Annotated in this window: 53 protein-coding genes (2 of these 53 running past the window's edge); 16 read left to right on the top strand and 37 right to left on the bottom strand. The window is 65.2% G+C overall.

Annotated features, from left to right (window positions below):
- Window positions 1–518, top strand: partial view of an FAD-binding oxidoreductase gene (locus ACFFP0_RS10055; RefSeq protein ID WP_377259867.1) — the 3' end only. The gene continues 853 nt to the left of window position 1, outside the view; the window shows 518 of its 1371 coding nt (coding positions 854–1371); the start codon falls outside the window, past its left edge; the stop codon is at window positions 516–518.
- A gap of 33 nt (window positions 519–551) precedes the next feature.
- On the opposite strand, the gene ACFFP0_RS10050 is transcribed toward ACFFP0_RS10055, so the two are convergent.
- The 4 genes from ACFFP0_RS10050 to ACFFP0_RS10035 form a co-directional block, all read right to left on the bottom strand.
- Window positions 552–2105: an acetolactate synthase large subunit gene (locus tag ACFFP0_RS10050; RefSeq protein WP_377259864.1), complete on the bottom strand. Its 1554-nt coding sequence runs from the start codon at window positions 2103–2105 to the stop codon at window positions 552–554.
- A gap of 44 nt (window positions 2106–2149) precedes the next feature.
- Window positions 2150–3457: a 4-aminobutyrate--2-oxoglutarate transaminase gene (gene gabT, locus ACFFP0_RS10045; protein WP_377259861.1), complete on the bottom strand. Its 1308-nt coding sequence runs from the start codon at window positions 3455–3457 to the stop codon at window positions 2150–2152.
- A 74-nt stretch (window positions 3458–3531) separates the two neighbouring features.
- The gene (locus ACFFP0_RS10040; protein WP_377259858.1) at window positions 3532–4119 is read right to left on the bottom strand and encodes a cupin domain-containing protein; all 588 of its coding nucleotides are present in this window, start codon (window positions 4117–4119) and stop codon (window positions 3532–3534) included.
- Between the two features lie 116 nt (window positions 4120–4235).
- Window positions 4236–5390 carry an ROK family transcriptional regulator gene (locus tag ACFFP0_RS10035; RefSeq protein WP_377259855.1) on the bottom strand — a complete coding sequence of 385 codons (1155 nt, stop codon included), beginning with the start codon at window positions 5388–5390 and terminating at the stop codon, window positions 4236–4238.
- Between the two features lie 224 nt (window positions 5391–5614).
- On the opposite strand from ACFFP0_RS10035, the gene ACFFP0_RS10030 reads away from it, so the two are divergent.
- The 6 genes from ACFFP0_RS10030 (at window position 5615) to ACFFP0_RS10005 (ending at window position 12990) form a co-directional block, all read left to right on the top strand.
- A complete protein-coding gene (locus ACFFP0_RS10030) occupies window positions 5615–6922 on the top strand; it encodes an extracellular solute-binding protein (RefSeq protein WP_377260134.1) in 1308 nt (435 codons plus the stop codon).
- Window positions 6923–6983: 61 nt separating this feature from the next.
- Window positions 6984–7874: a carbohydrate ABC transporter permease gene (locus ACFFP0_RS10025; protein ID WP_377259853.1), complete on the top strand. Its 891-nt coding sequence runs from the start codon at window positions 6984–6986 to the stop codon at window positions 7872–7874.
- A 3-nt stretch (window positions 7875–7877) separates the two neighbouring features.
- Entirely contained in the window at window positions 7878–8795 is a 918-nt protein-coding gene (locus ACFFP0_RS10020) for an ABC transporter permease subunit (protein WP_377259850.1), read from the top strand.
- Between the two features lies 1 nt (window position 8796).
- A complete protein-coding gene (locus ACFFP0_RS10015; protein WP_377259847.1) occupies window positions 8797–9903 on the top strand; it encodes an ABC transporter ATP-binding protein in 1107 nt (368 codons plus the stop codon).
- Between the two features lie 11 nt (window positions 9904–9914).
- Window positions 9915–10742, top strand: coding sequence for a glycerophosphodiester phosphodiesterase family protein (locus ACFFP0_RS10010; RefSeq protein ID WP_377259843.1), 828 nt, complete (start codon window positions 9915–9917; stop codon window positions 10740–10742).
- A gap of 202 nt (window positions 10743–10944) precedes the next feature.
- The gene (locus tag ACFFP0_RS10005) at window positions 10945–12990 is read left to right on the top strand and encodes an NAD(+) synthase (protein WP_377259840.1); all 2046 of its coding nucleotides are present in this window, start codon (window positions 10945–10947) and stop codon (window positions 12988–12990) included.
- Between the two features lie 21 nt (window positions 12991–13011).
- On the opposite strand, the gene ACFFP0_RS10000 is transcribed toward ACFFP0_RS10005, so the two are convergent.
- Window positions 13012–14853 carry a heavy metal translocating P-type ATPase gene (locus ACFFP0_RS10000; RefSeq protein WP_377259836.1) on the bottom strand — a complete coding sequence of 614 codons (1842 nt, stop codon included), beginning with the start codon at window positions 14851–14853 and terminating at the stop codon, window positions 13012–13014.
- 116 nt (window positions 14854–14969) lie between these two features.
- Window positions 14970–15194, bottom strand: coding sequence for a hypothetical protein (locus ACFFP0_RS09995; RefSeq protein ID WP_377259834.1), 225 nt, complete (start codon window positions 15192–15194; stop codon window positions 14970–14972).
- Between the two features lie 208 nt (window positions 15195–15402).
- Here ACFFP0_RS09995 and ACFFP0_RS09990 point away from each other — a divergent pair, with 208 nt between their 5' ends.
- From ACFFP0_RS09990 to ACFFP0_RS09980, 3 genes are all read left to right on the top strand, one after another.
- A complete protein-coding gene (locus ACFFP0_RS09990) occupies window positions 15403–15582 on the top strand; it encodes a hypothetical protein (protein WP_377259831.1) in 180 nt (59 codons plus the stop codon).
- A 52-nt stretch (window positions 15583–15634) separates the two neighbouring features.
- Window positions 15635–16618, top strand: a complete 984-nt coding sequence (locus ACFFP0_RS09985) for a zinc-dependent alcohol dehydrogenase family protein (RefSeq protein ID WP_377259828.1) — start codon at window positions 15635–15637, stop codon at window positions 16616–16618.
- 74 nt (window positions 16619–16692) lie between these two features.
- On the top strand, window positions 16693–17517 hold the full coding sequence (locus ACFFP0_RS09980; protein WP_377259825.1) for a universal stress protein: 825 nt from the start codon (window positions 16693–16695) through the stop codon (window positions 17515–17517).
- Window positions 17518–17580: 63 nt separating this feature from the next.
- On the opposite strand, the gene ACFFP0_RS09975 is transcribed toward ACFFP0_RS09980, so the two are convergent.
- From ACFFP0_RS09975 to ACFFP0_RS09965, 3 genes are all read right to left on the bottom strand, one after another.
- Window positions 17581–18360, bottom strand: coding sequence for an ATP-binding cassette domain-containing protein (locus tag ACFFP0_RS09975; protein WP_377259822.1), 780 nt, complete (start codon window positions 18358–18360; stop codon window positions 17581–17583).
- A 2-nt stretch (window positions 18361–18362) separates the two neighbouring features.
- Complete coding sequence (locus tag ACFFP0_RS09970) at window positions 18363–19427, bottom strand: ABC transporter permease (protein WP_377259818.1); 1065 nt, start codon at window positions 19425–19427, stop codon at window positions 18363–18365.
- Window positions 19428–19571: 144 nt separating this feature from the next.
- A complete protein-coding gene (locus ACFFP0_RS09965; protein ID WP_377259815.1) occupies window positions 19572–20597 on the bottom strand; it encodes a sugar ABC transporter substrate-binding protein in 1026 nt (341 codons plus the stop codon).
- Between the two features lie 317 nt (window positions 20598–20914).
- Here ACFFP0_RS09965 and ACFFP0_RS09960 point away from each other — a divergent pair, with 317 nt between their 5' ends.
- The 3 genes from ACFFP0_RS09960 (at window position 20915) to ACFFP0_RS09950 (ending at window position 24961) form a co-directional block, all read left to right on the top strand.
- The gene (locus ACFFP0_RS09960) at window positions 20915–22144 is read left to right on the top strand and encodes an ROK family transcriptional regulator (RefSeq protein ID WP_377259813.1); all 1230 of its coding nucleotides are present in this window, start codon (window positions 20915–20917) and stop codon (window positions 22142–22144) included.
- A 116-nt stretch (window positions 22145–22260) separates the two neighbouring features.
- Window positions 22261–23016 (top strand): helix-turn-helix domain-containing protein, encoded by a 756-nt coding sequence (locus tag ACFFP0_RS09955; protein ID WP_377259810.1) that lies wholly within the window; start codon window positions 22261–22263, stop codon window positions 23014–23016.
- Between the two features lie 22 nt (window positions 23017–23038).
- On the top strand, window positions 23039–24961 hold the full coding sequence (locus tag ACFFP0_RS09950; RefSeq protein WP_377259807.1) for a hybrid sensor histidine kinase/response regulator: 1923 nt from the start codon (window positions 23039–23041) through the stop codon (window positions 24959–24961).
- 99 nt (window positions 24962–25060) lie between these two features.
- On the opposite strand, the gene ccoS is transcribed toward ACFFP0_RS09950, so the two are convergent.
- From ccoS to pdxA, 22 genes are all read right to left on the bottom strand, one after another.
- Entirely contained in the window at window positions 25061–25207 is a 147-nt protein-coding gene (gene ccoS / locus ACFFP0_RS09945) for a cbb3-type cytochrome oxidase assembly protein CcoS (RefSeq protein WP_377259804.1), read from the bottom strand.
- Complete coding sequence (locus ACFFP0_RS09940) at window positions 25204–27492, bottom strand: cation-translocating P-type ATPase (protein ID WP_377259801.1); 2289 nt, start codon at window positions 27490–27492, stop codon at window positions 25204–25206. Before ACFFP0_RS09940 ends, ccoS begins: the two co-directional genes overlap by 4 nt.
- Window positions 27489–27983, bottom strand: a complete 495-nt coding sequence (locus tag ACFFP0_RS09935) for a FixH family protein (RefSeq protein WP_377259798.1) — start codon at window positions 27981–27983, stop codon at window positions 27489–27491. The genes ACFFP0_RS09940 and ACFFP0_RS09935 overlap by 4 nt, the downstream gene beginning before the upstream one ends.
- Complete coding sequence (gene ccoG / locus ACFFP0_RS09930; RefSeq protein WP_377259795.1) at window positions 27980–29572, bottom strand: cytochrome c oxidase accessory protein CcoG; 1593 nt, start codon at window positions 29570–29572, stop codon at window positions 27980–27982. The genes ACFFP0_RS09935 and ccoG overlap by 4 nt, the downstream gene beginning before the upstream one ends.
- A gap of 211 nt (window positions 29573–29783) precedes the next feature.
- The gene (ccoP, locus tag ACFFP0_RS09925; protein ID WP_377259792.1) at window positions 29784–30647 is read right to left on the bottom strand and encodes a cytochrome-c oxidase, cbb3-type subunit III; all 864 of its coding nucleotides are present in this window, start codon (window positions 30645–30647) and stop codon (window positions 29784–29786) included.
- Between the two features lie 3 nt (window positions 30648–30650).
- Entirely contained in the window at window positions 30651–30803 is a 153-nt protein-coding gene (locus ACFFP0_RS09920) for a cbb3-type cytochrome c oxidase subunit 3 (protein ID WP_377259789.1), read from the bottom strand.
- Window positions 30804–30814: 11 nt separating this feature from the next.
- A complete protein-coding gene (gene ccoO, locus ACFFP0_RS09915) occupies window positions 30815–31546 on the bottom strand; it encodes a cytochrome-c oxidase, cbb3-type subunit II (protein WP_377259786.1) in 732 nt (243 codons plus the stop codon).
- Between the two features lie 12 nt (window positions 31547–31558).
- Complete coding sequence (gene ccoN, locus ACFFP0_RS09910; RefSeq protein ID WP_377259783.1) at window positions 31559–33184, bottom strand: cytochrome-c oxidase, cbb3-type subunit I; 1626 nt, start codon at window positions 33182–33184, stop codon at window positions 31559–31561.
- Window positions 33185–33511: 327 nt separating this feature from the next.
- Window positions 33512–34570 (bottom strand): ABC transporter ATP-binding protein, encoded by a 1059-nt coding sequence (locus ACFFP0_RS09905; protein WP_377259780.1) that lies wholly within the window; start codon window positions 34568–34570, stop codon window positions 33512–33514.
- A gap of 5 nt (window positions 34571–34575) precedes the next feature.
- Window positions 34576–35364: an ABC transporter permease gene (locus ACFFP0_RS09900; RefSeq protein WP_377259777.1), complete on the bottom strand. Its 789-nt coding sequence runs from the start codon at window positions 35362–35364 to the stop codon at window positions 34576–34578.
- 5 nt (window positions 35365–35369) lie between these two features.
- The gene (locus ACFFP0_RS09895) at window positions 35370–36194 is read right to left on the bottom strand and encodes an ABC transporter permease (RefSeq protein ID WP_377259774.1); all 825 of its coding nucleotides are present in this window, start codon (window positions 36192–36194) and stop codon (window positions 35370–35372) included.
- A 194-nt stretch (window positions 36195–36388) separates the two neighbouring features.
- Window positions 36389–37429, bottom strand: a complete 1041-nt coding sequence (locus tag ACFFP0_RS09890) for an ABC transporter substrate-binding protein (protein WP_377259771.1) — start codon at window positions 37427–37429, stop codon at window positions 36389–36391.
- Window positions 37430–37632: 203 nt separating this feature from the next.
- Entirely contained in the window at window positions 37633–38136 is a 504-nt protein-coding gene (locus tag ACFFP0_RS09885; RefSeq protein WP_377259768.1) for a hypothetical protein, read from the bottom strand.
- Window positions 38133–38750, bottom strand: a complete 618-nt coding sequence (locus tag ACFFP0_RS09880; RefSeq protein WP_377259765.1) for a hypothetical protein — start codon at window positions 38748–38750, stop codon at window positions 38133–38135. Before ACFFP0_RS09880 ends, ACFFP0_RS09885 begins: the two co-directional genes overlap by 4 nt.
- Complete coding sequence (locus ACFFP0_RS09875; RefSeq protein WP_377259762.1) at window positions 38747–39364, bottom strand: hypothetical protein; 618 nt, start codon at window positions 39362–39364, stop codon at window positions 38747–38749. The genes ACFFP0_RS09880 and ACFFP0_RS09875 overlap by 4 nt, the downstream gene beginning before the upstream one ends.
- A complete protein-coding gene (locus tag ACFFP0_RS09870) occupies window positions 39361–40122 on the bottom strand; it encodes an ABC transporter ATP-binding protein (protein ID WP_377259760.1) in 762 nt (253 codons plus the stop codon). Before ACFFP0_RS09870 ends, ACFFP0_RS09875 begins: the two co-directional genes overlap by 4 nt.
- A complete protein-coding gene (locus ACFFP0_RS09865) occupies window positions 40119–41183 on the bottom strand; it encodes a FecCD family ABC transporter permease (protein WP_377259757.1) in 1065 nt (354 codons plus the stop codon). Before ACFFP0_RS09865 ends, ACFFP0_RS09870 begins: the two co-directional genes overlap by 4 nt.
- Before the next feature lie 3 nt (window positions 41184–41186).
- On the bottom strand, window positions 41187–42278 hold the full coding sequence (locus tag ACFFP0_RS09860; protein ID WP_377259754.1) for an ABC transporter substrate-binding protein: 1092 nt from the start codon (window positions 42276–42278) through the stop codon (window positions 41187–41189).
- A 113-nt stretch (window positions 42279–42391) separates the two neighbouring features.
- Window positions 42392–43282 (bottom strand): DMT family transporter, encoded by an 891-nt coding sequence (locus ACFFP0_RS09855; protein WP_377259751.1) that lies wholly within the window; start codon window positions 43280–43282, stop codon window positions 42392–42394.
- 140 nt (window positions 43283–43422) lie between these two features.
- The gene (locus ACFFP0_RS09850) at window positions 43423–44190 is read right to left on the bottom strand and encodes a fumarylacetoacetate hydrolase family protein (RefSeq protein WP_377259748.1); all 768 of its coding nucleotides are present in this window, start codon (window positions 44188–44190) and stop codon (window positions 43423–43425) included.
- Window positions 44191–44224: 34 nt separating this feature from the next.
- Window positions 44225–44992, bottom strand: a complete 768-nt coding sequence (locus ACFFP0_RS09845) for an HpcH/HpaI aldolase family protein (RefSeq protein WP_377259745.1) — start codon at window positions 44990–44992, stop codon at window positions 44225–44227.
- A complete protein-coding gene (gene pdxA / locus ACFFP0_RS09840) occupies window positions 44989–45996 on the bottom strand; it encodes a 4-hydroxythreonine-4-phosphate dehydrogenase PdxA (RefSeq protein ID WP_377259741.1) in 1008 nt (335 codons plus the stop codon). The genes ACFFP0_RS09845 and pdxA overlap by 4 nt, the downstream gene beginning before the upstream one ends.
- A gap of 194 nt (window positions 45997–46190) precedes the next feature.
- Here pdxA and ACFFP0_RS09835 point away from each other — a divergent pair, with 194 nt between their 5' ends.
- Both ACFFP0_RS09835 and ACFFP0_RS09830 read left to right on the top strand, forming a co-directional pair.
- Window positions 46191–47279, top strand: a complete 1089-nt coding sequence (locus ACFFP0_RS09835; RefSeq protein WP_377259738.1) for a four-carbon acid sugar kinase family protein — start codon at window positions 46191–46193, stop codon at window positions 47277–47279.
- Window positions 47276–48046 (top strand): FadR/GntR family transcriptional regulator, encoded by a 771-nt coding sequence (locus ACFFP0_RS09830; RefSeq protein WP_377259735.1) that lies wholly within the window; start codon window positions 47276–47278, stop codon window positions 48044–48046. The genes ACFFP0_RS09835 and ACFFP0_RS09830 overlap by 4 nt, the downstream gene beginning before the upstream one ends.
- Before the next feature lie 57 nt (window positions 48047–48103).
- Here the strand turns inward: ACFFP0_RS09830 and ACFFP0_RS09825 are convergent, their stop codons facing one another.
- The 3 genes from ACFFP0_RS09825 to ACFFP0_RS09815 are packed head-to-tail and all read right to left on the bottom strand — an operon-like array spanning window position 48104 to window position 51014.
- Entirely contained in the window at window positions 48104–49153 is a 1050-nt protein-coding gene (locus ACFFP0_RS09825; RefSeq protein ID WP_377259732.1) for an Ldh family oxidoreductase, read from the bottom strand.
- Window positions 49150–50118, bottom strand: coding sequence for a phosphoglycerate dehydrogenase (locus tag ACFFP0_RS09820; RefSeq protein ID WP_377259729.1), 969 nt, complete (start codon window positions 50116–50118; stop codon window positions 49150–49152). The genes ACFFP0_RS09825 and ACFFP0_RS09820 overlap by 4 nt, the downstream gene beginning before the upstream one ends.
- Entirely contained in the window at window positions 50115–51014 is a 900-nt protein-coding gene (locus tag ACFFP0_RS09815) for a dihydrodipicolinate synthase family protein (protein ID WP_377259726.1), read from the bottom strand. The genes ACFFP0_RS09820 and ACFFP0_RS09815 overlap by 4 nt, the downstream gene beginning before the upstream one ends.
- Window positions 51015–51553: 539 nt before the next feature.
- Between ACFFP0_RS09815 and ACFFP0_RS09810 the strand changes: the two genes are divergently transcribed.
- Complete coding sequence (locus ACFFP0_RS09810) at window positions 51554–52684, top strand: iron-containing alcohol dehydrogenase (RefSeq protein ID WP_377259723.1); 1131 nt, start codon at window positions 51554–51556, stop codon at window positions 52682–52684.
- A 101-nt stretch (window positions 52685–52785) separates the two neighbouring features.
- On the opposite strand, the gene ACFFP0_RS09805 is transcribed toward ACFFP0_RS09810, so the two are convergent.
- The 3 genes in view from ACFFP0_RS09805 to ACFFP0_RS09795 are tightly spaced (at most 4 nt apart) and all read right to left on the bottom strand, a layout consistent with a single transcriptional unit that may run on beyond the window.
- On the bottom strand, window positions 52786–54405 hold the full coding sequence (locus tag ACFFP0_RS09805) for an ABC transporter ATP-binding protein (protein WP_377259720.1): 1620 nt from the start codon (window positions 54403–54405) through the stop codon (window positions 52786–52788).
- Complete coding sequence (locus ACFFP0_RS09800; protein WP_377259717.1) at window positions 54398–55333, bottom strand: ABC transporter permease; 936 nt, start codon at window positions 55331–55333, stop codon at window positions 54398–54400. Before ACFFP0_RS09800 ends, ACFFP0_RS09805 begins: the two co-directional genes overlap by 8 nt.
- 4 nt (window positions 55334–55337) lie before the next feature.
- Window positions 55338–56057: the 3' portion of an ABC transporter permease gene (locus ACFFP0_RS09795; RefSeq protein WP_377259714.1), read on the bottom strand. 195 nt of this gene lie beyond the right edge of the window; only the last 720 of its 915 coding nucleotides appear in the window; its start codon lies beyond the right edge, outside the window — the gene reads right to left on this strand; it ends in the stop codon at window positions 55338–55340.

Here is a 56057-nt window from a genome sequence, read left to right as displayed (position 1 = left end):
AGATCTTCGGCGCACAGGCCGGGGACGATGTCTTCGAGACCGTGCTGATACAGGCCTACGAGGATGGGCTGTGCAGCGATATCGTCGTGTCCCGGTCCGGACGGGAATTCGCGGCGATATGGGACGTACGGGAAGGCTGCACGGAATTCACCTTCAGCCTCGGGCGGCTGACGGGCCATGACATCAGCGTGCCCCTGCGCTCGATCCCCGCCTTCATGGCGGAGGCGGAAACGCTGCTGGCCGGCCTCGATCCGGAAGCCGGCGCCTATGTCTTCGGCCATCTCGGCGACGGCAACCTGCACTATGTGGTCAGGACCGGGAGGCGCGAGGCCGTTTCGCCGGAAATCTACCGGCTCGCCGCCCGCCTCGGCGGATCGGTCACCGCCGAGCATGGCGTCGGTCTCGACAAGAAGGACTATCTTTCGCTGGTGCGCTCGCCGGCGGAGCTTGCCACGATCCGGATGCTGAAGGCCGCGCTGGACCCGAAAGCCATTCTCAACCGCGGCCGGGTCCTCTGATCCGGGCCGGCGCCGGCCGCCGGCTTCGAGCGCTCAATCGATGACGGCCTCGATGAGGAAAGGCCCCTTGCGCCGGAGCGCCCCGGTGTAGAGCCTGAGGAACTCCTCGATGGTCGTCGCCCGGCCGGATTCGACGCCGAGGCCCCTGGCCAGCGAACACCAGTCGAGCTTCGGCTGGTCGAGGTCGAGCATCTTGCGGGCGTTCACCCCGTAGGAGTTGACGCCGACGCCGGTCATCTCGCCCTGCAGGATTCGATAGGCGCTGTTGGCGAAGACGATCGTCACGACGTCGAGTTCCTCGCGGGCCTGCGTCCACAGGCCCTGCAGGGTATACATGCCGCTGCCGTCCGCCTGCATGGCGACGACCTTGCGGTCCGGCGCGCCGATCGCCGCTCCCGTCGCAAGCGGGATGCCGATGCCGATCGAGCCGCCGGTGATCGGGAGGTGGTCATGCGGGTTCAGGCCGGGCGCCAGCGCATTGTACTGGCCGATCGAGGTCAGCGCCTCGTCGATGACGATGGCGTTTTCCGGAAGATGGCGGGCGATCGCCAGGCTGAGCGTATCGGGCGTCAGCGTCCCGGTCGGCACCTGGATGTCGTTCTGCCTGAAGGCATTGCGGGCGAAAGCCGCGTCCGGCCCGATGCCGAGCCCATCGGCCAGCGCTTCCAGCGCCGCGCCGAGATCGTGCTCGTGCCCGGCGAGCTGGATCACTTCGCAGGATGGCGGCAGTGTCGTGCTCGGCTTGCCGGGATAGGCGAAGAAGCTGACGGGGCGCGACGCCCCGATGCAGATCGCGACCTCGAAATCCTTGAGCGCCTCGATGGCGAGTTCGATCTTGTAGGGAACGGGTCGGACGAGCGCCCGGCCGGCGCCGCGGGCGCTTCGGGCGGATGTCGTGGAAAAGACCGCGGCTCCGACCGCGGCCGCGATCCGGCCTGCCGTTTCGATCGGCTTTTCGCTGAGGGCGCGGCCCGCGAGAAGGATCACGGCGCGCCTGCCGCTGCGCAGCGCCGCGACGGATGCCTCCAGCGCGCCGGGTTCGAGCGCCGGCGGCGCGGGAATGGCGACGGGGGAAAGCGTTTCCGGGGAAACCTCGCCCCAGGCCGCATCGGCGGGCAGGATCATGGTCGAGACGCCCCGGCGGGCGATCGAGGCGGCAAATCCTTCCTCGGTGCAGCGGCGCACGTCATGCGCCCCTGCGGCGCGACCGACCCACTGGGACATGGGCCGTGCGAGGCCCTCGATGTCGCTTGTCAGCGGCGCGTCGTATTGCAGGTGATAGGAGGCGTGGTCGCCGACGACGTTGAGCACCGGCGTGCGGGCGCGGCGGGCATTGTGAAGGTTGGCAAGTCCGTTGGCGAGGCCGGGTCCGAGATGCAGCAGCGTGGCGGCGGGCTTGTCGGCCATGCGGGCGTAACCGTCCGCCGCACCCGTCACGACACCTTCGGAAAGCCCCAGCACGCACCGCATCGCCGGCTTGCGGTCGAGCGCGGCGACGAAATGCATTTCCGACGTGCCGGGATTGGCGAAGCAGACGTCGACGCCGTTCACCAGCAGGACATCACAGAGCATATCGGCGCCGTTCATCGGTTTTCCTTTCTCTTGGCTGTCATCCACCGCCTGGATGCAGTTCAGGCCGCCGTGGAAGCTGCCGCATCCGAAAACGCGGCCTCGATCGATGCTTCGAGAATGTCGAGCCCTTCCTCGAGGATCTCCCATTCGATCGTCAGCGGCGGCAGCAACCGGATCACGTTGAGGCGCGTTCCGCAAGAGAGCAGGATGAGGCCGCGCGCTTCCGCCTCCGCCACGATCCGGTTGGTGATCGCCGGGGACGCGGCCTTCGACTGCCGGTCTTCGACGAGTTCGAAGGCGACCATGGCGCCGAGGCCGCGGACCTCGCCGATGCGTTCCATGCCCTGGCGCGCTGCGATCGACGTCAGGCGTGCGGTGATCCTGCGCCCGACCTCCGCCGCACGCTCGCAGAGCTTTTCGTTTTCGATGACGTCGAGCACCGCGTTCGCGGCTGCGACGCTCAGCGGATTGCCGGCATAGGTGCCGCCAAGGCCGCCGGGATGCGCCGCATTCATGATCTCGGCCCTGCCGGTGACGGCGGAAAGCGGAAAGCCGCCGGCAAGCCCCTTCGCCATGGTGACGAGGTCCGGTTGGACGCCCGCATGTTCGAAGCCGAACATCTTTCCGGTGCGCGCCATGCCGGCCTGCACTTCGTCGGCGATCAGCACGATCTCGTACCTGTCGGCGATCTCGCGGAGCCGCACGAGGAATTCCTTCGGCGCCACGTTGAAGCCGCCCTCGCCCTGCACGGGCTCGACGATGAAGGCCGCGATCCGCTCGGGATCGACATCGGCGGCGAAGAGCCGCTCAAGCCCGGCGATCGCCTCTTCGGTCGAGAAGCCGAGATAGGGGTTGGGGAAGGGGGCGTGGTAGATATCGGCCGGGAAGGGGCCGAAATTCTTCTTGTAGGGCATGACCTTGCCGGTCAGGGCCATGCCGAGCATGGTGCGGCCATGGAAGGCGCCGGAAAAGGCGACGATGCCGGCGCGGCCGGTATGGGCGCGGGCGATCTTCACGGCGTTCTCGACCGCCTCGGCGCCCGTCGTCACCAGCATGGTGCGGTTTTCCGCGCCGGTCGGCGCCATCGCGTTCAGCCGTTCGGCAAGCTTCACATAGCCTTCGTAGGGCGCCACATGAAAGCAGGTATGGGTGAACCGTTCGGCCTGCCCGGCGACTGCGCTCATGACGGCGGGGTGGCGATGGCCCGTATTGTTGACCGCGATCCCGGCGGCGAAATCGATGAAGCGCTTGCCGTCCACATCCCAGAGTTCGGCATTCAACGCCCTTTCGGCGAAGATGGCGCGGGTTCCCACGCCGCCTGCCACGGCGGCTTTCTGGCGCGAATGCAGATCTGATGAGGCGGTCATCGCAATATTCCCCTGATGTCGATGCTCAAGGTATAGCGATGCTCATTATTTTGAGCAAGTGGCCGGCTGCAAAATTACAGATAGGGAGGCGAGCAGGCGGAAATCACGACCGTCCTGCGGTCGGAGAGGTTGCGGAAGCGGTGGGGCACGCGGCTGTCGAAAAGGTAGGCCTCGCCCGCTTTGAGCACCCGGACCTCGTCGCCGACGGTCAGCTCCAGCTCGCCCTCGACCACGTATCCGCCCTCCGAAGAGGCATGCTGCAGCGGCGTGTCGCCGGTGTCCGCGTTCGGTTCGTAGACCTCGTGCAGGATCTGGAGATTATGCGCCCTCGCGTCGCCGATCTGCCGGAACACGAGCTTGCCGTCGCCGCCGTCCAGTCCCGGCGATGTAACGATTTGCGATGTCAAATCAACCAGTTCGTGGGCGGAGAAGAAAGGCCCTTTCGGCGGGCTGCGCTCCGGCTCGAAAAAGTCGCCCATGCCGACCCCGAGCCCGCTCAGGATCTTGCGCAGCGTCGCCACCGAGGGGCTGACCTTGTTGGTTTCCACGTTCGAGATCTGGGCATGCGGCACGCCGGCGCGCTCGGCAAGCTGGCGTTGGGAAAGCCCCGCTGCGACGCGCATGGCGTTGAGCCGCGCCCCGATGTCGAATATCTGGTCCATCTGCATCATTCCGGCTGAAGTCGTTCGGTTATGCCGTGGATTGCCCGGATGATCAACTGGCTGATATTTTGAGCGGAGCCGTTCCGCCTGGAACCGGGAAGCCCGGAGTACCGATCTCAATAGAAAGCCGACCGGAACGGGATGACGGCGGCTCCCATGGCCGAGGCGTCGGAGCCGATCTCGGATATGATGAGCTTCGGCCAGGGATGGGGTACGCCGTAGCGCGGCTTGCTGAAATTCTGGGTGCGGTCGATCAGCATCTGCGCCAGGTCCGTCGGCACCTGTCCGCCATAGACGATGGCCTGCGGATCGAAGATCGCGGCGATGGCGTTGATGAGCCTGTTGTGGGCTGGCACGACCTCGTTCACCCATTCGGCGACGCCCGGCCAGTTCACGTCGAAATTCCTGCGCATGTAGGTGATCGAAGGCACGTCGACGCCGTTGCGGTTCAGCCGCTCGATCAGATATTGCAGCGCCGGCCGCCGCCTGTTTTCCTCTTCGTCGTAGATGCCCGAGAATTCGCCGGCATTGCCGTTGCCGCCGAGCAGCAGCTCCCCGCCGCCGATCAGCCCGCCGCCGAAGCCGTAGTTGAAGCTCAGGTAGGCGAAATGCTTGATGTAGCGGCCGACGCCGAACATGGATTCGGCGACGGTCGAGGTGTTCGCACCGTTATGCACCCAGACCGGCTTGCCGAAGAGATCGGCGAGCAGCGGCCCAAGTTCGATCAGCGACCATTCGTGAAGCGGCAGCGGCGCGTTGTAGCGCGTGCCGCCGACATGGTAGCCGGAAATGGCGAAGCCGATGCCGAAAAAGGCGCTCTCGGAAAGCTTGTTGAGGCTCTGCAGTTGAGCAAGCTCACGGCGCACGAGGTCGAGCGACTGCGCCATCGTGTGCTCGCGCAGCGTCACGCTGGTTTCTCCCAGGATATTGCCGGCGATATCCATCAGGCATATGCCGATCACGTCGGTATTGACGGAAATCCCGCAGGAATAGGCATACCGACCGTTCAGCCGCAATGTGGGGCTTGGTTGCCCCCTGCCGAGCCCCGGCTTCGGCGAGCCGAGGGAAACGATGTCGCGTTCCGCAAGCTGGTCGATGATGCGATAGACCGACTGCTGGGTCAGGTCGGTATGGTTGGTGACCTCCGACCGGGAAAGGCCCGGGTGGCGCCAGATGAGCCTGAGCAGGCTTCGTTCGTTCGGCGAAACGACGACGCCTTCGCCCGTGCGCAGGAACGGCGCGGCGATCAGTGCTTCGGGAAAATAGGCCATTGTCATGCCCCTCTGTCATAACCCCTCCGCCAACAACTACTATAGAGGTGTAATAATCAACACCGCACCCAATCCCATACCCATATTTTTGTAGCGGATAACCGCCGGAAGCCCTTTTGGGGAAGGATTCTCGCCGTCACTCATTTGTTACACTTTAAGTGTAGTAAATCGCCGTTCTGAAAGCCGGGCTGGCTCGGTCGATCCCAAAACAGGCGAGGGCAATGATGAAGATTTCCACTCTGGCGGCTGCGGCCGCGCTTACGGCAGGCGCGTGTTCCGCGCAGGCTGCCGATATCGAATTCTGGTACGGCAACACGGGCAATGTCGAAACGGCCATCAAGGCCCAGTGCGACGCCTTCAATGCCGCCCAGTCGGAGCATCGTGTCACCTGCGTCGGTCAGGGCAGCTACGAGGTCGGGATGCAGAAGGCGATCGCCGCCTATCGTGCGCACAACCATCCGGTGCTGATCCAGTTCTTCGATGCGGGCACGCTCGACCTGATGCTGTCGAACGCCGTCGTGCCGGTCCAGGACATCCTGCCGGACGTCAAGTGGGACAGCTACATCGCCGGCGCGCGCGCCTATTACGAGACCTCGGACGGAAAGCTCTATTCGCAGCCCTACAATTCCTCGACGCTGCTGTTCTACACCAACAGGACCGAACTCGAAAAAGCGGGCATCACCAGCACGCCGACGACCTGGGAAGAGGTCATCGACGCCGCCCGCAAGCTGAAGGCCGCCGGCCACGCATGCCCGTTCGTCACCGATGGCGACACCTGGCGGGTGCTGGAGCAGTTCTCCGCCCGCCACGGCCTGCCTATCGCTTCGAAGCACAACGGTTATGACGGCCTCGACGCCGAATATGTCTTCAACACCACGTTCGCCGCCAAGCACCTCGCCAATCTCGTCGAATGGCGCAAGGAAGGCCTGGTGAAGATCAATGCCGATACCAAGGCCGGCAACTACACCGCCGCCTTCAACGCCGGCGAATGCGCCATGATGGAAGGCTCCTCCGGTTCCTACGCGGCCTCCGCCAAGGCCTTCGAGGGCAAGTATGAGATCACTGTCGGCCTGGCGCCGATGTACAAGGATTACCCGCGCCATAACACGCTCGTCGGCGGCGCGTCGATCTATGTGATGAAGGGCCACGACAAGGCGGAAATCGAGGGCGCCAAGGCCTTCCTCGATTTCCTGCGCCGCCCGGAACAGCAGATGTTCTTCACCGCCGCGACCGGCTACGTCCCCGTCACCGGCGACGTGCTCGATGCCATCGCCGAAAGCGGCGAGGGCAAGTCGCCCAAATACGCGACCGCGGCGATCGGGATCGAATCCATGAACCAGCCGCGCACGCCCGACAGCCGCGGCATTCGGCTCGGCTTCTACGTGCAGTTCCGCGAAGTCTTCGTGGAGGAGACCCAGAAGGCCTTTGCCGGCCAGCAGACCATGCAGGCGGCGCTGGACAGCGCCAAGAAGCGCGGCGACGAGCTGCTGCGCCGCTTCGAGCAGACCTACAAGGGCGTGAAGCTGCCCTGACCCGGCCATCGCCGGCGCGGCAGCCCGCCGCGCCGGCCCTCCTTACTGTGGGCTCCTGCGCATGTCTTCCGAATCCACCCTTTTCAGCCATCGCTGGCTGCCGGCCCTGCTGGTGACGCCGCTCATGCTGCTGATCGTCCTCTTCTTCTACGTGCCGATCTTCCAGGCCTTCTACTGGTCCTTCTTCCTGGAACGCCCCTTCGGCGGCGGATCGGAATTCGTCGGCTGGGGCAATTTCGCCCGCGTGCTGTCCGATCCGGAGTTCTGGAAGGCGGGCTGGCGCACGATCATCTTCATGGTGACCGCGTCGGTGCTCGCGGTCCTTGTCCCGCTGATCCTGGCGGTGGCCGCCGACAGGAAGATCCGCCTGTCGCTGCCGGCCCGCAATGTGCTGGTCTGGCCGAAAGGGGTCGCGGGCGCCTCGATCGGCGTCGTCTTCGCTTTCATCTTCAACCCGTTCGTCGGCATTCTCGCGCCGCTCAACGGCGTCTTTCCGGGCATATGGGCGCCGGGGATCGACGGCACCGACGCTTTCATCACGCTGATCGCCGCGCATGTCTGGGGCGGCATCCCGTTCAATTTCGTCATCCTGCTCGCCGGCCTGCAGTCGATCCCGCGGACCATGCACCAGGCCGCGGCCATGGACGGGGCGGGCCCCTGGCGGCGCATATTCGACGTCCAGATGCCGCTGATCATGCCGCAGCTCTTCCTGACGCTTGTCCTGGAATTCACCGAAAGCGTCACGTCGGCCTTCGCCCTGATCGACACGATCACCGACGGCGGCCCCGGCGGAGCGACGACGCTGCTCGTCTACAAGATCTACATGGACGGTTTCAGCGGGTACGATCTTTCCGGCGCCTCGACCCAGACCGCGATCCTGATGGTCTTCGTCATCCTTCTCACCGCCGCCCAGTTCCTCTTCCTCGGCCGGCGCGTCAATTACGAGCGGTGAACCATGATCGAGAACGCACGCTCCCTCAACATCGCCGCGGGCATCATCCTGTTCATCGGCATCGTCTATATCCTCGGGCCGCTCTACCTGACGGTCTCGACCGCCTCGCAATCCTACGAGTTCCTGCTGCGCAACGGGCTTGCCTGGTATCCGGGCGACCGGCTCTTCGCCAACATGGCGCGCATCTTCACCGAGACGCGCATCCCGGTCCAGATGCTCAACAGCATGGTGGTCGCGTTCAGCATCGCGATCACGACCTGCCTCCTGTCGTTCCTTTCGGCTTATGCGATCGTCTATTTCCGCATCCGCTGGGCGGGCGTCGCCTTCGCGCTGATCCTTGCCACGATCATGCTGCCGCTCGATATCCGCGTCATCACCACCTACCAGGTGGCGTCGAATGTCTTTTCTCCCGTCAACGCGCTGCTCGACGTCACCGGCCTCAACGGGCTGATCGCCCGGGTCTTCGGCGCGCCGGTGCAGCTCGAACTGAGCGTTCTCAACACCCATTTCGGCCTCGTGGCGCCGCTCGTCGCCCATGGCACCGGCACATTCCTGTTCCGGCAATTCTTCCGCACGCTGCCGGCCGACCTGTTCAAGGCGGCGCGCATGGATGGCGCGGGGCCGGTCCGCTTCCTGTTCGAGATCCTCCTGCCGTTGTCGCGCACCAGTTTCGCCGCGCTTTTCGTGCTGACCTTCCTCAGCGGCTGGACGCAATATCTGTGGCCGCTTGTCGGCGCCTCGACCCCCGACATGCAGACGGCGGTCGTGGGGCTGGCGCGCATGGTTCCGGATGCCGAAGGCACCGTCCCGGACTTTCCGCTGATCATGGCCGGCGCCGTGATCGTCTCCATCATCCCCCTCTCGATGATCGCGCTGCTGCAGCGCTATCTCGTGCAGGGCCTCGTCCTTTCGGAGAAATAAGATGAACGCCATCGACACGGCCATCCGCGCCGCGGCCGCCGATATCAGGCTTGCGGGCGTCACCAAGGCCTATGACGCCCAGACGACCGTCATCCCGCCGATGGACGTCGAGCTGAGGGCCGGGGAATTCACCGTCGTGCTCGGTCCGTCCGGTTGCGGGAAATCCACGCTGCTGCAGATGATCGCCGGGCTCGAACGGGTGAGCGGCGGCAGGATTCTCATCGGCGGACGCGAGGTGCAGGATCTGGAGCCGAAACATCGCGGCTGCGCCATGGTGTTCCAGAACTACGCGCTCTATCCGCACATGACTGTCTTCGAGAACATGGCCTACAGCCTCAAGGTGGCCGGCATACGGAAGGCGGAGCGGGCCGAACGGGTCGCGGCGATCGCCAGGATGCTCGGACTTTCCGACTATCTCCACCGCAAGCCGGGGCAGCTTTCCGGCGGCCAGCGGCAGCGTGTGGCGATCGGCCGGGCGATCATACGCGAACCGGGCGTGCTGCTGTTCGACGAGCCGCTGTCCAACCTCGACGCCCAGCTCCGGCATGACATGCGCGTCGAGCTTGCCGAACTGCACCGCCGCATCGGCGCCACCAGCATCTTCGTCACGCACGACCAGGTGGAGGCGATGACGCTCGCCGACCGCATCCTCATCCTCAACAAGGGCCGGATCGAGCAGTTCGATACGCCGAAGGCGATCTATCATCATCCGGCTTCGGTTTTCGTCGCGAAATTCATCGGCGCGCCGCCCATGAATATCCTGCCCGTCACCGGCGACGGCGCGGTCCTCAGGCTTGCCGACGGGCAGGCCGTGGCCGGATGCCGCCTGAAGGGCGAGTACCAGCTCGGCATCCGGCCCGAGGATGTCCTCGTCGTCGGCGGCGCGGACCGGCCGGGCATCAGGGCGTCGGTTCGCTTCCGCGAGGATCTCGGTTCCCATTCGGTGCTGGCCGCCGACCTTGCCGGGTCGGTGATCCGCATCGCCACGCCATTCGGGGCGGACATGGCGGACCGGCCCGACCTCTCCCTCGATCTTCCCCTTTCCCGGCTGCATCTCTTCGAGACCGCAAGCGGCCGGGCCATCCCCGGCGCCTTCGGCGCCCAATGAAAGAAAGCCTGATGACCTACAAAGACTTCATCGCCTCGCCGGCGCGCACCTGCGCCGTCGTCGCCCATCGCGGCGCCTGGCACGGCGCTCCGGAAAACAGCCTGGCCGCCATCGAGAACGCCATCGCGCTGGGCTGCGAAATCGTGGAGCTCGACGTCCGCAGGAGCGCCGATGGCGAACTTTTCCTGATGCATGACGAAACGCTCCAGCGCATGGCCGGCATCGGCCGGGAAGCGGAGAGCCTCACGATGGCCGAACTCAGGGCGCTGACCCTGCGGCAAGACGACGGGGGTGAAAGCCGGGCGATGACCGACCAGCGCATTCCGACGCTGAGGCAGGCGCTGGAGGTGATCCGCGGACGCATCTTCGCCGATCTCGATCTCAAGGATCGCGGCCTGTTTCCGGAAGTCGCCGCCTGTGCGCGGGCGATGGACGCCCATGCGAGCGTCGACCTCAAGACCAAGGTGCACAGCCGCGCGGATGCCGCCTGGGTGCGCGCCCAGAAGATCGACGGCGTGCCCTTCATGGGCATGGCGCATTTCACGGCGGAAGGGCTGGGGGAGGAGCTGGACATTCTCGGCGAGCTTTCCCCCTTCATGTGCGAAATCCGCTTCGACCGCATCGAAACGATCGCCCGCAACCGCGAGGCTTTCGAAAAGGCCCGGATGGCGCTCTGGATCAACACGCTCGACCAGCCCGGCAGCGGCGAATGGACCGACAGCGCGGCCCTTGCCGATCCGGACGCCATCTGGGGCCGGCTGATCGACGCCGGCATCAGCGTCATCCAGACGGACCAGCCCGAGGCGCTGAAATCCTATATCAAGGCCCGCGGCGCCTGACGGCATTCCCGGCGCATCGTCATCCACGCGGATCGGCCGAAAGCGGGCAGCGGACCTGCCCGCTTTCGGCGTTTCCGTCGATGATCTATGATCGCGGGCGCAAGGCTGTTGTCTTTGGCGGCGGCCGAGGCGAAGATCGGCCGGCCGAGTCACGCTCGTGGAAGATTGTCGTCGTCAGATCAGGTAGATAGCAAGCGAAGCCATGGATCAGTTCTTCTCTCTTTATAGCCACGACTTCCTGCGGATTGCCGCCTGCGTGCCCCGGACCCGCGTGGCCGACCCGGATTTCGCCGTCGACGAGACGCTGCGCCTGGCCCGCAAGGGCAATGCCGAAAGCGTGGCCGTCATGCTTTTTCCGGAACTGGGATTGTCTTCCTACGCCATCGACGATCTCCTGCTTCAGGACGTCCTGCTGGACGCGGTGGAAGCCGCCATCGTCAGGATCGCCGAGGCGTCCGAGAGCCTTTACCCGGTCCTGGTGGTCGGAGCGCCGCTGCGGCGCGAGGGCCGTCTTTTCAATACCGCGGTGGTCATCCACCGGGGCGTCATCCTGGGCGTCGTTCCGAAAGCCTATCCGCCGAACTATCGCGAGTTCTACGAGCGTCGCCATTTCGCCCCGGGCACGGGCGTGACCGGCGTCGAGATCCAGGTGGCCGGCCGGACCGTGCCTTTCGGCCTCGATCTTCTGTTCCGCTCGAACGGATCGGTGCCCTTCACGCTCGGGGTGGAAATCTGCGAGGACATATGGGTGCCGCAGCCGCCCTCCACGCGGGCGGCCCTCGCCGGCGCGGAAGTGCTGCTCAACCTGTCGGCCAGCAACATCACCATCGGCAAGGCCGATACTCGCCGGCTGCTGTGCGCCAGCCATTCCTCGCGCACGATCTCGGCCTATGCCTATTCGGCCGCGGGGCCGGGGGAGTCGACCACCGATCTCGCCTGGGACGGCCATGCGGCGATCTTCGAGTATGGCGAACTGCTGGGCGAGACGCAGCGCTTTCCGCCGGACAGCACCTTCGTCGCGGCCGATATCGACCTCGGCCGGCTGCGGCAGGAGCGCATGCGCGTCAACACGTTCGGCGAATGCGCCCGCGAGGAACTCGATGGCGGCCAGCCGTTCCGCACGGTCTTCTTCCCGCTCGACCGGCCCGCCGACACCGTGTCCCTGCAGCGCCGGGTCGAGCGCTACCCTTACGTGCCCGCCGATCCTTCGCGCCTGCGCGAGGATTGCTACGAGGCCTACAACATCCAGGTCCAGGGGCTTGCGAAGCGGCTGGCCTCGACAGGCCTCAAGCGCGCCGTGATCGGCGTTTCCGGCGGGCTCGATTCCACCCAGGCGCTGATGGTGACGACGCGCGCCATGGATATGATCGGGCTCGACCGCAAGAACGTGCTCGCTTACACGCTGCCGGGATTTGCGACCTCCGACAACACGAAGTCCAATGCCTGGGCGCTCATGGACGCGCTGGGCGTGACGGCGGAGGAGATCGATATCCGGCCGGCCGCGCGCCAGATGCTGGCCGACATGGGCCATCCTTTCGCCAAGGGCGAAGCGGTTTATGACGTGACGTTCGAAAACGTTCAGGCAGGGCTGCGGACGGATTACCTGTTCCGGCTGGCCAACCGGCACGGCGGCCTTGTCGTCGGCACCGGCGACCTGTCGGAACTCGGGCTCGGATGGTGCACCTACGGCGTCGGCGATCACATGTCGCATTACAACGTCAATGCCTCGGTCTCCAAGACGCTGATCCAGCATCTCATCCGGTTCGTCGCCGGATCGGGCGACGTGAGCGAGGAGACCGCGCACGTCCTCTCCGCCATCCTGGCAACCGAAATCTCGCCGGAACTGGTGCCGCCCGGAGCGACGGGAACCATCCAGTCGACACAGGAGATCGTCGGCCCCTATGCGCTGCAGGATTTCAACCTCTTCTATCTGACCCGTTACGGCTTCCGGCCGTCGAAGATCGCCTTCCTGGCCCACCACGCCTGGAGCGACGTCGAGCGCGGGGCATGGCCGGTCGACCTGCCGGACGGCGACCGGAGAGCCTATTCGCTTGCTGAGATCCGCCGCTGGCTGGAAGTCTTCCTCAAGCGCTTCTTCTCCAACCAGTTCAAGCGCTCGACGCTGCCGAACGGGCCGAAGATCTCATCCGGCGGCTCGCTGTCGCCAAGGGGTGACTGGCGCGCGCCGTCCGACAGCGAGGCGAAGGTCTGGCTCAGGGAACTGGCGGAGAGCGTGCCGGCCGAGTGACGGCGGGAACGCTCGCCGCGCTCAGCGTCCGGCCTGTCCCGGTCTGATCCGAAGGGCGCGCAGCGCGTTGAGGATGACCGCGATGTCGATGGCTTCCTGGAAAAGAGCGCCCCGCACCGGCGTGAGACAGCCCGCGGCGGCGGCGATCATGCCGGCCACCGAGAGGCCGATGCCCGCAAAGACGCTCTGCAGCGCGATCCGCCGACAGCCTTGGGCGATCCCGATCCCCTGCAGGACGCGCTCCAGCCGTTCCACCAGCAGCACGGCGTCGGCGGCCTCGGCGGCGGCTGGCGAACCATGGGCTCCCATCGCAAGGCCGATATCCGCGGCGGCCAGCGCCGGCGCGTCGTTGGTGCCGTCGCCGATCATCATGACCGGTCCGTTCTTCTTCTCGGCCTGGACGACGGCGATCTTCTGCTCCGGCGACAGCTCGTACCGGACGTCGTCGAACGGCAGCCCGGCACTGATCTTCCGGGCGACCTCGCCGCGATCCCCGGTCGCAAGCACGATGCGCCGGAGGCCGAGACGGTGAAGGCCCGTCAGTATGCGGTCGGTTCCTTCCCGCAGCTTGTCGGAAAAGAGCAGGACGCCGGCAAAGGCTCCGTCGATCGCCACGGCTGCGGCGACCGTGCCGGCCGGGTGACGGGGATCGATCGGGATGCCGAATTTCGAGGAGATGTAGCCGATACCGCCGATGGACACCGATTTTCCCGCGACCTCGCCGGAAATCCCTTCTCCCGGCTTTTCGGAGACGTTTCGCGGCTGCACGAGGTCCAGCCGCCGATCCTGCGCGGCCTTGACGAGCGCCCTGGCGACGACATGGCTGGACGCCTGATCGAGCGAGGCGACGAGCCGCAGCAGTTCGTTTTCCGGCAGTGCGGAATTGACGATGTCGAGCGTCGGCGTTCCCTCCGTCAGCGTGCCGGTCTTGTCGATCACCACCGACCGGAGGCGGCCCAGCCCTTCCAGGACATGCGCGCCCTTGACCAGCAGGCCGCATTGGGCCGCGCGGGACATGCCTGCAGCCCAGGCGATCGGGACCGCGAGGATGAGGGGACAGGGCGTCGCGACGACGAGCACCGCGACCGCCCGCACCGGGTCCCGCGACAGCAGCCACGCCATGACGGCGAGGGCCACCGTGATGAACAGGAAGAGGATCGCGTAGCGATCGGCAAGCCGCGACATCGGCGCCTTGCTCCTCTGGGCCGCTTCCACGAGCCTCAGGATGCCGGCATAGGTGCTTTCCGTTGCCGGTTTCGTCGCCAGCATGCCGAACATGTCGCCCGCGTTGGTGGCGCCGCTCATGATGGCTTCGCCCTTCCTCTTCCTGGCGGGAAGGGGTTCCCCGGTCAGGGCCGCTTCGTCCAGGACCGCCACGCCATCGTCGACGACGCCATCCACGGGCACGAGGTCGCCGCGCCGGACGACCAGGAGGTCGCCGACCGCGATCGCATCGACCGGAATTTCTTCCAGCCGGTCGCCACGGCGCCTCATCGCGGTATTGGGCGCCTTGGCAAGCAGCGCGTTCATCTCCCGGCGAGCCCTGCCTTCCGCGAGACTTTCGAGATACTGTCCGCCGGAATACATCAGGGCGACGACGGCGGCGGCCAGATATTCCCCGAGCGCCAGCGCGGACCCCATGGAGATCAGCGCGATGACGTCGAGGCCGATCTCGCCTCTTCGCAGGCTGACGGCGATCTGCGCCAGCAGCGCCAGCAGCACCACGAGCGTTGCAAGCGCGAGCGAAAGCCTGGAAAGATCCGCAAAGCCGCCATGCGCGGCGGCCAGTCCGATAACGAGCCCCAGGGCAGGCGCGGCCACGAGGAAAGGCCGCATCGCTCGCTGCAATTCTTCAGAAATCATCGGGGATACCTCGACCGGCGGATGGAAAGGATACCCTCAAGGATTGGCGAACCGATCGCAGCGGTCATTGACTTCGGTCACGAGGCCGGCCGGAACCGCAGGCCGGCGCCGGTGCTTCAATCGGGCTTCTTTTCCGGAGCATCGGCCGGGTGCCCGTGCGGATGGCCCGGCGCTATCGGGTCGCTCGCCGGAAAGGTCTCTTCCAGCGCCTCTTCGAGATAATCGTCCTGCTCCTTCTTCGGATCGCCCTCCGGGGCGGGCTTCCGGGTTGTTTTTCGTTGCTTCTCCATGTCGGTCTCCAAGAACAAGCGCGGCTTTTTCGCGATGACGGTCGCCCGCATCCGGCGACCGCGACAGACGAGCATGAAGTGTACGCCATTGCGGGGACTTTCGTCATGTCCATTCGACACGCCGTGCCGGATGCGCTTTCCAGCATGGGCCGGCGCTTCCGGGGCGCATTGAGATGCATCAAGTACTGCCGGGTGCCTTCGTGTAAATTGCGACAGGGCGTGTTTCCGTCGATCCGAAGATATCTGGGGAGGAGCGACCATGCGTGTGGGACATTTCGGGCCGCAGCTTCGCCGTTTCGTCATGAAACGACTGATGTTCTGGCTTCTCCTGGCGATGGTCGCGATGATCCTCGCCATTGTCCTGCTGCTGCCCTCGCAGCAGAATGCGTCCCGCAGCCAGCAGGAGGATGGCTCGATCATGTGGCCCGCGGACAGGTGAGACAGGCTGCCGCCGCGGCAAGGCCGGCGGCGGATTTGCAGGAGAATGCATCATGAAGGCGATGATATTGCGTGAGACCGGCAGGCCGCTCGAGCTGGTGGAGCGGCCCGACCCCGTGCCGGAGGCCGGCGAACTGCTGGTCCGGATAGAGGCGTGCGCCGTCTGCCGCACCGATCTGCATGTGGTCGACGGCGACCTCGAAAGCCCGAAGCTTCCGCTCGTGCCCGGCCACGAGATCGTCGGCATCGTTCAGGCCGTGGGCAGGGGCGTTCCCGCGCGGCGCATCGGCTCGCGGGTCGGCATTCCCTGGCTCGGCCATACCTGCGGGCATTGCGACTACTGCCGGTCGAATGCGGAAAACCTCTGCGACCAGCCGCTTTTCACCGGCTACACGCGGGATGGCGGCTTCGCCACCCATGTGGTGGCGGATGCGGACTATGCCTTCGATCTGCCGGCGGATGCGGAGCCCGTCTCCCTGGCGCCGCTTCTCTGCGCGGGCCTGATCGGCTGGCGGTCGCTGAAGAAGGCGGGGGAGGGCCGGCGGATCGGGCTCTACGGTTTCGGGGCGGCGGCCCACATCATCGCGCAGGTCTGCCTCTGGCAGGGCAGGGAAGTCTATGCCTTCACGCGGGCAGAGGACAGGCAGGCGCAGTCGTTCGCCCTGAGCCTCGGCGCCGCCTGGGCCGGCGGCTCGAACGATCTGCCGCCGGTGGCTCTCGACGCGGCGATCATCTTCGCGCCGGTCGGCGATCTCGTGCCGGCCGCTCTGAAGGCGGTGCGCAAGGGCGGCCGGGTCATCTGCGGCGGCATCCATATGAGCGATATTCCGCAGATGCCCTACGCCCTGCTCTGGGGCGAGCGGACGGTGGCGTCGGTGGCGAACCTGACGCGGGAGGACGCGGCGGAGTTCTTCCCGGTCGCCGCCGCCGCGGATGTGAAGACGCATACCGTCGTCTATCCGCTCGCCGAGGCGAACCGGGCGCTCGGCGATCTTCGGGCGGGGCGTCTCAGCGGCGCCGCGGTCCTGGTGCCATAGGAGATTGACGAGGATCAAGGTGCGGCGCGCGAAAGGGCGTCATTCTTCCCCCACTCGATGAGTGGAGGAAGGCCATGTCATACTCGACGGCATTATGTGTGGTCAGGTCGGATCACGCAGACAGCGATCTCCATGCGGCGATCAAGCTGTCCCAGTCCTGCGGGGCGCATCTCTCCATCCTGCTGCTGGCCATCGCGGCCGCCCCGCCGGTCGGCGAATATGCGGCATATGTTTCGATGGCGTGGCTGGAAGAGCGCGATGCCGACCGGACGAGGCTCGCCGAGCGGGCTGCCGGGATAAGGGACATGCTGCAGGGCGCGGAGGTTCCTCACGACGTCGTCGACGTCTATACCGAGTGGACCTATGTCGACAACATCGTCGCGCATCAGGCGCTGTATGCGGATCTGGTGGTCGTCGGTCCCGAAGTCGCGGCCGACAGCCCGCTGAGGAGCGCGGTCGTCGACGGCGCGCTTTTCCATTCGGGCGTGCCCGTGCTGATCGTCCCGCGCAACGCGGTTCCCACGCTCAGGCCCGGTTCCGTCGTGCTGGCGTGGAACGACACGTTCGAGGCGGCAAAGGCCGTCAAGCAGGGCATCGAGCTTCTGAAGGCCGCAAGGGAAGTCCACATCGGAATGGTCGATCCGGACGCGGGAACGGAGAGGCCGGGAACGGAAATCGGCATCTATCTCGCCAGACACGGCGTCAATGTCACGACCGACGTGCTGAGAAGCGACGGGCGGCCCGTTGCCGAGACGCTGAAGCAATATGCGGGTGACGTTTCGGCCGACATGATCGTCATGGGCGGCTACGGCCATTCGCGCATGCGCGAGCGCATCTTCGGCGGCGTGACCCGGTCGATGCTGGAAAACCCGGGGCGGCCCGTCTTCCTGGCGAGATAGCCCGGTCCCCGGAGAGCGCCGGCATCGGTCCGCGCGGGAGTTGTCCCCGATGCCGACCCCCGATCAGGCCGCCACCGGCTGGGACGGTGCCTTGGCGCCCGTCATGAACGCGACGGCGTCGGACATGGTGTATTCCTTGGGATCGATGATGGTCAGACGCTTCCCGAGGCGGTGGATATGGATGCGGTCCGCGACCTCGAAGACATGCGGCATGTTATGCGAGATAAGCACGATCGGGATGCCGCGCGAGCGGACGTCGAGAATGAGTTCCAGCACGCGGCGGCTTTCCTTGACGCCAAGCGCGGCGGTCGGCTCGTCGAGGATGATGACCTTGGAGCCGAATGCCGCGGCGCGCGCCACCGCCACCCCCTGCCGCTGGCCGCCGGACAGGGTCTCGACCGCCTGGTTGATGTTCTGGATGGTCATCAGGCCGAGTTCGGACAGCTTGGCGCGGGCGTGCTTTTCCATGGCCGGCCGGTCGAGCATGCGGAACCATTTGCCGATCACGCCGGGCTTGCGGATTTCACGGCCGAGAAACATGTTGTCGGCGATCGACAGCGCCGGGGAAAGCGCGAGATTCTGGTAGACCGTCTCGATGCCCGCCTCGCGCGCTTCCATGGGCGAGCGGAACTGCACCTGCCTGCCCTCCAGCCTGATCTCTCCCTCGTCGGGATTGATCGCGCCCGAAATCGCCTTGATCAGGGAGGATTTGCCTGCGCCGTTGTCGCCGATGACCGCGAGGATTTCGCCCGGATAGAGATCGAAATCCGCATTGTCGAGGGCGGTCACGCGACCGTAGCGCTTGACGAGGCCGCGGGCCGAGAGAATGGGTTCGATCGTCATTGTTACACCGACACCTTTCTGATCCACTGGTCGATTGCGACGGCTGCGATGATGAGAACGCCGGTCAGCAGAACCTTCCACTGGGGGTCCGCGCCGAGCATGTTGAGGCCCATCGAGACGACGCCGACGATCATCGCCCCGAACAGGGTGCCGAGGATCGAGCCGCGGCCGCCGAAGAGCGAGATGCCGCCGATCACCGTCGCGGTGATCGCCTGCAGATTGTAGTCGGTCACCGCCGCGGACGGAGAGATGGAGCCGTTGCGGCCGATGGATATCCAGGCGGCGAAGGCGGCGATGACGCCGGAAATCGCATAGACGGCGAGCAGGACGCGCTTGGTCTGGATGCCCGAGAGCTTGGCCGCTTCCGGATCGTCGCCGACGGCATAGACATGCCGGCCCCAGGCCGTGTGGTTGAGGACGTACCAGAGCACGAGGACCAGCAGGACCATGGCGATGACGCCGAGGGTGAGGACGGCGCTGCCGACCCTGAAGCTGATCGCGAAGACATGCAGCAGGGGCGCCTGGGCATCGACATCCGCGTCGCGGATCGTCTCGTTGGCGGAGTAGATGAAGTTCGTCGCCATGACGATGTTCCAGGTGCCGAGCGTCACGATGAACGGCGGAAGCCTCATGAATGCCACGAGGAAACCGTTCAGAAGGCCGCAGAGACCGCCGAGCCCCATGCCGATCAGGATGGCGATCGGCGTGGGCATGCCGTAGGTGATGGCGCAATTGCCCATGACGACGGCGGAAATGACCATGATCACGCCGATCGAAAGATCGATCCCGGCGGTCAGGATGACGAGCGTCTGGGCAGCGCCCAGAATGCCGACGATCGCGATCTGCTGAAGAATGAGGGTCAGCGTATAGGACGAAAAGAAACGCCCCCCGATCGCAATGCCGAAGATGACGATGGCCAGCACCAGGACGATCAGCGGCACGGCGGCCGGTGTCGAATGCAGAAAGTGCTGGGCGCGTTTGAGGAACGAGATGTCTCCGTGCTCGAACGAGGCGACCGTCTTGTCGCTCTTGTCGAGACCCTGTTCGAATTCCTGTGCTCCGCTCATGTTTCCTCCTCCGCTCGCGCGCCGGGCCAGGCGCGGAGGCTGCCATGCCCGCGCCCGCTCTTGCCGGCGGTTGCCAGGCAACGGCCTGTCGTCCGTTGAAACGGCCGGGGTGCGGCCCCGGCCGGCTTGTTCAGCGCGTCGGCATCAGCCCCAGCACTTGGCGGTGCCTTCCTTCGTGTCGATCGACTTCACGCCCGGGACCGGCTTGTCGGTCACCAGCGAGACGCCGGTATCGAAGAAGGACTTGCCTTCGGTCGGCTTGGGCTTCTGGCCGCCGTCGGCGAACTTCTTGATCGCCTCGATGCCGAGGGAGGCCATCAGCAGCGGGTACTGCTGCGACGTGGCGCCGATCACGCCTTCCTTGACGGACTTGACGCCGGGGCAACCGCCGTCGACCGACACGATCAGGACGTTCTTCTCCATGCCGACGGCCTTGAGAGCCTGATAGGCGCCGACCGCCGCCGGTTCGTTGATCGTATGGATGACGTTGATGCCGGGGTCCTTCTGGAGAAGGTTCTCCATCGCCTTGCGGCCGCCTTCCTCGTTGCCGTTGGTCACGTCATGGCCGACGATGCGCGGATCGTTCTCGTCGCCGATCCTGTTCGGGTCCTTCGGGTCGATGCCGAAGCCGATCATGAAGCCCTGGTCGCGCAGGACATCCACGGTCGGCTGCGACGGCGTCAGGTCGAGGAAGCCGACCTTGGCGCTCTTGGCCTTGTCGCCGAGCGTCTCCTTGGCCCATTGGCCGATCAGCTTGCCGGCGAGCAGGTTGTCGGTGGCGAAGGTGGCGTCGGCGGCGTCAGCCGGATCGAGCGGCGTGTCCAGCGCGATGACGAGGAGGCCTGCATCCCGCGCCTTCTTGACGGAAGAGACGATGCCCTTGGTGTCGGATGCCGTGATCAGGATGCCTTTCGCGCCGTCGGCGATGCAGCTTTCGATCGCGGCGACCTGGCTTTCGCTGTCGCCGTCGATCTTGCCGGCATAGGATTTCAGCGTCACGCCGAGTTCCTTCGCCTTGGCGGTCGCGCCTTCCTTCATCTTGACGAAGAAGGGATTGGTGTCCGTCTTGGTGATCAGGCAGGCCGAGACGCCTGCGGCCTCGGCCGGCGCGGAAAAGGCGACGCCCAGAACAAGCGCGCCGAAAGCGGCAGAAAGTACGGATTTCTTCATGGACTCCTCCCGAGAGTGGCTCTGTCCGCTGTGCGGACGGATGGATGGGCACGGGTTGCCATCGAATTCGACAGGCGCCTCCTCCAAAGCCGTCCCGTGCCATTTGCGAGGTTGATTAAGAACGAGTTCAAATGCCCTGTCAATAATTAATTCCGATTGAATTATTTATTTGCCGTGGCATAGTTCGACTATTGGAGGTGCGGAATTCCGATGCCCACTCGCGTTATATCCTTGCAGTTTTGCCGTGAAATATCAAAAAGCTGTGCGGCCTCAGCAAGGTGCGGTGCATGAAGGGGGAATTCCGGGAGGAAAGGTGGATGTCGGTTTCGGACAATGTGGCGCCGCTGGGGAATTTCACCGGTGGTTCCAATCAGGTGCGCGTCAGGGCCTATAACGAAAGGCTTGTCCTTTCGCTGGTGCGTCTTCACGGATCGATGTCGAAAGCCGACATCACCCGGCGCAGCGGGCTTTCCGCGCAGACCGTTTCCGTCATCATGCGGGCGCTCGAAAAGGACGGCCTGCTCCTGCGGGGAGAGCCGGTGCGCGGCCGGGTGGGGCAGCCTTCGGTGCCGATGCGTCTCAATCCCGATGCGGTCTATTCGTTCGGGGTGAAGATAGGCCGGCGCAGCGCCGACCTCGTGCTGATCGACTTCGTCGGCCGCATCCGCCTGCAACATCACGAGACCTACGCCTATCCGCTTCCCGCAAAGATAATCGAGATCATCACGGCGGGCATCGAAAGGCTCGAAGGGCAGCTCGACGAACTGCAGCGAAGCCGGATCGCGGGGATCGGGATTGCGGCGCCGTTCGAACTCTGGAACTGGGCGGACGAGGTGGGGGCTCCGGCAGGGGCGATGGACGTCTGGCGCGGGTTCGACCTGCAGGGGGAAATCGCGGGCCGGGTCAGGCACGCGGTCTACCTGCAGAACGATGCGACCAGCGCCTGCGGGGCGGAACTGGTGTTCGGCGTCGGGCCGTCCTATCCGGATTTCGTATATTTCTTCATCGGCTCTTTCGTCGGCGGCGGGATCGTCCTGAATTCGGCGATATTCTCCGGCCGGACGGGAACCGCCGGGGCCGTGGCGCCGCTTCCGGTTCGCGGCAGGGACGGGGCCACGCGCCAGCTGCTGGACATCGCCTCGATCTTCGTCCTGGAGAACCTCCTGCGGGAGCGGAACATCGACCCGGAGCCGCTCTGGTATTCCGCCGACGACTGGATCGATTTCGGCGAACCGCTGGACATCTGGATTCAGGAGACGGCCGGCGCGCTCGCCCAGGCCATCATCGCCGCAGCCTCGATCATCGATTTCGGGGCGGCCGTGATCGACGGCGGTTTTCCGTCCTGGGTGCGCAGGCGCATCGTGGCCTCGACCATCAAGGCGGTGGCGGAACTCGACCTGCAGGGGGTGATCATCCCCGATATCATCGAGGGGCAGGTAGGCTCCCAGGCCCGCGCGATCGGCGGCGCCAGCCTGCCGATATTCGCGAAATACCTCACCGACCCGAGCGTGCTGTTCAAGGAAGTGCCGGAACTGGCGCTCTCCTGAAGCGCCTTTGCCCTGTTACAGACTGTTACCAAATCGAACCGTTTTTCACATGCGCGGCATCCGCATGTTACTTGAAGAAGGTCAATTCCTCCGCAGAAAGAACGGAGGCCAAGCCAGTGTTTCTCAGCAGCTATGCGAATTCCCACCAGGTCGCGAAAGCCACTCCCTTCAAGGAAGCTGACAGCCTGCATGGGCTCTTTTCCAGGCAGCCGGCCGAGCATCTGGCGATAGGCCAGTCCCTGTTCTTCGAGGGTGACGAGACCCGGCACGTTTTCGAGGTCGTGGAAGGCACGCTGCGGATTTTCCGGATCATCTCGGACGGCAGGCGGGTGATCACCGGTTTCCTGTATGCCGGCGACATCGTCGGCGTTTCGCTGAAGGAGCGCTATCTCTACAGTGCGGAGGCGATCACCCCGACCAAGGTACGCCGGCTGGCGCGCCGGGCCTTCGACGATGCGGTCGCCGATTCCGACGAATTGCGCCCCGAAGTCTTCTCCCGGGTCTGCGACGAGATGGCCGCCGTGCAGGATCAGCTGGTGCTGCTGTCGAGCAAGACGGCCGAAGAGCGGCTTTGCACCTTCCTGCTCAGGCATCTGCGGCGCATGATCGCCGGCGGCAACCGCGAGACCACGATCGAACTGCCGATGACCCGCCAGGACATGGCGGATTATCTCGGCCTCACCATCGAGACGGTATCGCGCACGATCACCAAGCTGATCGGCAAGGGCGTCGTGAATGTCACGAACCCCGCCGCACGCCATTTCATCAAGATCGAGAAGCCGGGCATGCTGGCCCAGCTCGCGGGAGACGGCGGCGAATGTCCCGAAGCGCTTCACGACCTGATGGCGCAGGGAGATCGCCGGCGCCACTGACATATATCCTGGCAGGTCCACCATGAGCGGGAATACGGCCATCGTCGCGACGACCACCAACCTCCTCGACGCCGTCACGAATGTGCTCGACGATGCCAATCTGATCGTCCATGGGGAAGACGGGGTCATCAGCCAGTGGACGAACGGCTGCGAGCATCTCTATGGCTGGAAGAAGGCGGAAGCCGTCGGCAGGATCGTGTACGACCTCCTCGCGGCGCGGTTTCCGCTGCCGCTCGACGAGATCCGCCGTCGCGTCCGGGAAGATCACGGATGGGAAGGGGAGGTCGTCCACCGCCACAAGGATGGCCATCCGGTGTTCGTGGCCACGCGATGGGTCGCCGTAAACCCGTCCCGGGGCGAGAAAGCGGTGATCATCCAGACAAACAACGACATCACCGAAATGAAGAGGGTGCAGGACGATCTCGCCGCGCGGGAAGCGCATCTGCGCTCGATCCTCGACACCGTGCCCGAGGCGATGGTCGTCATCGACGAGGCGGGCATCATCACATCCTTCAGCGCCGCCGCCGAGCGGCTTTTCGGCTTTTCCAGCAGCGAGATGGTCGGCAATACCGTCAACGCGCTGATGCCCGCGCCGGCGAAGGAGGCGCATGACAATTATCTTTCCCGCTACAAGAGAACGGGAGAGCGCCGCATCATCGGTTACGGCCGCGTCGTCATGGGACAGCGCAAGGATGGATCGATATTCCCGATGGAGCTTGCGGTCGGCGAGACTGTCACCAGCGGCAAGCGCATCTTCACCGGTTTCATCCGGGACCTGACCAGCCGTCACAGGATGGAGGAGGAGCTCCGGCAATCGCAGAAGATGGAAGCGATCGGCCAGCTCACCGGCGGTCTGGCGCATGATTTCAACAATCTGCTGACCGTCATCGGCGGCAATCTCGAAATGATCGAGAGCAAGCTCTCGGACGAGAGACTGCTCGTGCTGCTGCGCGAGGCGCAGGATGCCGCCGAAGACGGCGCCAAGCTGACCGGCCAGCTGCTGGCCTTCGGACGCCGCCAGCCGCTCAATCCCAGGCTCGCCGATATCGGCACTCTGATTTCGGGGTTCTCGAATCTCCTGCGGCGAAGCGTCGGGGAGACCATCGAATTGCGGACCGTCGTGAACGGCGCTTCCAACGAGGCGCTGGTGGACGCCCCGCAGCTTCAGAACGCGCTTCTCAATCTGGTGATCAACGCCCGGGACGCGATGCCGCGCGGCGGCAAGCTGACGATCGAGGTTTCCCGGGTGAAGCTCGATGTCGATTATGCCCAGATGTATCCGCCTGTGCGTACCGGAGACTATGTGCTGATCTCCGTGACGGATACCGGCACGGGGATGAGCCCGGATGTGAGGGAAAAGGCGTTCGAGCCGTTTTTCACCACCAAGGGGCTGGGAGCGGGCACGGGGCTTGGCCTTTCCATGGTCTACGGCTTCGCCAAGCAGTCGGGCGGCAATGTCCAGCTCTACAGCGAGCCCGGGCAGGGGACCAGCGTCAGGATTTTCCTGCCGGCCGTCAGCAAGGTGGATATCGATCTGGGGCTGGGGACCATGGGTTTCCGCAGGGCGACCGAAATCCCCGGAGGTATCGAGAAGGTCCTCGTCGTCGAAGACGATCCGCGCGTGCGCCGGGTTACCGTTTCGCGCCTGATGGACTTCGGATACCGCGTTCTCGAAGCGTCGAACGGGATCGAAGCGCTCGACCGGCTCACCCAGAACGACGACATCGCGCTTCTCTTCACCGACATCGCCATGCCGGGCGGGATGACCGGCGACGAACTGGCGAGCGAAGTCCGCAGCCTGCGGCCGGACATCAAGGTTCTGTTCACGTCGGGTTATGCGGAGCCGGCGATCGCCGGGCGCGAGCTTGCCCATTCCGGAAGCTGGCTGAGAAAACCCTATACCGCCAGAGAACTCGCCACGCGGCTCCGCGAGATTCTGGACTGACTTCCCCGAAAAACGACCGACTTCCCCTGAAAACGAGGGGAATGACCGCCATTCCGGGTCATGCCCGGACGGCCGTCCGGTCGCGACGGGCCGGCGGCATCACTCGGGCGGATCTTCCTCCAGTATTCTCCAGGCCGCTCCGTCGAGATCGTCGTATTGCCCGCTTTTCAGCGACCAGAGGAAGGCGAAGAGGCCCAGCCCTCCGAGGAAAAGCGCGATGGGAATGAGGTAGATCAGCATGTTCATGCGAGTCGGGCCTCCCCGGAATGTGCGGAACCGATCCCGGCTTCGGAAAAGGCCGCATGGCTCGCCTGTCCGGACCGGTTGAGCCGCAGCGCATTGGCGACCACGATGATGGACGAGGTCGACATGGCGACGGCGGCGATCAGCGGCGTCGCGTAACCGGCAAGCGCGATCGGCACGGCGATGACGTTGTAGCCGATGGCGAGCGCGAAGTTCTGGCGGATCAGCCGCCCGGCGCGCCGCGAGACGTCGATCGCCAGCGGCACCGCTTCAAGGCTTTCGTGCATGAAGACGAAGTCGGCGGCCTGGCGGCCGATGTCGGCCGCCGTCGCAGGCGCGATCGACACATGCGCCGCGGCGAGCGCCGGGGCGTCGTTGATGCCGTCGCCGACCATCAGGACCCTGTGTCCCTCTCCCGCCAGCGAACGGCAGAATTCGGCCTTCTCCTTCGGAGACAGCTCGGACTTCCACTGGTCGATGCCGAGGCGGTTGGCGAGGCTGCGCACGGCGCCGGCGCGGTCGCCCGAAAGGATGCCGCTCGACAGGCCCTCCACGAGAAGATCGTCGATCGCCTCGCGCGCGTCCGGACGCAGGGCGTCCTCGAAGCGGAAGCAGGCGAGTTCCTTTCCGTCGCGCGACAGCACGACTTCGAGATCGGCGTCGGCCGGCGACCGGGCATTCGCATCCCCGCAGGCGAAGCGGCGATTGCCGAGGCGGTAGGTTCCCTTGTTGGTGTGCCCCTCAAGGCCCTTGCCCGGCAGTTCGACGACCTCGTCGAAGACGGGAACCGGGCCTGTGGCAAGGCCGTAAAGGGCCTTCGAGAGCGGATGGCGCGAATGTCCGGCGAGGCCTGCGGCGACCGCAAGATGGCATGGCGTCGCCTTGCCGGTGTCGACCAGCTTCGGCCGGCCGAGGGTCAGGGTGCCCGTCTTGTCGAAGAGCACGGTGTCGATCTCGGCCAGCCGCTCCATGGCGGAACCGTCCTTGACCATGATGCCGTTCCTGAACAGCCGCCCGGCCGCGACGACCTGCACCACGGGCACCGCAAGCCCCAGCGCGCAGGGGCAGGTGATGATGAGAACCGCGATGGCGATCAGCATCGCCTGTTTCCAGTCGCCGCCGATGAACCCCCAGGACAGGAAGGCGGTGAGCGCCAGGAGATGGACGGCGGGCGAATAATATTGCGCGGCGCGGTCGGCGATGCGGCGGTAACGCGCGCGTCCGCCTTCGGCGGCTTCCATCAGCCCGATGATTTCCGAAAGGAACGAATTCCTGGCCGCCGCCGTCGCCTTCAGGACCAGCGGGCCCGTGAGGCTGAGCGTTCCGGCCTGGATCGCATCGCCCGGCCTGACCGGCCGTGGCGCGCTCTCGCCGTTGACGATCGAGACATCGAGGTCGCTCGCGCCGCTTTCCACGATCCCGTCCACCGGCACGCGTTCACCCATGGCGATCGAGACCCTGTCCCCCGGGGCGATGTCCTCGACGGCGCGGTATTCCCGCGAGCCGTCCGCGCCGACGACCATCGCGCCGCGCGGAGAAAGCCTTGCAAGCCCGGTGATCGCGGCCCGCGCCCGGTCGCGCATGATGTGGTCGAGGGTGCGGCCGATCAGCAGGAAGAACAGCAGCGATGCGGTCGCATCGAACCAGGCATGTTCTCCGTGGTGCATGGTCTCCCAGAGGGAAACCGCATAGGAAAGCGTGATGGCGAGCGCGATCGGCACGTCCATGTTCGTGCGGCCACGGCGGAGCGCTTTCCACGCCGACTGGTAGAAGAAACGTCCGCCATAGATGAGCGCCGGCGCGGCGATCATGGCCGAGATCCAGTGGAAGAGATCGCGCGTCGCGGCGTCCGCTCCCGACCAGACGGAAACGGAAAGCAGCATGATGTTGGCGGCGGCGAAACCCGTGAGCGCGACGGCCCGGATCAGGTCGCGCTGCAGCTTTTCTCCCGTATCCCCGTCGGCCGAAAAGAGATGCGCGTCGTAGCCCGTCGCATCGACGATCGCCTTCACGAGGGTGCCGGGGTCCGTCGGCTCGCTTCCGATCTTCTCCTTCCAGACGACGGACACGCGCTTCGTCGACAGGTTGACACGCGCGCGCTCCACCACTGGAAGCGCCCTCAGCGCCTTTTCGATGGTCGTGATGCAGGTGCCGCAATGGACCTGCGGCACGCTGAGATCGGTCTGGCGCAAGCCGGGGCCGACGACCCGGCTGGACAGCAGGAGTTCTTCCGGGGAGGGCAGGGCATGCTCCAGGGAGCCTTCGACGCCCGGTGCGCAGCAGCTCATTGTTGCCCCCTCAGGACTGCGACGCGTTCGGCCTGGTGCAGGATGCGCTTGCCGTCCCGAAAGGCGCTGGCTTCGACGATCCAGTGGCCGGGCAGCACCTGGTGCGTGGCGGTGAAGACGCCCTTGGCCCCGGGCGCGAGGTCGAGTTCGAAATCCTGATGCTCCCCGACGGGCCGCTTGAAACGGAGCACCAGGCTGTCGGCCGCGACCGGCCCGTCCTTGGGGTGGAAGACCTCGTAGCGCACATCCGAGCCGTTGATGGCCAGCTTGCCGGTGACCCCGGTTGCCGCGAGCGCCCGCGCCTCCTCGGCCTTTCCGTTGAACTGCTGGCTGGCGACATAGGTGTTTTCCGCCACCAGCCCGCTCCAGCTCGTCACGGCGTTGTAGGCCATGTAGAAATTCACCGAGATGATCGTCCCGAAAAACATCACCATGACGCCCACCATATGCCATCCGGTGAAGACGAAGGACTTCTGTTGGGTCGTGCTCATTTTCTGGCTCCCGGCGTGTTGAAGACCGCTCCGCGGACGTCCTTTTCGTGGCTGGACCGGTCCTCGGCGATGAAATGGAAATCCTCGGCTTCCGTGGATATCGCTCCCTTGGGAAGGGTGACGAAGATCTTGAGCGCCAGCGTCTTGTCCGGCTCCACCTGCACGGCGAAGAGGCGGCCGGGCACGTCGGTGATGCCGGTGATCTTCATCGTCGCTTCCGGAAGGCCGTCCATCGAGATCAGGATGGTGCGCGGTTCGGGGATCATGTTGAGCAGCCTGATCGTATAGCCGTTGCGGATCGATCCGTCCGATTCCAGCACGAATTGCGGATTGCGGTCATGCAGGACGTTGATCTCCAGCCGGTCGCGCGAAAGAAGCGCATAGACGAGGCCGATGCCGACGGCCGCCCAGACGCTGAAATAGAGCAGCGTGCGGGGGCGGAAGATGATCCGCCAGTTGAAATGGCGGACCTTGTCGGCGAAGGACCCGTCCGGATTGCGCACCCGCGCCGGCTCGATGACCGTCGTGCCGCCATTGGTGGCAAGCGCCATGTTCGCTTCGTATTCGCTGAGCGTCGCATAGGCGATGAGGCCCCGCGGCTTGCCGATCTTGTCCATCACCCCGTCGCAGGCATCGATACAGAGCGCACAGGTGATGCAGGCGAGCTGCTGCCCGTCGCGGATGTCGATGCCCATGGGACAGACGGCCACGCAGGCGTTGCAGTCGACGCAGTCGCCGACCGGCTGGCCGGCGGCCGCGGCCTTCTTGGCGTGCCGGCTGCGCGGCTCCCCGCGCCAGTCGTTATAGGTGACGACCAGCGAATTCTCGTCGAGCATGGCCGCCTGGATGCGCGGCCAGGGGCACATGTAGATGCAGACCTGCTCGCGCATCAGCCCGCCGAGCACATAGGTGGTGCCGGTCAGGATCGCGACGGTCGAATACGCGACGCCGGCCGCCTGGCCCGTGACGAAATCGAAGGCGAGGGAGGGCGCATCGGCGAAGTAGAAGATCCAGGCGCCGCCAGTGGCGATCGCGATCACGATCCAGGTGGCGTGCTTGGCGACGCGCTTCCAGAGCTTGTCGAAGCTCCACGGCGCCGCGTCGAGCTTCATGCGGGCGTTCCGGTCACCCTCGAAGAACCGCTCGACGGCCAGGAAGAGATCGACCCAGACGGTCTGCGGACAGGTATAACCGCACCAGGCGCGGCCGACCGCGGATGTGACGAGGAACAGGCCGAATCCCGCCATGACCAGAAGCCCGGCGACGAAGAAGAATTCCTGCGGCCAGATCTCGATGAAGAAGAAATAGAAGCGGCGGCTCGCCAGATCGACAAGCACCGCCTGGTCGGGCGCAAAGGGGCCGCGGTCCCAGCGAATCCAGGGCGTCAGGTAATAGATGCCGAGGGTGATGAGCATCACCAGCCACTTGAAACGCCGGAACTGCCCTTCGGCCCGTTTCGGGAAGATCTTCCTGCGCTTTTCGTAGAGGGGCTGGCGCGGCTTGCCGGGCGCATGCACCGGCTGAACGTCTATACGTTCCACGGATGCGTCGTCGTTCGGGTCCAGACCGGGGGCACTGTAGAGATTCATGGGAGCGATCCTTTGTCCCATACCTTGTCGCACCAAGCCCCGTCCCGATCCTTGACTTAAGTCAACAATGGACTCCCCGATGGCCGGAACCGGCTGCGACAAAGCGACCTCCGCTGCCAATGAAACGGGGCAGGCACGCAGAGGCCACCGGCAGAACAGGTGAAAGGCCGCACACATGCGCGGCCTTTCCTCCTTTTTCATAAGAGGGCTGTTACTCCCCGCCACCCAGAGAATGGATGTAGACGGTGAGCTGCTTGACGGTCGTGTCGCCGAGACGGCCGGCCCAGGCCGGCATCACGCCATGCTTCGGCGAGCGCACCTGGTTGGCGATATCCGCCTCGGTGCTCACCTTCAGCCAGATGGCGTCGGCAAGATCGGGAGCGCCCATCTCGCGATTGCCCTTCGCATCCTCGCCGTGGCAGGAGGCGCAGTTGTCGGCGAACACCTGCTTGCCGGCGTCCACGAGCGAAGGATCGTGCGGGGTGCCGGTCAGGCTGATGACGTAGGCAGCCACCTGCCGGACTTCCTCCGGCTTCAGCATGTCGGCGAAGGCCGGCATTTCCGAAACCCGGGTCTCCGGATCGACGCTGTCGCGGATACCGTGGGCAATGGTCTGGTGGATGGCGTTGACATCGCCGCCCCACAGCCAGTCGTCGTCGTTGAGGTTCGGGTAGCCCTGGCCGCCGGTCGCGCCGGTGCCGTGGCACGGCGTGCAGTTGACGCGGAAGGCCGCGGCGCCGCCCGCCGTCGCAAACTGCGCGAGCTGCGGATCGGCGATGATTTCCTCCAGCGACGCGCTCGATATCTTCTCCAGCACCGCGCCCTGCGCCGCCCTGGCGGCGTTCATGTCGGCGGCGAGTTCCGCGCGGCTCGAGAATCCGAGCACGCCCTTCGTCGCCTCGTTGATCATCGGCCATGCCGGATAGAGGACGCAATAGCCGATCGCCCACAGGATCGTCGCGTAGAAGGTATAGACCCACCAGCGCGGCATGGGGTTGTTGAGTTCGCGGATGCCGTCCCACTCGTGGCCGGTGGTCTCGACGCCGCTGAGATCATCGATATGTTTGTCCGCCATGTCTCAATCCTCCTTCAGAGGGATCTGGGCGGCCTCGTTGGCTGAGGCTTTCGCGCCGGGGCGCAGGGTGAAGACGAGAACGCCGAGAAAGAAGAGGGTCATGGCGAGCAGACCCCAGCTGTCGGCGAAGTGGCGCATGGCCGTGTAGATTTCCATCTGCCTTCTCCTCAGCGATAACCGGCGGCATCGTCATAGGTCGAGAAGTCGACCAGCGTGCCGAGCATCTGCAGATAGGCGATCAGCGCGTCCATCTCCGTCAGGTTTTTCGGGTCGCCGTCGAAATCCCCGACCTTGGCTTTGGGGTAGCGGGCAAGCAGTCCGGACGTGTCGGCGTTCGGGTTGGCCTGGGCCGCCAGGTCGGCCTTGGCGTTCTCCAGCATCTCGTCCGAATAGGGGACGCCGACGGCGCGGTTGGCCTTGAGCTCCATGGAGACGTCGGCAATCTTGAGCGGGGTCTCCTTGAGGAAGGAGTAGCTCGGCATGACCGATTCCGGAACCACGTCGCGCGGCTCGATCAGGTGCTGTACGTGCCACTCGTTCGAGTAGCGGTCGCCGACGCGGGCGAGATCGGGTCCCGTGCGCTTCGAACCCCACTGGAACGGATGGTCGTACATCGATTCCGCGGCCAGCGAATAATGGCCGTAGCGCTCCACCTCGTCGCGGAAGGGGCGGATCATCTGGCTGTGACAGACGTAGCAGCCTTCACGGATGTAGATGTTCCGGCCCGCCAGTTCGAGCGGCGAGTAGGGCCGCATCCCTTCCACCTTTTCGATCGTGTTCTGAAGGTAGAAGAGCGGGGCGATTTCCACGATGCCGCCGATCGAGACGACGAGCAGCGAACCGACGAGAAGAAGCGTCGCGTTGCGTTCGATGATGTGGTGTTTGTCGAGTATGGACATGTGCGAAGCTCCTTACTCGGCCGGCTGCAGGGCAGGCGCGAGCGCGCCGCCGATCGGGGCTTCCCTGCGCTGGTAGCCGAGGATGGTCATGGTGATGTTGAAGGCCATGATGAGCGCTCCGGCGAGGAAGAGCCCGCCGCCGACGGCGCGAAGCACGTAGTAGGGGAACATGGCCGCGACGGTTTCCGCGAAGGAATAGACGAGGAAGCCCTGGTCGTCGTATTCGCGCCACATCAGGCCCTGCTGCACGCCGGCGACCCACATGACCGCCGCGTAGACGACGATGCCGAGCGTGGCGAGCCAGAAGTGCCAGTTGACCATGCGGACCGAATAGAGGCGCTCGCGCTTCCAGAGCTTGGGAACGAGGTAGTACATCGCGCCGAAGGTGATGAGGCCGTTCCAGCCGAGTGCGCCGGAATGCACATGGCCGATCGTCCAGTCCGTGTAGTGGCTGAGCGAGTTGACGGCCTTGATCGACATCATCGGCCCTTCGAAGGTCGCCATGCCGTAGAAGGCGACGGCCATGACCATCATTCGGACGATCGGGTCGGTGCGGATCTTGTCCCAGGCGCCCGAAAGCGTCATCAGGCCGTTGATCATGCCGCCCCAGGAGGGCATCCACAGCATGACGGAGAAGACCATGCCGAGCGTCTGCGCCCAGTCGGGCAGGGCGGTGTAGTGCAGGTGGTGCGGACCGGCCCAGATGTACATGAAGATCAGGGCCCAGAAGTGGATGATCGACAGGCGGTAGGAATAGACCGGACGGTTCACCTGCTTCGGAATGAAGTAGTACATCATGCCGAGGAAGCCGGCCGTCAGGAAGAAGCCGACGGCGTTGTGGCCGTACCACCACTGGGTCAGCGCATCCTGGACGCCCGAGAACGCCGAGTAGCTCTTGAACCCGAGGAAGGAGACCGGTACAGCCAGGTTGTTCACCACATGCAGCATGGCGATGGTGACGATGAAGGCGAGATAGAACCAGTTCGCCACATAGATATGCGGCTCCTTGCGGACCAGGATCGTGCCCAGGAAGACGGCCAGGTAGGCGACCCAGACGATCGTCAGCCAGACGTCCACATACCATTCCGGCTCGGCGTATTCGCGGGCCTGGGTGATGCCCAGCAGGTAGCCGGTCGCGGCCATGACGATGAAGAGCTGGTAGCCCCAGAAGACGAACCACGCGAGGTCGCCGCCGAAGAGCCGGGCGCGCGACGTGCGCTGGACCACGTAGAAGGAGGTGGCGATCAGCGCGTTGCCCCCGAAGGCGAAGATGACCGCCGAGGTATGTAGCGGACGCATGCGGCCGAAATTGAACCACGGCTCGATATTGAGGTCCGGAAAGGCAAGCTGCAGCGCCACGACGACGCCGACCAGGAAGCCGACGACGCCCCAGAATACCGTGGCGATGGCGCCGTATTTGATGACTTCGTCGAAATACTCGGATTTCACCGAGAGGTTCGACGCCTGTCCCGCCGGCGCGAAGGAAATCCGGCGGAGCATGACGATGGTGCTGATGAGCAGCACGAAGAACAGGACCCACATGTGGGCGGCGAACAGACTGTCATGGGCAAAGGCAGCCCCAAGCAGGGCGAGGAAGGTGCCTATCGCCAGCAAGATGGTTTCGGAGACATGATTCATGGTCTTGGGCCTCGCAACGCGGATGCGCGGTGCTGGTTGGTGGATTGCTGACCATGTTCTGCTGACACACGGAATGTTGAAGCGCTTTGATTTGTGTCAACGACGCGGCGGGAGCGCCTGCAGCCGCACGGCCGGATGCCCGGTCCGGTTGCGCCCCGAAGGGGCCGCCCGCAGCCGCATCGCGGGCTTCGCCATTCAAATGCGGGCGTTTCGCGGCATCGCACGGGACCTGCCCGGCCGTGTTGCCGATTTGCCGCTATGCCTGAAATCCTGCCGGTGGCGAGCGGGGATCTGGCGCCGCCGCGGCCTTCGGCGGCAAGTCCCTGATCAGTCTTCCGGATCGAGGATGCAGCACTGTTCGGGAACCGGCGTGAGGACGGCCGCGATTCCCGCATCCAGGGGATCGGAAAGGGCGCCGTTGGCGGTGATCTCGCCGGCCGCCGTCGCGCATTTGTACTGATAGGCGCGGCCGAGATAGGTGCGCATGCCGAGCGTCGCGGGAATGCCTTCGCCCTCGCGGCGGACCGACAGGCCGTCGGCGCGGCAGGCGAGCACGAAGTCGTCCCCGATCGGCCCGAACATGTCCTGTGAAAGATGCAGCCTGGTTCCGCCGGCGGCCTCCGCCGTCACGGTCGCGCCCTGCCGCCCGGTCACCTTCATGCGAATCAGGTTCTCGAAGCCGACGAACCGGGCGACGAAGGCGTTCGCGGGCTTGCGATAGAGCACCTCCGGCGTGTCGAGCTGCAGGATGCGGCCGGCGTTCATGATCGCCACCCGGTCGGAAATCGAGAACGCCTCTTCCTGGTCGTGGGTGACATAAAGCGAGGTCGTGCCATTGGCGCGCTGGAGCTGGCGGATCTCGACGCGCATGTCGATCCTGAGCTTTGCATCGAGGTTGGAAAGCGGCTCGTCGAACATCAGCAGCGGCGGCTCGATGACCAGCGCGCGGGCGAGCGCCACCCGCTGCTTCTGGCCGCCGGAAAGGGCGGCGGGAAGCCGGTCGGCAAGCGGTGCAAGGCCGACGCGCTCCAGCATGGCCTTCGCCCGCTTCTCGCGGTCGGCCCTTGCGATGCCGCGCTGTTTGAGGCCGAAGGCGACGTTGTCGAGCACCGAAAGGTGCGGAAAGAGCGCGTAGTTCTGGAAGACGAGGCCGATATCGCGGGCGTGGGCGGGCAGTGCCGTGAGGTCCCTCTCGCCTAGCCGCACCGTGCCTGCGGTCGGCTGCAGGAAACCCGCGACGATGCGCAGCGTCGTCGTCTTGCCGCAGCCGCTTGAGCCGAGGAGCGAAACGAGTTCGCCGGCCGCGACCGAGAGTGACAGGTCTTTCAGAACCTGGGTGGTTCCGTAGTGGGCGACAAGGTTTTCGATGGTCAGGGATACGGTCACGGGGGCTACTTTGTCAGGAAGGTGAGGCCGAGCGTCGCTTCGACGATCGCCATGACGCCGACGGTGACCATCATCAGGAGCACGGAGACGGATGCGATCGTCGGATCGAAGAACTGTTCCATATGGGCGAGGATCTGGATCGGCAGGGTGGAGATGCCGGGGCCGGTCAGGAAGACCGAGACGGAAACGTCGTTGATCGAGGTGATGAAGGCGAGGATGAAGGCGGCGATGACGCCGGCGCGGATGTTCGGCAGCACCACCGTCATGAAGGTCTTCACCGGCGGACAGCCGAGGCTGCGGGCCGCCTCCTCGATGGAAAAGTCGAAGGCGGCGAGGCTTGCGCCGACCACCCGCACCGAATAGGGCAGCACAAGCAGCGCATGGCCGAGGAGGAGGCTCGGGAAGACCGGCAGGCCGAGGCCGATCGTGATCGACTTGAGCAGCGAGAAGCCGAAGACGATTTCCGGCACCAGGATCGGCAGCACGAAGAGCGTGGAAAGCCAGCGCGGCAGCTCCACCCGGTAGCGGTTCAGCGCGTAGGCGGCGGGGATGCCGATCAGAAGCGAAAGCGCGGTGCCGAGGAAGGCGACCTGCAGGCTGGTCAGCGCCGTGCGGCGGAAGGCCTCGATCTGGAAGATGTTGGCGAACCAGCGCAGGCTGAGGCCCTGCGGTGGAAAGGTCAGGTAGGTCGTGTCGCTCAAGGACGCGCCGACGATGATGACGAGCGGCGCCAGCAGGAAGAGGAAGACGAGGCCGGCGAAGGCGCCGAGAAGGGGATGGATGCGTACCGGCATCTGGATCACACCGCCATCGGGTTCAGCCGCCGGGCGATCCGGCTCATGATGGTGACGACGGCGATGGTGATGACCACCATGATCGCCGCGATGGTGGACGCCCCGACCCAGTCGAAGGTCACCATGGCGCGCTGATAGAGGAACGTGCCCATCATCATCTGCTTTTCTCCGCCGAGAAGCTGGGGGGTCGCGTAGGAGGTGAAGCTGCCGGTGAAGACCAGCACCGCGCCGACGATGAGGCCGGGGGTCGCAAGCGGCAGGATGACCTGCAGGAAGGTCGGGACCGGTTTTGCGCCGAGCGAGGCGGAGGCCTCGATCAGGTCGCGCGGAATGCCCTCCAGCACGCCGGTCAGTGTCAGGATCATCAGCGGCACGAAGAGATAGACCATGGCGACGATGACCGAGCCTTCCGTGTAAAGCATGGAAAGCGGCTCGGAGATCAGCCCGACCGACAGGAGGGACGTGTTGATGATGCCGTTCTTGCCGAGGATGATCAGCCAGGCGAAGGAGCGGACGACGACGCCGGTCAGCAGCGGAAACACCGCGGCGATGATCGCGATGCTTTTCAGCCGCCCCGGCATCTGGGCGATGACATAGGCCGTGACGAAACCGATGACGAGCGAGATCGCCGTGGTGATCAGCGCCACCTCCAGCGTGCGCCAGAGCACGGCGCGGCGGAAACCGCTGTTGAAGAAGGCGGCATAGGTGGAGAATACGCCTTTCGTCTCACCGAACGTGGTGGCGATGGTGAGGGCCACGGGGATGATCAGCAGCACTACGACAGCGATCGTCGCGGGTAGTGGCAGGCCCCATTTGGCGAGTTTGGTCATTGGGTTCATTATCTCACGTCGAGGTCGTGGCCCCCTCATCCGGCCCTTCGGGCCCCCTTCTCCCCGAGGGGAGAAGGGGAGGTGCCGCACCGTTGCCGTTCCTCCTCTCCCCAGCGGGAAGAGGGTGGCCGAGCAAAGCGGAGGCCGGGTGAGGGGCCGCTTGCTCTGACCTCAATTGGTTACGGCGGTCAACCTTACTTCCCAAACACCTCATTCCACTGATCGATCCACTCGGTCTTCGCAGCATTCATCTTCGAATAGCTGATCAGGCTGAGGCTTCCGACCTGCTCCGCACCATAGGTCCAGATCTTCGCCTGTTCCGGGGTGAGCACCACCTTGGTGTTGATCGGCGCGTCGACGCCCTGTTCGGCTTCCTTCTGCTGCACGTCCTTCGACAGGATGAAGTCGATGAACTTGTAGGCCAGATCGAGGTTCTCGGTGCCCTTGGAAATGTTGATCGTGTTGACCGTGGCAATATCGCCTTCCTTGAGCTTCGCCCATGTCATGGTCTTCACCGCGGCCTGCATGGAAGTGAGCGTGAAGTCCTGCGCCATGGCGACGCGCACTTCACCGGTCGAGATCAGGTTCACCAGTTCGGAACCTGTATTGTAGTTCTTCACGACGTTCGGCTTCAGCGCCTCGATGGCCTTGAAGGTCTTTTCCGTGTCGGCATAAGGGTCGACGCCCGCGTGCTTGCCAGCCTGGATGACGGCCATCGGGCCGGCGGTGGTGGTGATGCCCGGCAGCGAGACCGCGCTCTTCAGGTCCGGACGCCACAGGTCGCCCCAGGAGGCGATCGGCGGATTGACCTTGGCGGCGTCATAGACGAGCCCGACGCGGCCGATCGTGTAGGCCGGGCCGTATTTGCCCTGCGGCGTGCGGCCGAGTTCGTAGATTTCCGAAAGGTTCGGGATCTTGGCGGGGTCGATCTCCCTGAACAGGCCCTGCTCGATGCCGAGCTGCGAGAAACTGTCGGAGAGATAGATGACGTCGACGCCCTTGCCGTCGCGCAGTTTCAGCTTGTTCAGCCGGTCGGCGTTGTTGCCGGTTTCGAAGACGATGTCGCAGCCACAGATCTTCTTGAACGGCTCGATGATGTTGGCATTCATCTTCTCGCCGTTATAGCCCCACCAGGAAATGGTGAAGGTCTTCGACTGCGCGCTCGCGGTCGCTGCGCCGCCGAACGTCGCGAGCACTGCAAGGGTTGCCAATTGTGTGAAGCGAATGGCCTTCATGAGGCGTGTCCTTTTGAAAAAAGAGGCGGCGTTGGTTGCTCCCCCGGGTCCCCCTGGGAATTGAGGGGGATACTATTTTTTGAACGGTCGCCCCGCAAGCTCAATAATTGGGCATCGACGGATTTGAACAGTTGGTTCCCGCCGCCATATTTCCGCTGCCGGCCCCTGCGGTTCAGGAGCCTGTCGAAGGACTGGAGGAGAGGTCACGCCTCTTCGTAGATCTGCTCGGCCGGAGCCGCGAGCAGCCGGTCGGCCATTTCCTGCTTGAGGTAGGTGAGGCGTTCTTCTTCGTCAGCCGTGCGGCCCTGTTTCTGCCCGAGCCGGATGAACTCTTCGCGGACATGGCCTTCCCGGAGCTGGACGGTGACGGTCCTCTCCCGATAGGTGAACTCGAACACGTAGCGTTGCAGGATGTCGCCGCGCTCCGGCCTGTCGAGCGCCGGATCGACCGTATAGCGGCCTTCCGTCAGACAGCGCGTCACTATTTCGAAGGCGTCCCGGCCGCCGGGGCCGCGAAAGGCGGTGCGGATCGAAATCTCGCGCCGTTCCGGCGGACCCTCGGGGCTGATCAGCGGCAATGCCCGCTGCATCGCCTTGAACGCATGGGCGACGCCGCCCGGAAAGCCGAAGCCATGATAGTGCATCAGGTCGGCAAAGCCATAGGAGAGCGGCTTGCCGTCTTCGAGAACGTCGATCGTATCGGTCATTGTCTTGCTCCGTCCAGCGCCTCGCGCATCCAGGGCAGGAACCCGTCCAGGAAGCGTGTCGTCGCCGGCATGAAATGCGATCCGTGATGAAAGCAGGGATCGAGGCTGCTGATGATCAGGCGGCCGGGCGTCGTGACCTCGTCCACGTAGAGGATCGGCTTTCCCTCGCCGTTGACGGCCAGGACCTCGGCGCCCTCCGGCGGGTCGAACCAGCCGTGCAGGTGCCAGGCCAGGTCCTTCTGCCCGAGGCGGCGGAAGAGCGGATGGCCGGGCGAGGCGATGCGGACGCCGAGATCCGCGCCAGGGGTGAGCCACCACCACCAGTCCGTCGGCTGCGGCGTGAAGGCGATGCCCGGCAGGAAGACGTTCCAGGCGGTCTCGCCGGTGGCGACGATCGTGCCGCCCTGGTCGAGATAGGCGCGAAGCTGCGCGGCATGCGGCGCCATGCGGTCGGCCGGCGTGCGGCAGGGGATGAAGACGACGGCGTGCCGGGAGAGGTCCTCGCCGGGCAGGTCCTCCGGGCGCACGAGCCTGTCGAAATAACCGGCGTAACGCGGCGCTTCGAGCGTTTCGATATGGTAATAGGCGCCCGGGTGGATCGCGAGGATCGTCATTGGTTCAGCTCCCCGGAAAGCCACGCGACGGCGCGCGCGGCAAGCAGCTTCTTCGTTTCGGGATCGTCGCCGCATCCCCAGAATTCGTTGCCGGCATGCGACAGGATTTCACCGCCCGCGGGGCGCGCCCAGATCCAGTCGACCGGCACCCTGGCCGGACCGAGCGCGTTGATCACGATGGCGCCTTCCGGCGGCGGGTTGTGGCCGCGGCCGTAGAAGCCCGCGACGCCGCGGTTGGTTTCGAGCAGCTTCTGGTCGATGCCCGCGAAGATCGGATGCTCGAAGAGCCGGCTCTGGTCGAAATCCGCCCGCTTCGGCTGGGGCATGGGCCGGTAGACGCCAAGCTCGGGCAGAATGGGGCGCAGGATATGGCCGTTGTAGATCCACCGGCCGCCGCGATCGAGGAAGGCGGTGACCGCCTGCGCGAAGCGCTGGAAACCGATCTGGTCGAGATGGGTGGTGGTGATCAGCCCGCGCGCCTCGTCAAGGTTGACAGCTGTCAACTCCATCTCGCGTACGATCTTCATCCGGCCCGAAGCGACGGCTTCCGCGAACGGCGGAGCGGTCATGCCGAACGGCTCCTGGTAATGCGACTGGATCATCAGAACGGTCATGCGGCGCGAATTCCTGCAAAGGCGGGCAGAACGGCCCGGTGGGGTTCTCCGGACGGTCCGGCAATCTCCACGACCCGCATCGGCACGCCGTAGAGATGTTCCAGATGCGCGGGCGTGATCGTCTCGGCGACCGGGCCGAACAGGGGCGGCTGGCCGTCCGGCATCATCAGCAGGGCGTCGTCCGCGGCCGTCAGCGCATGGTTCGGGTCGTGGGTGGTGAAGACGATCGCCTTGTCGCGCGGCTTTCGCAGCGCGTTGAGCAGCGCCAGCAGCCGTTCCTGGTTGTGAAGATCGAGGGCGGCCGCCGGTTCGTCGAGCACGAGCGCCTCGGAACCGGTCGCGAGCGCGCGCGAAAGCAGCACGAGCTGCCGCTCCCCGCCCGACAGCCGGTCGAAGAAATGATCGGCGAAGCGGATGGCGCCGGCCCTTTCCAGCGCGGAACGGGCGATCTCGAAATCGGTCGGGCCAGGCTGGCCGAACAGGCCGAGATGAGCGGCGCGGCCCATGACGGCGATGTCGATCGCCCGGTAGCGCTGGTTGCTCGTGCCCGTCTGCGGCACATAACCGACGATCTCGGGCGCGATCCTTCGCCCAGCATCCAGCCGCTGGAAACCGAGCATGGCCTTCAGCGTGGTCGTCTTGCCGCGGCCGTTGGGGCCGAGGATGGCAAGCGTTCGGCCCACCGGAACGGAAAAGCTCAATCCATCGATGATCGTGCGCGATCCGAACCGGACGACGGCGCTTTCGAGGCCGATCATGAGGCATTCCTTTCGCGGTAGTGGTTGCGCAGCAGCACGGCGAAGATCGGCGCGCCGACCAGCGCGGTGATGACGCCGAGCGGGATTTCGGCGGCGGTCGCCGTGCGGGCGAGCGTGTCGATGATCACCATGAAGCCGGCTCCGAGCACGACTGCGGCCGGCAGCAGCGCACGGTGGTCATGGCCGACCAGAAGGCGTGCGGCATGCGGGATGACGATGCCGACCCAGCCGATGATGCCGGAGACGGCCACCTGGCTGCCGACGATGACGGCGATCAGCCCGAAGACCAGCCAGCGTTCGCGGGTCGTGTTCGCGCCAAGGCTTCGCGCCTCCGCCTCGTCGAGCGACAGGATGTTCAGGCGGAAGCGCAGCATCCACAGCAGCACGCCGCCGAGGAGGAGGCCGGGCGTCGCGATCAGCGTGCGCTCCCAGGTCGCCGTCGCGAAGGAGCCCATCAGCCAGTAGACGATGGCGGGCAGCGACGTATTGGGATCGGCGACGAACTGCAGGAGGGAAACCACCGCGGAGAACATGGAGCTGACGACGAGGCCGCAGAGGATGACCGTGACGGTCTCCGTGCGGCCGTTGATGCGCGACAGCATGCCGACGAGGATGAGCGCCACCATGCCGAACACGAACACCATGGCGATCAGCGGCAGGCCCCAGATGCCGAGCATGATGCCGAGCGCGCCGCCGAAGGCCGCCCCCTGGCTGATGCCGAGAATATCCGGGGAGACGAGCGGATTGCGGAAGACGCCCTGAAGGGCGGCGCCCGAGAGCGCCAGTCCCGCGCCGGCAAGTGCCGCCAGCACCACGCGCGGCGCGCGGACCAGAAGGACGATGCGCTCGTCGATCGCCCCGAGCTCGCGGGTCGGATCGGTGATGCCGAGCCAGATCAGCTCCAGCGCGCGCGTCGCCGGGACGGAGAAGCGGCCGACGCAGAGGCTGACCACGAAAGCGGCCGCAAACAGCGCCAGCAGCGCGGCGAACACGAGCGTCTGCCGGGCCATGCGGGTTCGGCGGGCGGCAGGGGCCGCCTCATCCTGTGTCACGGCCGCCATGGCCTACTTCGCCTTGAACTGGGCGTAGTTCGCGGCGCCGCCCTGTTCCGCGGTCCAGAGGATGCCGTCGATATCCGCGTCGGTCAGCTCGTAGTTGTAGAGCGTCCTGTAGGCGGTCTTCATCTCCGCCCGGACATCGTACTTGAAGACGTCGGGCTGGATGAGGTTGGCGGTCCACATCCACGAGAGCGGCGATTCCTGGTTCGGCGGGTCCCAGCGGTAGCCGCCGAGCGGCATCTTGTAGACGCGCCTGTTCTTCGCGGCCTTGGTGAGGGAGAGGACCGGGTCGCTGTAGACCCAGTCGACGTTGAGCTTCGCCTCGAAGGCGTTGAGGAAGATCACCTCGGGGTCCCACTGGGCGATCTGTTCCCTGTTGATCGAGACCGTGCCGTTGAGCTCGGCCGAGGCGTTCTTGCCGCCGGCGAGTTCGATGTACCAGGCATTGTAGTTGCCCTTGGTGCCCGAGGCGCTGATATCGGAAAGCGCGCGGCCCAGATAAAGAACGTTCGGACGCTTGTCCTCCGGGATCGATGTCGCCCTGGCCTCGATATCCTTCTGGACGCGGTCGCGCCATTCGACGAGTTCGACGATGCGCTCCGGCTTGCCGAGCGCCCTGGAGGCCATGGTCATGTATTCGCGGGTCAATTCCTCCGTGCCGTAGAGGATCAGCATGGTGGTGAGCCCGGCATTGGTGATCGGCGCGACGATGTCGTTGCCGCGGCCGCCCCACTGGATGACGAGGTCGGGGTTGGCGGCGGTCAGCGCCTCGACGTTCGGCACGAAATTCGGAGCCGTGACATCGGAGGCAATGTCCTTCGCTTCCGGGAAGATCTTGCCGAGAATGCCTTCCATCACCGCGCTCTTGGCGGTCGGGTTCATGCCGACGAGCTTTTTCGTGGACCCGTCGAGCGCGATCACCGTCGAGGCCATGGGGATGACGATCGAGACGATGCGCTGGGCCGCCCTGGCAAGCTTCACCTCGCGGTTTTCCTGATCCTTGAAAACGATCTCCTCCGCCGCGGCGCCATGCGCCAGAAAGCCGCAAAGAGCTGCGGCAAGAAGGCCGCGGGAGGCAATACGGATAAGCCGAACCATCATCTGTCCCCGATTGGTTGCTGCGTCGGGGAGCACTCCTAATCCGCGTTATGAATGTTGTCTACAAATCTCCACTTTAAATTTGTTTGCACGATCAATCGCTTTGATAACGTTCAACGCCGCCGCCGGCGGATGAGGCCGCCGGCCACGGGAAGCATGGTCGCGAGGAGGATGAGGATAGCGCCGCTCCAGGTCCGCAGCCCGGCGATCTCGCCGAAGATGAGCCAGGAGGCGATGGCGACGAAGGGCAGCCGCAGGAAATCCACCGGTGCGACATGCGAGGCGTCGGCGAGCGAAAACGCCTTCGTCATCAGCGACATGTTCACGGCGCCAAGCGCGCCTTGCAGCACGAGCAGGCCGCAGTCCCGAAGCCCCGGGGTTTCCCAGACGAAGAAGGCGGGGATCGCGGCGATCGGCACCGTCACGATCAGGTTCCAGGCCACGAGGGTCTCGACCGAATCCCGGTCGGACATGCGTTTCAGCATCAACTGGACGAGGGCCTGCAGGGCCGCCCCCGTGACGGCGAGCAGAAGCGCGATCGACGCGCCGCCCTCTCCGCCGGGGGCGATGATGACCATTGTGCCCGCGAAAGCCGCGAGGACCGCCAGTATCCGGGCGATGGTCAGCCGTTCGCCGAGCATCAGCCAGGCGCCGATGATCACGAAGACCGGCGCCGTGAACATGATGGCCGTCACGTCCGCCAGCGGTGCGGCTGCGAAGGCGGCGAAGCCGCAGACCAGCGAAAGCAGCTTGAGCGCGGCACGACTTGCATGGCGCAGCCGGTATCGGGTCCGCAATATCTGCGGGCGCAGCGCGATCCAGGGCAGGATCGTCATCAGCCCGCACAGGCTGCGGAAGAAGCCGATGACGAACGGATGCACGTCGTCGGCGAGCAGGCGGACGATGACCGCGTCGACGGCCGAAAGCGCCGCCGCGATGGTCGCGAACGCAAAGGCAAGCAGCGGGAAGGACTTCCCGACGAGGCGGGGTTCTGGCTCAGGCATCGGACATGACCCCGTCATTCCGCCCGCGTTCGTCCGTTGCCGGTCGCATCGGCTTCCCGGAGCGCGCCCGGCGAGAAAGAGATCGCCGATCGTGCTCCATCTCCGTGTTCTTGCGCGATTCCGAACGCAAAACCGTTTCTCTAGGACGCCAGGATCACGCTCATTGCGTATCTGCCGTCGATGAGGACATCGACCCTGCCGGGCGCTGCGAGCGGCATCGCGCCGGAAAGGGCGCCCGTCGTGATGATCGCGCCCGCCTTCAGCGATCCCTGCGGACGCGCGCCGTCATTGGCATAGGCTACCAGCCAGTCCAGGGTATCGCCGGCCGGGTGGCGGGCCGGTCCGTCGTAGAGGGTTTCTCCCTCCTGCGTCACCTTCAGCGGAAGGCCGCCGATCCCGTCGACAAGCGCTTTCGGAACCGCCGGCCCGAGGGCATAACCGCGATTGCCGATCCGGTCCGCCAGATAGAGCGGGAAGGAGAGCTTGCCGCTCTCCTGCACGGCCGTGGCAAGCAGTTCGCACCCGATATGGGCTTCGGATATCGCGTCGAGCACGTCGGAACGCGTATATGCCGTGGCCTGCGGGGGCAGGTCGCGGCCGAGCCGGACGGCGATCTCGACCTCGAACTTCATGCCGGGCAGGAAGAGCAGGCGGGCGGGCGTCGATGATGCCTCGTAAGGGTGGAGGGGAGCGACGACCGGTTGTCCGTCGGGCGTCATCGCCACCTTCCAGGCATGCCCGCCGGCCTCTTCGAGCCGGGCGAGGGCATTCTGCGCGTCCATGGCCTGGGTCAGGCCGCCGGGCAGCGCGAAGCTTGCGGTCGGCGCCACGCGGCCTTCTTTCCGCAGCGTGAACAGGGTTTTCGCCAGGGTGTCCGCGTCGAACGGGGCGGATGGAAATTCAGCCATGGGGGCCTCCGGGGATGGGAAACGACCGCGCCGGTCAGGCGCGCGCCAGCTTGAGGTGATCCGCGGCTGCGCGGTCCAGATGGTTGAGGTCCGACGAGATCGTCGCGAACGTGTAACCTTCCGCCAGCCGCCTCGAGGCGAGTTCTCCCGCCCCGGTATGGATGCCCGCAGCGATGCCGGCTTTTTTCGCGGCCGCCGAGATCCGCGCAAGGGCGGCCTCGAATTCCGCCGCCCGGTCCGGGTCGGTGATCGTCTGCCCGCCGAGCGCCAGCATCAGGTCGCCGGGTCCGACATAGATGCCGTCGACGCCCTCGACCGCGCAGATCTCCTCCAGATTGGCGAGGCCTTCCTCCGTCTCGATCATCACGATGCAGGCGACTTCCTCGTTCATCCGGGCGGTTTCCGGCCCGGAGCGGAGGCCGGCCCGCATCGGCCCGTAGGAACGCAGGCCTTCGCGCGGGAAACGGCACGCGCGGACGGCGGCCCTTGCCTGTTCGGCCGTATCGATCAGCGGCACGATGACGCCGCGCGCACCGGCATCGAGCACCTGCCCGATGAGATCGACGCTGTTGGAGGCGACCCGCACCATGCCGGCGCAGTCGTTCTTGCCGAGTGCTGCGCCCGCGTCGATGGCGATCAGGCCATTCAGGATCGCCTGGTAGTCGAGGAAACCGTGCTGCGCGTCGAAGCAGACATAGTCGTATCCATGGCGGGCGATGCGTTCCTGGACGGCGGGCACCGGAAGCTGCGTCCAGTAGCCGACGATCCGTTCACGGTTGCGTAGTCTCGCTGCGAAGCTCATGCGGCTGCCTTTTCGTGACGGTTGGTTGCGAGGCGCGCGGCATAATCCAGCGCGGACAACATGTTGACGTGGTTCGCCTTGCCCGTGCCGGCGATGTCGAAAGCCGTGCCGTGGTCGACGGAGGTGCGGTCGATCGGCAGGCCGAGGGAGACGTTCACGGCGCTGTCGAAGGCGACCAGCTTGATGGGGATATGCCCCTGGTCGTGATACTGGGCGACGACGAGATCGAAAGCGCCCTGATAGGCCCGGTGATAGACCGTGTCGGCCGAGATCGGGCCGACCGCATTGATGCCTTCGGCGCGGGCGGCCTCGACGCCGGGGCGGATGAACTCGTCGTCCTCCGTCCCGAACAGCCCGTTTTCCCCGCAATGGGGATTGATGCCGGCGACCGCGATGCGCGGGTCTTCGTAGCCCATCCGCTTCAGGTGTTCGTAGCCGGTGCGGATCGTCGCCAGGATGCGTTCCGGCCTGGCGCGCTCGATGGCGGTGCGGAGCGAGACATGGGTCGAGACGTGGATCACCTTCAGCCGTTCGGAGGCAAGCAGCATCCAGGAGGATTTCGAACCGGTCAGCGCGGCGAGCATGCCGGTATGGCCGTCATAATGGTGCCCGGCGGAATTCAGCGCCTCCTTGTTGATCGGCGCGGTCACGATGCCGGCGGCTTCCCCGGACTGGGCCATGCGAACGGCCGCCTCGATGTAACGGAAGCTTGCCTCCCCGCATTGCGGGGAAAGGACGCCGAAACGGCCGGGCAGGCCGTCGACGGGAACATGGCGGAGCGCAAGGCTGCCGCCGGCGCCGGGCGCACCCTGCGCATGGAAGGCGAGGTCTGAGCCGCAGGCCTCGGCCGCCCGCTTCATCGTATCGGCATCCCCGATCACGACGAAGCGTCTTCTTTCTTCGGGCGGGAGAGTGGCGATCGCCTTGACGATGACCTCGGCGCCGACGCCGGACGGATCTCCCATCGTGATCGCGATTGGGGCGCGTGTCTTGTCCTGAGCCATGATGGTCCTCCTGTTGCCGTTCTTAATGCCAGCAGTTTTCCCAAGTTGTCAACTTTTATAGAGGTGAAAATCGCTATGTGTGTTTTTGAAAACAAGTTTGATTATGAAGGCTTTCACGATTGGCTGTTTCGCTCTAGAATAGAAAACATGTCGATTTCAATTTACATCTTTACCGATTGCGGGGAGGAGTGGGCTTGCAGGTTCTCATCGTTGCCGACGATCTGACGGGCGCTCTGGATTCGGCCGTGGCTTTCGCCGTTCGCGGCATGCGCAGCTGCGTGCTCCGGCACCCCGCGGCGCTCGCGACGTCCGATCTGTCGGACGTCGATGTCTGCGCCGTCAGCACGGGAACGCGCGACGGCCCCGAAGACGCCGCCCGCGGCGCCATCGCGACCGTTCTTGCGCATTTTGCCGGGAAGCTGCCGGACCACGTTTTCAAGAAGGTGGATTCCCGCCTCAAGGGGCATGTGGGACTGGAAACCGGAATGCTCGCCGAAGGCGCGGGCCGCACGCGCCTGCTGATCGCGCCGGCCATTCCGGAGATGGGGCGGCTGGTCGTCGGCGGGCGGGTCACGGGCATGGGGGTCGCGGACCCGATCGATGCCGGCGCCCGCTTCGGGGATGCCGTCGGAGAGAAGCTGATCCCCGATATCGCCGGCGATGCGGATTTCGAGGCGTCGCTGGACCGGTGCGAGCCCCGCGCGACGCTCTATGTCGGCGCGCGGGGGCTCGCGGCGGCGCTGGCGCGCCGGTTGCGGCCGGTTTCGCAAGCAAGACGGACGTTTCGGCTGTCACGGCCGGCCCTGTTCGCGATCGGCTCCCGCGATCCGATCACCGAGGCGCAGGTTGGCAGGCTTCTCGATGCCTGCGCCCCGGCATTCCTTGCGGCCGGGAACGGGCGATTCGAGGCCGGCGTCCGGCTCGGCGATGGGTTGACGGTCGCGAAACTGACCGCGGGCGATCACGATATCCGGGCCGATCTTGCCGGCGCGCGCTTCGCCGACGGCCTTTCAGACCTCATCCGGCAGACGCCGCCGGCCACCTTGCTGGCCTGCGGCGGGGAGACGGCGGACGCTCTTCTGAAACGCCTCGGAGCGGACCGGCTCGACATCGTCGACGAGATACTTCCGGGCGTTCCCCTTGCGCAGACTTTCGTTTGTGGAAAAAAGGCAGACATTATTACAAAATCAGGTGGCTTCGGCGATGCTGATACACTTGTCCATTTGGCTTGCGCCGTGGAACCGGTTGAGAGCGTTTCAATGTCCATTGAAAGCAGATCATGACGACGACTTCGCAGGAACGGGCAGCAAAACAGGAACGGGCGAAGAATCGCTCGTCCTTGAGCGACAGGATTTACCATCTTCTCTACAGCCGCATCGTCAACGGCGAATATCCGACCAATCAGAAGCTGCCGCCGGAACTGGCGCTGGCCGAGGAGTTCGGTGTTTCCCGTCCGGTTCTCAGGACCGCGCTCGAACGGCTGAGGGACGAAGGGCTGCTGTATTCGAGGCAGGGCGCGGGCAGCTATGTGCGCAGGCCCCAGCAGGCCGTTCTCGGTTTCGCGCGGGTGGAAACGATCGCCGATATCCAGCGCTGCTACGAATTCCGCATGACGATCGAGACCGACGCCGCCTATCATGCCGCGCTGCGCCACAATCAGGAAGCGCTGCGGGAGATCAAGGAAGCCCTCGATCTGCTCGACGCCGCGACCGGTTCGTTCAAGCATCGCGAGGATGCCGACTATGCCTTCCACATGGCGGTGGTGCGTGCGTCGAACAACCATTTCTACGAAACATCGCTGCGCGCGTTGCGGGAACATATCCAGGTCGGCATGAAGATGCACGGCCAGTCGCTGATGTCCGACGGGCCGCGCGGCCTCGAAAAGGCCTATGCCGAACACAGTTCGATCTATGAGGCCATCCGGGCAGGTGATGCGGCGGGCGCCAAGAACGCCATGCTGCTCCACATCACCAATTCGCGCGACCGGCTTTTCGGCGGCGGGATGATCAACCTCGCCATGGCGGCGAATACCGAACCGGACTCGAACTGACCGGCCTCGGGCCTTGGGCGGGAAGGCCAGGGCATGGCCGGATGCCCCCCCGCAGGCTCACAGCGGCCGGGGCAGGGCGACGCCCAGCCGCTCCGCATGCGGAGCGAGCGATTCGATGATGCCCGCATGCAGGGCCACGCCGTTTTCGAGCGCACTTTTCCTGCGGGCCAGCGCGGCCTCGCCGGGCAGCCTTACCTTGGCGACGCCGGAGCGCGGCGGATTGGCGTGGCAAGCGTCCGCCAGCCAGCCCGTCTGCTTCAGGAAGGCGTCGCGGCCGCCGAAGGCTTCGGGGTCCCATACCTGGACGGTAACGGCCGCATTCGTGCCTTTCGGCGCGTCGGCGCGGCCATAGCCGGCAAGCCCCTGTGTCAGGGCCTCCGCGAACAGCGCCATTCCGTAGCCTTTCTGGCCATGGTCCAGCCCACCCGTCGGCAGCAGGGTGCCGCCCGCTTCAAGGACTTTCGGATCGCGGGACGGATTGCCCTCGGCATCCATCAGCCACGCGGCCTCGTATTCGCGCCCCTCGCGGATCAGCCGCTGCGCCATGTTGACGGTGGTGATCGACGCGGAGATATCGATCAGGATCGGGCCGTCCGGTGTCGGGATGCCGTGGGCGACGGGGTTGGGCGTGTAAAGGCCCTTCAGGCCGCCGAACGGAGCCACCTGGGCGCCGGAAGGGGAGGAGGAGGCGATGGAGACCATCATCCCCTTTTGAGTGGCGATCGGCAGATAGGCGGCGAGGGCGCCGATGTGATGGCTGTTGCCGATCACCACCGTCGCCATGCCGAACCGGCCGGCGCGATCGACGGCAAGCTTGACCGCCTCGGACGTCAGCCAGGCGCCCGGCAGGCGGTTGCCGTTCCAGCAGACGGACGGGCCGCGGTCGCTCACCGTTTCGAACGATCCGCTTTTCTTCATCACGCCGTCGGCTATGCCCTGCAGATACCAGCCGGCGAGAGCCAGGCCGTGGGTCGTGTGCCCCATCAGATCGGCTTCGAGGAGATAGGTCGCGACGGAGGCGGCCTTTTCCGTATCCAGTCCCGCGGCCGCAAACAGGGCTTCGGCGCAGGCAAGAAGATCGGGGGCGGCGTAGCGGGGCGTGGTCATCGGTCGAGGACCTCCGGATTGAGAACGCGGGACGGGCGCTTGCCGGCAACGAAGTCCTTTATGTCGTCGATCACCATGCGGCCCATGTTTTCGAAGGCTTCCAGGCTGTCGGCGCCGCTGTGCGGCGTGAACACGACGTTCTGCAGCTTGAAAAGCGGATGCGAGATGTCCGGCGGTTCGGTGACGAAGGCGTTGATCGCCGCGCCGCGGAGCCTGCCCCCGGCGATCGACGCGGCCAGCGCATCGTTGTCGACCACCTCGCCGCGGGCGAGATTGAGCAGGCAGGCCGTCGGTTTCATCAGGGCCAGCCGGTCCGCGCTGATCAGCGCCGCATTGCCGGTGCCGCCGAAGACATGCAGCGAGACGTAGTCGGAGCGTGCCAGCAAGGCATCCAGATCCAGGAGTTCGATGCCGTGCTCGGCCATGAACGCCCTGTCGGGATAAAGATCGGAGGCGACGACGGTCATGCCGAGCCCGATCGCCTTGCGGGCCAGCAGCTTGCCGATATTGCCGAGGCCGACGATGCCGAGCACCTTGCCGGAGACCTCCACGCCCGGCCGGCGGTCCCAGCCGCCGGAAACCACGCTCATGTGACCGTGGGGGATGTTGCGCGCGAGCGAGAACATCAGGCCGACCGCAAGCTCCGCCACGGCGTTCGAATTGGCGGCCGGCGTATTGGTGACGGGAAGCCCGCGCGCAGTGCAGGCGGCCACGTCGACGCTGTCTATCCCGACGCCGTGCTTGAGGACCGCCCTCAGTTTCGGTGCGGCCGAAACGGTTGCGGCGGTCACGGGGATGAGGCCGGCGACGAGGAAATCGGCACGGTCGATATGCCGTGACAGGCCGCCGTCGGGGAGCGTGTTGTCGACGCAGCGGATGATCTCCCAGCCGGTCTCCTCAAGCAGGCCGGGCAGCCTGCCGTGACGCCCGAAGCCGGGGGACGTCGTCGCGACGACGATGCTCATGCTGCGGCTCCCGGGAGGAGGACGTATTTCTTCAGGATGTCGGCGATCTTCCTGTCCTGCCCGGGGTCCGGCAGCAATGCCGGCTGGCGGCTGGCGCCGACCGAAGCGTCCATGAGGTAGAGAGCGCGCTTGACCAGCGCCGGCGGATAGCCCAGCCCGTAAAGATCCTTGCGGAAGCCGCCGAAGATCTCCTGCTGCCGTTCGGCCTCGGCGATATCGCCGGCGTTGAAGGCCTTGCTGATCTTCGACAGCACGTCCGGCATGACGTTGCCCAGGCCGGAAATGCAGCCGCGGGCGCCGTTCTGGAACGACCACAGCACCAGATGGTCGGGACCGGAATAGACGTCGAAACCATCGATCTCGCGCCCGATCGCCATATAGGCCTCCAGCGTGTCCTGGGCGCCGCCGGAATCCTTGATGCCGGCGATATTGCCGTGCGCGGCGAGCTTGCGCGCCGTTTCGGGCTCGATGTGGTTCTGCGTTCTCGCCGGAATGTCATAGAGATAGACCGGCGTCTTCACGGCATCGGCGACCGAGGAGAAATGCCGGATCAGGCCATCCTGCGTGCAGGCGATGAAGAAGGGCGTGATGACGGCAATGCCGTCGACGCCGATCCTGTCGAACGCCCTGGCGAGCAGGGTGGTCTCGAACGTCGCCGGCATGCCGGCGTTGACGATGACCTTCGTGCGGCCGCCGACCTCGTCGACCACCTCTTCCGTCAGCCTGACCTTTTCCTCGAAGGTGAGGGCGGAGAAATCGCCGTTCGTGCCGGCACACATGATGTTGTTGCCCGCAGCGACCTGACGGCGGACCTGCGCGCGGGTCGCCTCGAAATTGATCGTTTCGTCATCGTTGAAGCAGGTGACGAGAGCGACGAAGGTTTCACTGTGAGCCATGAGGCCTCCCGATTTCTTTCGAATGCGCCACCGCCGGCTTTTGCCGGCCGCATCCTGGCGATGGTTCCTGTTTCTTCACAGGAGAGAAGATCGGCGCGAGGGGAAAACGGCAATGCCAGGGCATGCCTTCTCTCCCGAATGCCGACCGGCGGCACTCCTCCCGAAGAACCAATTGATCGGTTGATGACATCGCGCCTTCCGGTAAAGTTGTCAATATAAGAGCGGGAAATAATTTCCGTGCCGATTCCTCCCGCGACAACTTTTCAGGCCCGTTCGACCATCTCTTTCGGCGGAATGTCTGCGCCGCAATGCCAATATTGCGTTGATTTTCATGATTTACCGCTGTGCCGCGCGTCCCGTATGGCGCCTTTGGCCGGCTTTCGGCGCTTCTGGGGACGGTACAGAAAGAAGGAAGTAAGAGTTATTGACAAATATTTGAAGTTCGCCGAGTTTGGGCGTGAAGGCCAATGGTCTCGGAGGATGCCGAGCACAGCTTACGCATTCGGCAACGCAGGCAATATCAGGGATGCGAGGAAACTATGACGACAATTGATCGACCGCTGGAAATGCTGCGGCCAGCCGTGGTCCGTTTCGGCGAGGGAACGGTCGCCGGCCTGGCGGCCTGGCTCGCGGAACAGGGGATTTCGCGGCCCTTCATCGTTTCGGATGCATTCAATGTCGCGCGGATCGAACGTTTACAACTTTCCAACGCCGTGATTTTCGGCAACGTCATGCCCGAGCCCGATCTGGTGAACCTCAACGAGGCGGTGGCCGCGGCGGAAGCGGGCGCGCCGGATGCCGTCATCGGGTTCGGCGGCGGCAGCGCCATGGACCTGGCCAAGCTGGTCGCCGTCCTGTGCGGTTCGGGCAAGGGCCTGCACGACATTTCCGGGCCGCACCGCGCGCCGCCGCGCAAGGTGGCGCTGATCCAGGTGCCGACCACGGCCGGCACGGGAAGCGAGGTCGGCACGCGGGCGTTGATCACCGATCCCGCGACGATGAACAAGATCGCCACGGAGAGCCGGCATATGCTGGCCGATATCGCCATCATCGATCCGGCGCTCACCATCACCGTCCCGCCGGGCGTGACGGCTGCGACCGGCGTCGACGCCATGGCCCACTGCGTCGAGGCCTTCACCAGCCGTCGCGCGCATCCGATCATCGACGCCTATGCGATGGAAGGGACGACGCTGGTCGGGAAATACCTGCTGCGGGCCGTCAGGGATGGAAACGACGTCGAGGCCCGCGCAGGGCTTTCGCTGGCTGCCTTTTACGGCGGCGTCTGCCTCGGCCCGGTGAACACCACGGCGGGGCACGCTCTTTCCTATCCGCTCGGAACGCGCCACAAGATCGCGCATGGAATCGCCAATGCCCTGATCTTTCCGCATGTCCTGGCGGCCAATTACGAGGCGGTGCCGGACAAGACGAAGCTGGTCTGCCGCGCGCTGGGCTTCGAGGCGGACAATGCCGCCGCCGTCCTCAAAGGGGCCGGCGCCTTCTGCAGGAGCCTTGGTCTCGACATGGCGCTTGCCGCCTATGGCGTTCCGGAAAACGATCTTCCGGCGATGGCCGAGGAAGCGCATGCCATCCGCCGCCTCCTCGATTTCAATCCGCGCGACCTTTCCGTCCCTGAGATCCTCGACATCTACAAGGCCGCCTATCGAGGCTGAGAAATCGGGGCCGGAAACAAAAAGGCGTCCTTCGGGACGCCTTTTGTCGTGTCTCTCCATCGTCGAGGGCCTCGGTCGTGCCGACCGGGGCCTTTTTCTGGTCAGGCAGACAGTCTCTCCCGCTCCTCGCTGCGCTTGCGCTGGATTTCCGGATCGGGATCGAGGCCGGCGGCGAGCAGGCGCTTCGTATAGTCCTGCCGCGGGTTTTCGAAGATCTCCCGCGCGGTGCCGAGTTCGACGATCTCGCCGGCCTTCATGACCATGACGTGATCGGCGAAATCCCGCACGACGGGCAGGTCGTGGGCGATGAAGATGAAGGCGATCTTCAGCTCGCGCCGCAGCTTGTCGAGGAGCGCGATCACCTGCGCCTGGATGGAGACGTCGAGCGCCGATACGGCCTCGTCGCAGACGATCAGTTCCGGCTGCAGCGCGAGAGCCCTGGCGATCGCGATGCGCTGGCGCTGGCCGCCGGAGAACTGATGCGGATAGCGCCTGGCATGTTCCGGCAGCAGGCCGACCTGCGACAGCAGTTCGTTCACCCGTTCGCGCCATTTGTCCTTCGGCAGGATTTCCGGGTGGATCATCCATGCCTCGGCGATCAGGTCATAGACCGACATGCGGGGATTGAGCGATTGCGTCGGGTCCTGAAAGACCATCTGGATCTGCCGCCGCAGGCCGAACATTTCCTTTGGGGGCATGGACAGAAGGTCCCGGCCTTTCCACAGGGCTTGGCCGCTGTCGGCCTGTTCCAGCCTGAGAAGGCAGCGGGCGAGCGTCGATTTGCCGGAGCCGCTCTCCCCGACGACGGCCATGGTCTCCCCCGGCTGCAGGTCGAACGATGCGTGCTTCAGCGCCTGGAAGGCGCCATAGCTCTTGGTCATGCCGGCGACCCTGAGCAAAGGCTCGCCATCGCCGGAAGGCTCGTGGATCTCGCCGCGTCCGGGCGCCGCGCCGATCAGCTTGCGTGTGTAGGGATGCTGGGGATTGTGGTAGACCGCCGCCGGCGTGCCGGTTTCGACGATCTCGCCGGCATTCATCACGACGACGCGGTCGGCGACTTCCGCCACCACGCCGAGGTCGTGGGTGATGAGAAGCAGGCCCATGCCCGTCTCATTCTGCAATTCGTCGAGCAGCGCCAGGACCTCGGCCTGCACGGTGACGTCGAGCGCCGTGGTCGGCTCGTCGGCGATGACGATATCGGGCTTCATCGCCAGCGCCATGGCGATCATCACGCGCTGGCGCTGTCCGCCGGAGAACTGGTGCGGATATTTCCGCATCGCGTCCTTGGGCGAGGGGATGCCGACCCGCGTGAGCAGTTCCAGCGCGCGGCGCTGCGCCTCGTCCTTGCGGCTGCCGTGCACGCGCATGGTTTCGACGAGCTGCCAGCCGACCGTGTAGACGGGGTTCAGGTGGCCGAGCGGGTCCTGGAAGATCATGGCTATCCGCTTGCCGTTGACGAGCCGCCGCTCGCCGGCGGACAGGGCCAGCAGGTCGCGCCCTTCGAACAGGATCTGGCCGCTCGTTATCTCGCCGGGCGGCATGTCGATCAGGTTCATGATCGCCGAGGCGGAAACGGACTTTCCCGAACCGCTCTCGCCGAGGATCGCCAGCGTCTCGCCGCGATCAAGGTGCCAGCTGATGTCCCGGACCGCTTTGACGATGCCGCCGGCGGTGTGGAACTGGACCGAGAGATTGCGGACTTCCAGCAGGTGGTCAGCCATTGGATTTTCCTCCGATTTCCAGGCGCCATCTCTGGGCAGGATCGAGCACGATGCGCATCCAGTTGGAAAGCAGGTTGAGCGACATGGTGGTGAGGATGATCGCAAGCCCCGGCCAGAAGGCGAGCCACCAGGCGGTCGCCAGATATTGCCTGCCCTGGCTCACCATCAGGCCCCAGGTGATTTCCGGCGGCTGGATGCCGATGCCGAGGAAGGACAGCGAGCTTTCCGCCAGCATGACGAATGCGAAGTCGAGCGTGGCGATCGTCACCAGCGTCGGGATCACCATCGGCAGGATATGCCGGAAGACAATGCGGCTCGACGATGCGCCCATCACCTGCGCCGCCTCGACGAACATGCGCTGGCGGATCTCCAGCACTTCGGCGCGGGTGGTGCGCAGGTAGACGGGTATGCGGGTGATCGCGAGTACGATGATCAGGTTCCCGACCGACGGCGAGAGCATGTAGAGAACGATCACCGCCAGAAGCAGCGAGGGAAACGACATGATCACGTCGGCAAGCCGCATGATGACGTTGCTGACGCGCGGGGAGGAATAACCGGCGACGAGGCCGAGAAGGGCTCCCACGACGGAGGAGCAGAGAACGGCGCCTGCGGCGATGAGGATGGTGTTGCGGGCCGCCGCCACCACGCGCGGCAGGAGCGGACGGCCGAGGGAATCCGCGCCCATCGCGTAAAGCCAGCCGTTCTTGATGCTGAAGGGCGGAAGGTTGCGGCTGCGCAGGTTCTGGCTCAGGGCGGCATCGCCGAAGAGCATCGGGCCGAAGACGGCGCAGGCGATGATGATCAGGAGGAAGATCGCGGCGGCAAGCGCGAACTTGTCGCGCCACAGCATGCGGAGCACGGTCCGGATCGCTCCCCTGGGCTTGAAGTCCGTGCGGTTGGAGATTTCCAGGGTCTGGGTCATCGTCATGGCCTTAGGTCCGGACGCGCGGATCGAGGATCGCGTAGGCGAGGTCGATCAGGATGTTCATGATGAAAATGGCAAGTGCGGTCACCATGATCGCCGCGAGAACGACATTGAAGTCGCGCTGGAGAATGGAATCGATCATCAGCTTGCCGACCCCGGGAAAACCGAAGATCGTCTCGATGACGACCGCGCCGTTCAGCATGGCCGCCGCCTGGTCGCCGATGACGGTGATGACCGGCAGCATGGCGTTGCGGAGGGTGTGAACGAAGATGATCGAGAGATTGCCGACGCCCTTGGCGCGCGCCGTCTTGACGTAGAGCGAGCCGAACGACTGGATCATCGAGCCGCGCACGACCTGCAGGATGAGGCCGAACGGCCGGATGAACAGGACTGCGACGGGCAGGACCCAGTGCCATACGGTGCCGGTGCCCGATGTCGGCAGCCAGGCGAGGTTCACCGCGAAGACGACGATGGCGACGATGGCCACCCAGAAATCCGGCGCGGATGCGCCGATCAGGGACACCACGGAGGTGAACCGGTCGAAGACGCCGCCCGGCCGGAACGCCGCGATCGAGCCGATCACGATGGCGGCGAAGGCGACCAGCGAAATGGTGATGACCGCGAGCTGGAAGGTCCAGACGAAACCTTCCAGGACGACGTCGATCGCCGGCCGCGCCTGGCGAAGCGATTCCCCGAAATCAAGATGCGCAAGATCGCTGAGGTAGCG

The sequence above is a fragment of the Neorhizobium puerariae genome (genome assembly GCF_042429745.1).
In the GTDB taxonomy this organism is placed as follows: Bacteria; Pseudomonadota; Alphaproteobacteria; order Rhizobiales; family Rhizobiaceae; genus Neorhizobium; species Neorhizobium puerariae.
Note: the sequence above shows the minus strand (reverse complement) of the source record. Positions and strands in the feature narration are given on the sequence as shown.

Excerpts from the sequence above, each read along its gene's own strand:
- ACFFP0_RS10050 (WP_377259864.1), bottom strand. The coding sequence starts at position 2,105 with ATGAACGGCGCCGATATGCTCTGTGATGTCCTGCTGGTGAACGGCGTC.
- gabT (WP_377259861.1), bottom strand. The coding sequence starts at position 3,457 with ATGACCGCCTCATCAGATCTGCATTCGCGCCAGAAAGCCGCCGTGGCA.
- ACFFP0_RS10040 (WP_377259858.1), bottom strand. The coding sequence starts at position 4,119 with ATGGACCAGATATTCGACATCGGGGCGCGGCTCAACGCCATGCGCGTC.
- ACFFP0_RS10035 (WP_377259855.1), bottom strand. The coding sequence starts at position 5,390 with ATGGCCTATTTTCCCGAAGCACTGATCGCCGCGCCGTTCCTGCGCACG.
- ACFFP0_RS10030 (WP_377260134.1), top strand. The coding sequence starts at position 5,615 with ATGAAGATTTCCACTCTGGCGGCTGCGGCCGCGCTTACGGCAGGCGCG.
- ACFFP0_RS10025 (WP_377259853.1), top strand. The coding sequence starts at position 6,984 with ATGTCTTCCGAATCCACCCTTTTCAGCCATCGCTGGCTGCCGGCCCTG.
- ACFFP0_RS10020 (WP_377259850.1), top strand. The coding sequence starts at position 7,878 with ATGATCGAGAACGCACGCTCCCTCAACATCGCCGCGGGCATCATCCTG.
- ACFFP0_RS10015 (WP_377259847.1), top strand. The coding sequence starts at position 8,797 with ATGAACGCCATCGACACGGCCATCCGCGCCGCGGCCGCCGATATCAGG.
- ACFFP0_RS10010 (WP_377259843.1), top strand. The coding sequence starts at position 9,915 with ATGACCTACAAAGACTTCATCGCCTCGCCGGCGCGCACCTGCGCCGTC.
- ACFFP0_RS10005 (WP_377259840.1), top strand. The coding sequence starts at position 10,945 with ATGGATCAGTTCTTCTCTCTTTATAGCCACGACTTCCTGCGGATTGCC.
- ACFFP0_RS10000 (WP_377259836.1), bottom strand. The coding sequence starts at position 14,853 with ATGATTTCTGAAGAATTGCAGCGAGCGATGCGGCCTTTCCTCGTGGCC.
- ACFFP0_RS09995 (WP_377259834.1), bottom strand. The coding sequence starts at position 15,194 with ATGCGGGCGACCGTCATCGCGAAAAAGCCGCGCTTGTTCTTGGAGACC.
- ACFFP0_RS09990 (WP_377259831.1), top strand. The coding sequence starts at position 15,403 with ATGCGTGTGGGACATTTCGGGCCGCAGCTTCGCCGTTTCGTCATGAAA.
- ACFFP0_RS09985 (WP_377259828.1), top strand. The coding sequence starts at position 15,635 with ATGAAGGCGATGATATTGCGTGAGACCGGCAGGCCGCTCGAGCTGGTG.
- ACFFP0_RS09980 (WP_377259825.1), top strand. The coding sequence starts at position 16,693 with ATGTCATACTCGACGGCATTATGTGTGGTCAGGTCGGATCACGCAGAC.
- ACFFP0_RS09975 (WP_377259822.1), bottom strand. The coding sequence starts at position 18,360 with ATGACGATCGAACCCATTCTCTCGGCCCGCGGCCTCGTCAAGCGCTAC.
- ACFFP0_RS09970 (WP_377259818.1), bottom strand. The coding sequence starts at position 19,427 with ATGAGCGGAGCACAGGAATTCGAACAGGGTCTCGACAAGAGCGACAAG.
- ACFFP0_RS09965 (WP_377259815.1), bottom strand. The coding sequence starts at position 20,597 with ATGAAGAAATCCGTACTTTCTGCCGCTTTCGGCGCGCTTGTTCTGGGC.
- ACFFP0_RS09960 (WP_377259813.1), top strand. The coding sequence starts at position 20,915 with ATGTCGGTTTCGGACAATGTGGCGCCGCTGGGGAATTTCACCGGTGGT.
- ACFFP0_RS09950 (WP_377259807.1), top strand. The coding sequence starts at position 23,039 with ATGAGCGGGAATACGGCCATCGTCGCGACGACCACCAACCTCCTCGAC.
- ccoS (WP_377259804.1), bottom strand. The coding sequence starts at position 25,207 with ATGAACATGCTGATCTACCTCATTCCCATCGCGCTTTTCCTCGGAGGG.
- ACFFP0_RS09940 (WP_377259801.1), bottom strand. The coding sequence starts at position 27,492 with ATGAGCTGCTGCGCACCGGGCGTCGAAGGCTCCCTGGAGCATGCCCTG.
- ACFFP0_RS09935 (WP_377259798.1), bottom strand. The coding sequence starts at position 27,983 with ATGAGCACGACCCAACAGAAGTCCTTCGTCTTCACCGGATGGCATATG.
- ccoG (WP_377259795.1), bottom strand. The coding sequence starts at position 29,572 with ATGAATCTCTACAGTGCCCCCGGTCTGGACCCGAACGACGACGCATCC.
- ccoP (WP_377259792.1), bottom strand. The coding sequence starts at position 30,647 with ATGGCGGACAAACATATCGATGATCTCAGCGGCGTCGAGACCACCGGC.
- ACFFP0_RS09920 (WP_377259789.1), bottom strand. The coding sequence starts at position 30,803 with ATGGAAATCTACACGGCCATGCGCCACTTCGCCGACAGCTGGGGTCTG.
- ccoO (WP_377259786.1), bottom strand. The coding sequence starts at position 31,546 with ATGTCCATACTCGACAAACACCACATCATCGAACGCAACGCGACGCTT.
- ccoN (WP_377259783.1), bottom strand. The coding sequence starts at position 33,184 with ATGAATCATGTCTCCGAAACCATCTTGCTGGCGATAGGCACCTTCCTC.
- ACFFP0_RS09900 (WP_377259777.1), bottom strand. The coding sequence starts at position 35,364 with ATGCCGGTACGCATCCATCCCCTTCTCGGCGCCTTCGCCGGCCTCGTC.
- ACFFP0_RS09895 (WP_377259774.1), bottom strand. The coding sequence starts at position 36,194 with ATGACCAAACTCGCCAAATGGGGCCTGCCACTACCCGCGACGATCGCT.
- ACFFP0_RS09890 (WP_377259771.1), bottom strand. The coding sequence starts at position 37,429 with ATGAAGGCCATTCGCTTCACACAATTGGCAACCCTTGCAGTGCTCGCG.
- ACFFP0_RS09885 (WP_377259768.1), bottom strand. The coding sequence starts at position 38,136 with ATGACCGATACGATCGACGTTCTCGAAGACGGCAAGCCGCTCTCCTAT.
- ACFFP0_RS09880 (WP_377259765.1), bottom strand. The coding sequence starts at position 38,750 with ATGACGATCCTCGCGATCCACCCGGGCGCCTATTACCATATCGAAACG.
- ACFFP0_RS09875 (WP_377259762.1), bottom strand. The coding sequence starts at position 39,364 with ATGACCGTTCTGATGATCCAGTCGCATTACCAGGAGCCGTTCGGCATG.
- ACFFP0_RS09870 (WP_377259760.1), bottom strand. The coding sequence starts at position 40,122 with ATGATCGGCCTCGAAAGCGCCGTCGTCCGGTTCGGATCGCGCACGATC.
- ACFFP0_RS09865 (WP_377259757.1), bottom strand. The coding sequence starts at position 41,183 with ATGGCGGCCGTGACACAGGATGAGGCGGCCCCTGCCGCCCGCCGAACC.
- ACFFP0_RS09860 (WP_377259754.1), bottom strand. The coding sequence starts at position 42,278 with ATGGTTCGGCTTATCCGTATTGCCTCCCGCGGCCTTCTTGCCGCAGCT.
- ACFFP0_RS09855 (WP_377259751.1), bottom strand. The coding sequence starts at position 43,282 with ATGCCTGAGCCAGAACCCCGCCTCGTCGGGAAGTCCTTCCCGCTGCTT.
- ACFFP0_RS09850 (WP_377259748.1), bottom strand. The coding sequence starts at position 44,190 with ATGGCTGAATTTCCATCCGCCCCGTTCGACGCGGACACCCTGGCGAAA.
- ACFFP0_RS09845 (WP_377259745.1), bottom strand. The coding sequence starts at position 44,992 with ATGAGCTTCGCAGCGAGACTACGCAACCGTGAACGGATCGTCGGCTAC.
- pdxA (WP_377259741.1), bottom strand. The coding sequence starts at position 45,996 with ATGGCTCAGGACAAGACACGCGCCCCAATCGCGATCACGATGGGAGAT.
- ACFFP0_RS09830 (WP_377259735.1), top strand. The coding sequence starts at position 47,276 with ATGACGACGACTTCGCAGGAACGGGCAGCAAAACAGGAACGGGCGAAG.
- ACFFP0_RS09825 (WP_377259732.1), bottom strand. The coding sequence starts at position 49,153 with ATGACCACGCCCCGCTACGCCGCCCCCGATCTTCTTGCCTGCGCCGAA.
- ACFFP0_RS09820 (WP_377259729.1), bottom strand. The coding sequence starts at position 50,118 with ATGAGCATCGTCGTCGCGACGACGTCCCCCGGCTTCGGGCGTCACGGC.
- ACFFP0_RS09815 (WP_377259726.1), bottom strand. The coding sequence starts at position 51,014 with ATGGCTCACAGTGAAACCTTCGTCGCTCTCGTCACCTGCTTCAACGAT.
- ACFFP0_RS09810 (WP_377259723.1), top strand. The coding sequence starts at position 51,554 with ATGACGACAATTGATCGACCGCTGGAAATGCTGCGGCCAGCCGTGGTC.
- ACFFP0_RS09805 (WP_377259720.1), bottom strand. The coding sequence starts at position 54,405 with ATGGCTGACCACCTGCTGGAAGTCCGCAATCTCTCGGTCCAGTTCCAC.
- ACFFP0_RS09800 (WP_377259717.1), bottom strand. The coding sequence starts at position 55,333 with ATGACGATGACCCAGACCCTGGAAATCTCCAACCGCACGGACTTCAAG.